The organism is Saccharopolyspora thermophila, from assembly GCF_014646075.1.
Lineage (GTDB): Bacteria > Actinomycetota > Actinomycetes > Mycobacteriales > Pseudonocardiaceae > Saccharopolyspora > Saccharopolyspora thermophila.
In genome coordinates this window covers 227,067-283,824 of sequence record NZ_BMMT01000003.1, presented here as the reverse complement: position 1 = coordinate 283,824, position 56,758 = coordinate 227,067, and the positions used below count along the sequence as shown (strand labels likewise).

Annotated in this window: 57 protein-coding genes (1 of these 57 running past the window's edge); 40 read left to right on the top strand and 17 right to left on the bottom strand. The window is 71.3% G+C overall.

The annotated features are described in order from the left end of the window. Positions 1–14: 14 nt before the first annotated feature. Both mycP and eccD read right to left on the bottom strand, forming a co-directional pair. A complete protein-coding gene (mycP, locus tag IEY17_RS07485; protein ID WP_188986551.1) occupies positions 15–1,406 on the bottom strand; it encodes a type VII secretion-associated serine protease mycosin in 1,392 nt (463 codons plus the stop codon). Positions 1,407–1,417: 11 nt separating this feature from the next. Beyond that, entirely contained in the window at positions 1,418–2,851 is a 1,434-nt protein-coding gene (gene eccD / locus IEY17_RS07480; protein WP_188986550.1) for a type VII secretion integral membrane protein EccD, read from the bottom strand. A 288-nt stretch (positions 2,852–3,139) separates the two neighbouring features. Here eccD and eccCa point away from each other — a divergent pair, with 288 nt between their 5' ends. From eccCa to IEY17_RS07410, 15 genes are all read left to right on the top strand, one after another. Next, the gene (gene eccCa, locus IEY17_RS07475; protein ID WP_188986549.1) at positions 3,140–7,219 is read left to right on the top strand and encodes a type VII secretion protein EccCa; all 4,080 of its coding nucleotides are present in this window, start codon (positions 3,140–3,142) and stop codon (positions 7,217–7,219) included. 307 nt (positions 7,220–7,526) lie between these two features. Continuing rightward, a complete protein-coding gene (locus IEY17_RS07470; protein WP_188986548.1) occupies positions 7,527–9,350 on the top strand; it encodes a type VII secretion-associated protein in 1,824 nt (607 codons plus the stop codon). Between the two features lie 69 nt (positions 9,351–9,419). Continuing rightward, positions 9,420–9,758, top strand: coding sequence for a hypothetical protein (locus tag IEY17_RS07465; RefSeq protein WP_188986547.1), 339 nt, complete (start codon positions 9,420–9,422; stop codon positions 9,756–9,758). Between the two features lie 147 nt (positions 9,759–9,905). Continuing rightward, the gene (locus tag IEY17_RS07460; protein WP_229679920.1) at positions 9,906–10,208 is read left to right on the top strand and encodes a WXG100 family type VII secretion target; all 303 of its coding nucleotides are present in this window, start codon (positions 9,906–9,908) and stop codon (positions 10,206–10,208) included. Positions 10,209–10,275: 67 nt separating this feature from the next. Then, positions 10,276–10,563, top strand: a complete 288-nt coding sequence (locus IEY17_RS07455) for a WXG100 family type VII secretion target (RefSeq protein ID WP_188986545.1) — start codon at positions 10,276–10,278, stop codon at positions 10,561–10,563. Positions 10,564–10,938: 375 nt separating this feature from the next. Beyond that, positions 10,939–11,385, top strand: coding sequence for a 50S ribosomal protein L13 (gene rplM, locus IEY17_RS07450; RefSeq protein ID WP_188986544.1), 447 nt, complete (start codon positions 10,939–10,941; stop codon positions 11,383–11,385). 26 nt (positions 11,386–11,411) lie between these two features. Beyond that, the gene (gene rpsI, locus IEY17_RS07445) at positions 11,412–11,852 is read left to right on the top strand and encodes a 30S ribosomal protein S9 (protein WP_373289854.1); all 441 of its coding nucleotides are present in this window, start codon (positions 11,412–11,414) and stop codon (positions 11,850–11,852) included. 149 nt (positions 11,853–12,001) lie between these two features. After that, entirely contained in the window at positions 12,002–13,336 is a 1,335-nt protein-coding gene (gene glmM / locus IEY17_RS07440; protein WP_188986543.1) for a phosphoglucosamine mutase, read from the top strand. Between the two features lie 52 nt (positions 13,337–13,388). After that, positions 13,389–13,544 carry a hypothetical protein gene (locus tag IEY17_RS07435; RefSeq protein WP_188986542.1) on the top strand — a complete coding sequence of 52 codons (156 nt, stop codon included), beginning with the start codon at positions 13,389–13,391 and terminating at the stop codon, positions 13,542–13,544. Between the two features lie 7 nt (positions 13,545–13,551). Then, the gene (locus IEY17_RS25760) at positions 13,552–13,680 is read left to right on the top strand and encodes a hypothetical protein (RefSeq protein WP_268240308.1); all 129 of its coding nucleotides are present in this window, start codon (positions 13,552–13,554) and stop codon (positions 13,678–13,680) included. 41 nt (positions 13,681–13,721) lie between these two features. Beyond that, positions 13,722–13,970 (top strand): hypothetical protein, encoded by a 249-nt coding sequence (locus IEY17_RS07430; RefSeq protein WP_188986541.1) that lies wholly within the window; start codon positions 13,722–13,724, stop codon positions 13,968–13,970. An 82-nt stretch (positions 13,971–14,052) separates the two neighbouring features. Next, positions 14,053–14,223: a Z-ring associated ZapG family protein gene (locus IEY17_RS07425; protein ID WP_188986540.1), complete on the top strand. Its 171-nt coding sequence runs from the start codon at positions 14,053–14,055 to the stop codon at positions 14,221–14,223. A 152-nt stretch (positions 14,224–14,375) separates the two neighbouring features. Then, positions 14,376–14,684, top strand: a complete 309-nt coding sequence (locus IEY17_RS07420) for a hypothetical protein (RefSeq protein WP_188986539.1) — start codon at positions 14,376–14,378, stop codon at positions 14,682–14,684. Then, on the top strand, positions 14,684–17,389 hold the full coding sequence (locus IEY17_RS07415) for a YML083C domain-containing protein (RefSeq protein ID WP_188986538.1): 2,706 nt from the start codon (positions 14,684–14,686) through the stop codon (positions 17,387–17,389). The genes IEY17_RS07420 and IEY17_RS07415 overlap by 1 nt, the downstream gene beginning before the upstream one ends. A gap of 28 nt (positions 17,390–17,417) precedes the next feature. After that, positions 17,418–17,990, top strand: a complete 573-nt coding sequence (locus IEY17_RS07410) for a hypothetical protein (protein ID WP_188986537.1) — start codon at positions 17,418–17,420, stop codon at positions 17,988–17,990. 41 nt (positions 17,991–18,031) lie between these two features. Here the strand turns inward: IEY17_RS07410 and IEY17_RS07405 are convergent, their stop codons facing one another. Together IEY17_RS07405 and IEY17_RS07400 are read right to left on the bottom strand one after the other, a co-directional pair. Next, the gene (locus IEY17_RS07405) at positions 18,032–18,640 is read right to left on the bottom strand and encodes a hypothetical protein (protein ID WP_188986629.1); all 609 of its coding nucleotides are present in this window, start codon (positions 18,638–18,640) and stop codon (positions 18,032–18,034) included. Between the two features lie 168 nt (positions 18,641–18,808). Then, positions 18,809–19,642, bottom strand: coding sequence for a dienelactone hydrolase family protein (locus tag IEY17_RS07400; RefSeq protein ID WP_188986536.1), 834 nt, complete (start codon positions 19,640–19,642; stop codon positions 18,809–18,811). 193 nt (positions 19,643–19,835) lie between these two features. Between IEY17_RS07400 and glmS the strand changes: the two genes are divergently transcribed. From glmS to IEY17_RS07370, 6 genes are all read left to right on the top strand, one after another. Further along, entirely contained in the window at positions 19,836–21,698 is a 1,863-nt protein-coding gene (glmS, locus tag IEY17_RS07395; protein ID WP_188986535.1) for a glutamine--fructose-6-phosphate transaminase (isomerizing), read from the top strand. Between the two features lie 136 nt (positions 21,699–21,834). Further along, positions 21,835–23,358 (top strand): NAD(P)H-hydrate dehydratase, encoded by a 1,524-nt coding sequence (locus IEY17_RS07390; protein WP_188986534.1) that lies wholly within the window; start codon positions 21,835–21,837, stop codon positions 23,356–23,358. A gap of 129 nt (positions 23,359–23,487) precedes the next feature. Further along, entirely contained in the window at positions 23,488–24,651 is a 1,164-nt protein-coding gene (gene alr / locus IEY17_RS07385; RefSeq protein ID WP_188986533.1) for an alanine racemase, read from the top strand. Then, positions 24,648–25,739 carry an alpha/beta fold hydrolase gene (locus IEY17_RS07380; RefSeq protein WP_188986532.1) on the top strand — a complete coding sequence of 364 codons (1,092 nt, stop codon included), beginning with the start codon at positions 24,648–24,650 and terminating at the stop codon, positions 25,737–25,739. Before alr ends, IEY17_RS07380 begins: the two co-directional genes overlap by 4 nt. Next, positions 25,736–26,215, top strand: coding sequence for a tRNA (adenosine(37)-N6)-threonylcarbamoyltransferase complex ATPase subunit type 1 TsaE (tsaE, locus tag IEY17_RS07375; RefSeq protein ID WP_229679918.1), 480 nt, complete (start codon positions 25,736–25,738; stop codon positions 26,213–26,215). The genes IEY17_RS07380 and tsaE overlap by 4 nt, the downstream gene beginning before the upstream one ends. Then, entirely contained in the window at positions 26,212–26,856 is a 645-nt protein-coding gene (locus tag IEY17_RS07370; protein ID WP_188986531.1) for a DedA family protein, read from the top strand. Before tsaE ends, IEY17_RS07370 begins: the two co-directional genes overlap by 4 nt. A gap of 23 nt (positions 26,857–26,879) precedes the next feature. On the opposite strand, the gene IEY17_RS07365 is transcribed toward IEY17_RS07370, so the two are convergent. After that, a complete protein-coding gene (locus IEY17_RS07365; RefSeq protein WP_188986530.1) occupies positions 26,880–27,659 on the bottom strand; it encodes an IclR family transcriptional regulator in 780 nt (259 codons plus the stop codon). Positions 27,660–27,897: 238 nt separating this feature from the next. Here IEY17_RS07365 and aceB point away from each other — a divergent pair, with 238 nt between their 5' ends. The 4 genes from aceB (at position 27,898) to IEY17_RS07345 (ending at position 32,493) form a co-directional block, all read left to right on the top strand. After that, entirely contained in the window at positions 27,898–29,490 is a 1,593-nt protein-coding gene (gene aceB, locus IEY17_RS07360; RefSeq protein ID WP_188986529.1) for a malate synthase A, read from the top strand. Between the two features lie 63 nt (positions 29,491–29,553). Beyond that, on the top strand, positions 29,554–30,807 hold the full coding sequence (locus IEY17_RS07355) for a DUF6986 family protein (protein WP_188986528.1): 1,254 nt from the start codon (positions 29,554–29,556) through the stop codon (positions 30,805–30,807). 147 nt (positions 30,808–30,954) lie between these two features. Further along, positions 30,955–32,058, top strand: a complete 1,104-nt coding sequence (locus IEY17_RS07350; protein ID WP_188986527.1) for an alcohol dehydrogenase catalytic domain-containing protein — start codon at positions 30,955–30,957, stop codon at positions 32,056–32,058. Between the two features lie 108 nt (positions 32,059–32,166). Beyond that, on the top strand, positions 32,167–32,493 hold the full coding sequence (locus tag IEY17_RS07345) for a hypothetical protein (protein ID WP_188986526.1): 327 nt from the start codon (positions 32,167–32,169) through the stop codon (positions 32,491–32,493). Between the two features lie 11 nt (positions 32,494–32,504). Here IEY17_RS07345 and IEY17_RS07340 read toward each other — a convergent pair whose 3' ends face one another. The 9 genes from IEY17_RS07340 to IEY17_RS07300 form a co-directional block, all read right to left on the bottom strand. Beyond that, entirely contained in the window at positions 32,505–33,416 is a 912-nt protein-coding gene (locus tag IEY17_RS07340) for a serine/threonine-protein kinase (RefSeq protein ID WP_188986525.1), read from the bottom strand. Between the two features lie 8 nt (positions 33,417–33,424). Beyond that, positions 33,425–33,625 carry a hypothetical protein gene (locus IEY17_RS07335; protein ID WP_188986524.1) on the bottom strand — a complete coding sequence of 67 codons (201 nt, stop codon included), beginning with the start codon at positions 33,623–33,625 and terminating at the stop codon, positions 33,425–33,427. Between the two features lie 138 nt (positions 33,626–33,763). After that, entirely contained in the window at positions 33,764–34,102 is a 339-nt protein-coding gene (locus IEY17_RS07330) for a DUF3592 domain-containing protein (protein WP_422662578.1), read from the bottom strand. A 187-nt stretch (positions 34,103–34,289) separates the two neighbouring features. Beyond that, on the bottom strand, positions 34,290–35,699 hold the full coding sequence (locus tag IEY17_RS07325; RefSeq protein ID WP_188986522.1) for a nucleobase:cation symporter-2 family protein: 1,410 nt from the start codon (positions 35,697–35,699) through the stop codon (positions 34,290–34,292). Positions 35,700–35,942: 243 nt separating this feature from the next. Beyond that, a complete protein-coding gene (gene pucL / locus IEY17_RS07320; protein ID WP_188986521.1) occupies positions 35,943–36,833 on the bottom strand; it encodes a factor-independent urate hydroxylase in 891 nt (296 codons plus the stop codon). A gap of 7 nt (positions 36,834–36,840) precedes the next feature. Then, the gene (gene uraH / locus IEY17_RS07315) at positions 36,841–37,176 is read right to left on the bottom strand and encodes a hydroxyisourate hydrolase (protein ID WP_188986520.1); all 336 of its coding nucleotides are present in this window, start codon (positions 37,174–37,176) and stop codon (positions 36,841–36,843) included. After that, positions 37,173–37,679: a 2-oxo-4-hydroxy-4-carboxy-5-ureidoimidazoline decarboxylase gene (gene uraD, locus IEY17_RS07310; protein ID WP_188986519.1), complete on the bottom strand. Its 507-nt coding sequence runs from the start codon at positions 37,677–37,679 to the stop codon at positions 37,173–37,175. The genes uraH and uraD overlap by 4 nt, the downstream gene beginning before the upstream one ends. Positions 37,680–37,892: 213 nt before the next feature. Further along, complete coding sequence (locus IEY17_RS07305) at positions 37,893–38,255, bottom strand: helix-turn-helix domain-containing protein (RefSeq protein WP_188986518.1); 363 nt, start codon at positions 38,253–38,255, stop codon at positions 37,893–37,895. A gap of 10 nt (positions 38,256–38,265) precedes the next feature. After that, entirely contained in the window at positions 38,266–38,520 is a 255-nt protein-coding gene (locus IEY17_RS07300; protein WP_188986517.1) for a hypothetical protein, read from the bottom strand. Between the two features lie 244 nt (positions 38,521–38,764). On the opposite strand from IEY17_RS07300, the gene IEY17_RS07295 reads away from it, so the two are divergent. The 9 genes from IEY17_RS07295 to tsaD all read left to right on the top strand — a co-directional run bounded on the left by IEY17_RS07295 (position 38,765) and on the right by tsaD (position 48,882). Beyond that, entirely contained in the window at positions 38,765–39,565 is an 801-nt protein-coding gene (locus tag IEY17_RS07295) for a hydroxypyruvate isomerase family protein (protein WP_188986516.1), read from the top strand. Continuing rightward, positions 39,562–40,500 carry a 2-hydroxy-3-oxopropionate reductase gene (locus tag IEY17_RS07290; RefSeq protein ID WP_268240310.1) on the top strand — a complete coding sequence of 313 codons (939 nt, stop codon included), beginning with the start codon at positions 39,562–39,564 and terminating at the stop codon, positions 40,498–40,500. Before IEY17_RS07295 ends, IEY17_RS07290 begins: the two co-directional genes overlap by 4 nt. Positions 40,501–40,718: 218 nt before the next feature. After that, positions 40,719–42,422, top strand: coding sequence for a glyoxylate carboligase (gene gcl, locus IEY17_RS07285; protein ID WP_188986514.1), 1,704 nt, complete (start codon positions 40,719–40,721; stop codon positions 42,420–42,422). A gap of 133 nt (positions 42,423–42,555) precedes the next feature. Next, entirely contained in the window at positions 42,556–43,677 is a 1,122-nt protein-coding gene (locus IEY17_RS07280) for a glycerate kinase (RefSeq protein ID WP_188986513.1), read from the top strand. A 371-nt stretch (positions 43,678–44,048) separates the two neighbouring features. Further along, the gene (gene allB, locus IEY17_RS07275) at positions 44,049–45,404 is read left to right on the top strand and encodes an allantoinase AllB (protein ID WP_188986512.1); all 1,356 of its coding nucleotides are present in this window, start codon (positions 44,049–44,051) and stop codon (positions 45,402–45,404) included. 14 nt (positions 45,405–45,418) lie between these two features. After that, entirely contained in the window at positions 45,419–46,573 is a 1,155-nt protein-coding gene (gene alc, locus IEY17_RS07270) for an allantoicase (RefSeq protein WP_188986511.1), read from the top strand. A 97-nt stretch (positions 46,574–46,670) separates the two neighbouring features. Continuing rightward, complete coding sequence (gene tsaB, locus IEY17_RS07265; protein WP_188986510.1) at positions 46,671–47,327, top strand: tRNA (adenosine(37)-N6)-threonylcarbamoyltransferase complex dimerization subunit type 1 TsaB; 657 nt, start codon at positions 46,671–46,673, stop codon at positions 47,325–47,327. Positions 47,328–47,347: 20 nt separating this feature from the next. After that, positions 47,348–47,830: a ribosomal protein S18-alanine N-acetyltransferase gene (rimI, locus tag IEY17_RS07260; protein ID WP_188986622.1), complete on the top strand. Its 483-nt coding sequence runs from the start codon at positions 47,348–47,350 to the stop codon at positions 47,828–47,830. After that, the gene (tsaD, locus tag IEY17_RS07255) at positions 47,827–48,882 is read left to right on the top strand and encodes a tRNA (adenosine(37)-N6)-threonylcarbamoyltransferase complex transferase subunit TsaD (protein WP_188986509.1); all 1,056 of its coding nucleotides are present in this window, start codon (positions 47,827–47,829) and stop codon (positions 48,880–48,882) included. Before rimI ends, tsaD begins: the two co-directional genes overlap by 4 nt. A gap of 46 nt (positions 48,883–48,928) precedes the next feature. On the opposite strand, the gene IEY17_RS07250 is transcribed toward tsaD, so the two are convergent. Beyond that, on the bottom strand, positions 48,929–49,516 hold the full coding sequence (locus IEY17_RS07250) for a SanA/YdcF family protein (protein WP_229679916.1): 588 nt from the start codon (positions 49,514–49,516) through the stop codon (positions 48,929–48,931). Positions 49,517–49,761: 245 nt separating this feature from the next. Continuing rightward, positions 49,762–50,241 carry a MarR family winged helix-turn-helix transcriptional regulator gene (locus IEY17_RS07245; protein ID WP_188986507.1) on the bottom strand — a complete coding sequence of 160 codons (480 nt, stop codon included), beginning with the start codon at positions 50,239–50,241 and terminating at the stop codon, positions 49,762–49,764. A gap of 91 nt (positions 50,242–50,332) precedes the next feature. Between IEY17_RS07245 and IEY17_RS07240 the strand changes: the two genes are divergently transcribed. The 3 genes from IEY17_RS07240 (at position 50,333) to groL (ending at position 53,362) form a co-directional block, all read left to right on the top strand. After that, complete coding sequence (locus IEY17_RS07240) at positions 50,333–50,731, top strand: DUF5313 family protein (protein WP_188986506.1); 399 nt, start codon at positions 50,333–50,335, stop codon at positions 50,729–50,731. Between the two features lie 604 nt (positions 50,732–51,335). Beyond that, the gene (gene groES / locus IEY17_RS07235; protein WP_188986505.1) at positions 51,336–51,626 is read left to right on the top strand and encodes a co-chaperone GroES; all 291 of its coding nucleotides are present in this window, start codon (positions 51,336–51,338) and stop codon (positions 51,624–51,626) included. Positions 51,627–51,739: 113 nt separating this feature from the next. Further along, positions 51,740–53,362: a chaperonin GroEL gene (gene groL, locus IEY17_RS07230; RefSeq protein ID WP_188986504.1), complete on the top strand. Its 1,623-nt coding sequence runs from the start codon at positions 51,740–51,742 to the stop codon at positions 53,360–53,362. Between the two features lie 164 nt (positions 53,363–53,526). Here groL and IEY17_RS07225 read toward each other — a convergent pair whose 3' ends face one another. Then, positions 53,527–53,832 carry a WhiB family transcriptional regulator gene (locus tag IEY17_RS07225; protein ID WP_188986503.1) on the bottom strand — a complete coding sequence of 102 codons (306 nt, stop codon included), beginning with the start codon at positions 53,830–53,832 and terminating at the stop codon, positions 53,527–53,529. 327 nt (positions 53,833–54,159) lie between these two features. Here IEY17_RS07225 and IEY17_RS07220 point away from each other — a divergent pair, with 327 nt between their 5' ends. From IEY17_RS07220 to IEY17_RS07210, 3 genes are all read left to right on the top strand, one after another. Then, positions 54,160–55,128, top strand: coding sequence for a MerR family transcriptional regulator (locus IEY17_RS07220; RefSeq protein WP_229679914.1), 969 nt, complete (start codon positions 54,160–54,162; stop codon positions 55,126–55,128). Positions 55,129–55,426: 298 nt separating this feature from the next. Continuing rightward, on the top strand, positions 55,427–56,023 hold the full coding sequence (locus tag IEY17_RS07215) for a response regulator transcription factor (protein ID WP_029536209.1): 597 nt from the start codon (positions 55,427–55,429) through the stop codon (positions 56,021–56,023). A 507-nt stretch (positions 56,024–56,530) separates the two neighbouring features. Further along, positions 56,531–56,758, top strand: partial view of a sigma-70 family RNA polymerase sigma factor gene (locus IEY17_RS07210; RefSeq protein WP_188986502.1) — the 5' portion only. Its footprint extends 345 nt past the window's final position; the window shows 228 of its 573 coding nt (coding positions 1–228); the start codon lies at positions 56,531–56,533; its stop codon lies beyond the right edge, outside the window.

Below are 56,758 nucleotides of genomic sequence, written 5' to 3'. Positions count from 1 at the left end.
CGTGTCGCGATTCGTCAGCGGTTGCCGCGCGTTCTGGCTCGGACGTTGCGGACCGCGTTCACCAGGAACGCCGTGAAGATGATCGCCGCGATGCCCGCTCCGGCGCCGCCCATGGCCACGATCAGGGCCGGGAAGTCCTTCTGCGGGATCACGTCCGCCTGCAGGCGGGTCTGCTTCGGCGGCGGTGCCTGCTTGCCGTACTCGGACGGGAGGATGTCGCCCAGCGCGGCCATCGGGTCGATCATGCCGTAGCCGACGATGTCGTTGCGCCCGTTGATGCCGCCCGGGTGCAGCGCCGTCTGGGTGATCCGGTCCATCACTTGTTTGGGACTGAGCTGCGGGAACTTCTGCTTGATCAGCGCCGCCAGGCCCGCCACGTACGGAGCCGCGAAGCTGGTGCCCTGAATCGGTCCCAATTGGCCGTTCTGGCCCTCGGTGATCTGGCTGGCCAGACCCCGGCCGCCGGCACCCGGGTCGAGGCCGATCAGGTTCTCGCCCGGTGCGGCCACGTCCACCCACGGGCCGGGCACGGTGAACTCCGAGGGCGCACCCTGCTGGTTCACCGATGCCACGGTGAGCACGTAGTCGTCGAACCAGGCCGGCAGCACCGCGGTCGTCGGGCTGCCAACCGGGTTCTTCTGGCACACCTGGTCGGCATTGCCCGCCGCCGCGACGACCACCACACCGGCGTTGTAGGCGTCCCGGACCGCGTTGTGCAGCTGCTGGTTTCCCCAGTCAGCGGGGTTGGCCGCCTGCGCGATCGGCTGGCAGGACGACTGGGAGATGTTAATGACGGTGGCGCCCGAGGCCACCGCGCTGTTGATGGCCTGCGCCAACGTGTGCGTGTTGCCGACCGTCGAGCTGTTCGCCCGGCTGCTCCACAGCCGGGAGGTCTGCCGGATCGACAGGATCGTGGCGTCCGGCGCGACCCCGACGTATCCGGTTTGGCCGGTCTCGTCCGGGGCTGCCCCGATGATGCCCGCCACGAGCGTGCCGTGCCCGTCGCAATCGGTGGTGGCCCCGCCGGGAAGGGCACTGTCGCCGCCCCGCAGGTGCTGCAGCCGCGGGTGCTGGTTCACCCCGGTGTCGATGACGGCGACCGTCTGTCCCGCACCGGTGATGCCCTGCTCGTGGGCGCGTTCGTAGCCGAGCACCAGCTGGCTCCACGGCTTCTCCTCGATCAGGGAGTTGCCGGTGTTCCGCTGCATACAGCCTTGCTTCTGCTCGTAGTCGCCGCTGATCGCGTCCACGCGGCTGCTGGCCTTCTGGGACTCGTCCAGCGGCGGTGGGCCGATGGTCTGGCCCACCGCCGGGGCCGTCGGACCGCCGAGCGTGAGGGTGCCCACCGCGGCGCACAGCGCGACACCGCGCAGCACGCCGCGGGAGCGGAGGTGCCTAGAGCGCATCACGCTGCCCCTCAGAAATTGATGTTGAGGTCGCGGATCTTCATGTAGAGGTCCATCGCGGCCAGCGCGAGCGGCAGCACCAGGGCGATCAGGACCGCCTCCAGGATGTCCACCGTCCGGCGCTGCACCGGGGAGAACCGGCGGTTCGGGAACACCACGCCGAAGATCAGCGACAGGATGCCGAGCACCAGCAGCGGCGGGAACACCCAGGCCACCGCGATCGGCGTGGTCGCCACCTGCACCAGCAGCCCGACGGTGATGCCCAGCGAGGACAGCAGACCGCTCAGCAACAGGGCGATCGCCTGGCTGCCGTTGGCGTAGTTGCGGCCGCGCAGCAGCAGCACCGCCGACACCACGATCGAGAACACCGCACCCCAGATGCCATTGAGCGCCGCGAGGATCGCGCCCAGCGCGGCCACCAGGCCGCAGCCGATGATCAGACCGGTCATGTACTGGTGCGCCAGGCCGGTTTGCCGCTCGATCATGCGGTAGTCCGGGAAACCGGTGTCCTCCTTGAGGTCCTCCGCGCTGCCCGGGACGTGCGGCAGCGGCAACTTCGCCAGCTGGATGGTGATCCGCGGCAGCAGCGAGATGCCCGCCAGGCCGACAGCCGCCGCACCCGCGGCGATCCCGGCGGTGGTCGCGCCCGGAACCAGCACCGCCACAACGAAGGAGAGGGTGGCGAACGCGCCGACGGTGGCGGCGGCGATGAACGTGACGATGCCCGCGCCGATCACCATGATCGACACCGAGGCGAAGATCAGTACCAGCGCGGACGCCAGCAGCAGCCGCGGTTCCAGTGCCCGGCCGGGCACGATGTTGAAGCCCGCGACGAACGCCATCGGCAGGCCGCCCGCGGCGGCGATGACGGTGCCGGTGGTCGGCGCCGCGTAGGCGCGGGCGACGATCGAGCCGACGCCGGTGGCGAAGATGGCCACGACCCCCGCGGTGACCGCCGCCACGACCTGGAACACGATCGCCGAGGTCTGGTCCATCTGGTGGAACAGCCACGCCGGGCCCGCCAGGCCCATGGCGAGGGCCGCGGCGATGAACGCCAGCGCACCCGCGATGTGCCCGACCTTCTGCGCGGTCTCCTTGGTCCACGGGCGGTAGCTGCCGGGTTCGGCTTCCGCGAGCGCGTCGACGACGTCGTCGTACAGCGGCGGCGGCGGGTTGTCCGACCTGCGCCGCAGCTGGAGCATGTCGCCGTCGACGATCCCCTGCGCGGCGAGGGTCTGGCTCGGGTCGAGGGGCTGGCTCTCACCGAGCTTGGCCAGGCACCACCCGCCGTGCCTCGAACCGCCGTCCGGGGAGACTTGCTTCGCCATCTCCAGCAGCATCGGCAGCAGGTCCGCCACCGCCACGTCCGCGGGAAGCGCCAGGTCGATGCGAGTTGTAGGCGCCACCACCGTCACGCGGCTGAACACCGTGGTCCCGGTCGCCACTTGGGCCCCCTACTCCCTGAAGTCCGATATGCCTTGCGTTCGTCTGTCGCTGGTCTCGATCCAACCAAGCCCGGATTTTCTGCTGAAACCCACCCGCCCGGTCGAAGAGCGCCCCTAGTATGGCCACACCGGCCGTCGGGGGGTGACAGGTTTGGGGGAACTCGTTCCAACCAGTTCGCATCGGGTTGGTCACGTCGGGACTCCCACCCCGCCGCCGGTGGCGGTGCAGCGGTACAGAATGCTGGCTGCGAGATTCGCACGTTCGACACGGAAAGGTTGTTGCGTCCGGTGAGCACGCTGCAGTTCAAGCGAACGCCACGCCTGGCCGCTCCCAGGCCACCGGGCGGGGAGGTGCACCTCGAACCACCGCCGGAGATTCCGCGGACGATCCCGGGCAACATCGTCCAGAAGGTCCTTCCGGGCGTCATGATCGTCGCCTCGCTGGGAATGATGGTCTTCATGCTCCAGCGGGCGCGGGACAACCCGATGATGATGATGATGCCGATGATGATGCTCATCTCGACCTTCGGCATGATGGCCGGCGGCGGCCGCGAGGGCAGCCAGAAGAAGGCCGAGATGAACGAGGACCGCAAGGACTACCTGCGGTATCTCGGTCAGATGCGGGATCGCGCGCGGGAGGCCGCCGACGAGCAGCGGCTGGCCCGGGAGTGGGTGCACCCGGATCCGCAGATCCTGTGGTCGATGGTCCACAGTCGGCGGATGTGGGAGCGGCGCCCCAACGACAACGACTTCTGCCAGGTCCGGGTCGGTCGCGGTGCGCAGCGTCTGGAGACCCGCCTGGTGCCGCCGCAGACCGGTCCGGTCGACGAGCTGGAGCCGATCACCACGCTGGCGCTGCGCCGCTTCGTGCGCGCGCACTCGCTGGTTCCGGACCTGCCCATCGCCACGTCACTGCGCGGTTTCGCCGCGGTCGGTCTGCAGGGTGACCGCGAGCTGACCCGCGCGCTGGCGCGCGCCATGATCTGCCAGCTGGCCACCTTCCACACCCCGGACGACGTGCTCATCGCGGTGGCCGCCAGCGGCCCGGCGCGCACGGCGTGGGAATGGGTGAAGTGGCTGCCGCACGCGCAGCACCCGACGGAGACCGACGGCATCGGCCAGATGCGGTTGATGGACGGGTCGCTGGCCGCGATCGAGCAGATGCTCGCCGAGCAGCTGGCCGGTCGGCCGCGTTTCCAGCGCAACACGCCGCCGCCGGAGGGCCAGCCGCACATCGTGATCGTGCTCGACGACGCCGAGATCTCCCGCGAGGAGGCGCTGATCGTCGAGAACGGGCTCGCCGGTGTCACCATGATCGACCTGTCCGACCTGCTGGGGCAGCTCACCGCCCGGCGCGGCATGCGGATGGTCGTGGAGGAGGACCGCATCGGTGCCCGCGGTGGTGCGGGCGTCGAGTGGTTCGGCAAGCCGGACGCGCTGAGCATGGAGGAGGCCACCGCGCTGGCCCGCCAGCTCGCGCCGTACCGGGTCGCCGGTGGCGCGAGCGCGGTCGACGACTCCGGTGGTTACGAGCCGCTGACCACGCCGCTGAACTACATCGAGCAGCTGGGGCTGGCCGGTGACGTGATCACCTTCGACCTCAACGAGGCGTGGCGGCCGCGTCCCCGCGACGACATGTACAAGGTGGCGATCGGCCCCGGCGAGCAGGGCGAGATCGTCCAGCTGGACATCAAGGAAGGTGCCGCGGGCGGCATGGGCCCACACGGCCTGTGCATCGGTTCGACCGGTTCCGGTAAGTCGGAGTTCCTGCGCACCATCGTGCTCGGCATGATGGCCACGCACTCCGCGGAGCTGCTGAACTTCGTGCTGGTCGACTTCAAGGGTGGCGCGACGTTCAACGGCTTCGAGAGCGCGCCGCACGTGGCCGCGAACATCTCCAACCTGGAGAACGCCGCCATCCTCATCGACCGTATGGAAGACGTCATCCGCGGTGAGATGGCCCGGAGGCAGGAGATTCTGGCGACGGCCAAGGCCAAGGACGTCTGGGACTACCGCAAGAAGCGCGACGCCGGCGACCCGTACGCCCAGGAGCCGATGCCGGCACTGTTCATCGTGCTGGACGAGTTCACCGAGCTGCTGGAGCAGAAGCCGGAGTTCGCCGAGCTGTTCGTGATGGTCGGTCGACTCGGTCGTTCGTTGCAGATGCACCTGCTGCTGGCCACCCAGAAGCTCGAAGAGGGCAAGCTGCGCGGCCTGGACACCCACCTGACCTACCGGATCGGTCTGCGCACCACGAGTGCGGCCGACTCCCGCGCGGTCATCGGCGTGCCGGACGCGGCGGACCTGCCCAGCTCGGGTGGTCACGGTTTCCTCAAGCACCCCAACGGCATGGAGCGGTTCCGCGCCGCGTTCGTGTCCGGTCGGCTGCACCAGACCAGCGGTGTCCGCCCCGCGAGCCAGAACGTGGCCGTGGTGACCGCGGACAAGATGCCGCAGTTGTTCGTGCCGGAGTACATCGAGAAGCCGCCGGAACCCGAGGTGCCGGAGGAGGAGCCGGAGGAGAAGAAGGAGAAGGACGAGGGGCCGACCGACTTCGAGATTGTCATCCAGAAGGTCACCGGTCAGGGCCCGCAGGCGCGGCAGATCTGGCTGCCACCGCTGGACGTGCCGCCCACTCTGGACGCTCTGCTGCCGCCGTTGCAGGCGACCGACGACCGCGGTTACACGGCGGCCGGGTATGCCAACTCGGGCAAGCTGACCGCGCCGATCGGTCTCATCGACATGCCGTACCACCAGCGGCAGGAGCCGTTGGTGCTGGAGCTGCTGAGCAGCCACGGCGCGGTGGTCGGTGGTCCGCAGTCGGGCAAGTCGAACGTGATGCGGACGATCATCGCGTCGATGGCGCTGACCAACACCCCGGAGGAGGCGCAGTTCTACTGCGTGGACCTCGGTGGTGGTGCGATGGCGCAGGTGCGCAACCTGCCGCACGTCGGCGCGTACGGCAGCCGCCAGAACCCGGACATGGTGCGGCGCACGATCGCGGAGATCAAGACGCTGATCGCGCAGCGGGAGGCGTTGTTCCAGCAGCAGGGCATCGACATCGCCGAGTTCCGGGCGCGCCGGCGCCGCGGCGAGATCGAGGACCCGTACGGCGACGTGTTCCTGATGATCGACGGCTGGCGGTCCTTCCGCGAGGACTTCGAGCAGCTGGAGCAGGACGTGCTGGGTATCGCCGCGCAGGGCCTGACCTACGGCGTGCACGTGATCGTCTCCGCGACGCGCTGGGCGGAGATCCGCCCGGCGTTGAAGGACATGCTGGGTGTTCGGGTGGAGCTGCGGCTCGGTGACCCGAGCGAGTCGGAGATCGGCCGCAAGGCGGCCCAACGGGTGCCGATCGGTTTCCCCGGCCGGGGCCTGTACTGGGAGGGCGACCTGCACTACCTGATCGCCCTGCCCCGGGTGGACAGCGACCGGATGGGTGACCGGGTCGGCGAGGAGCTGGTCCGGGCCGACGAGGAGCGGCGTCCTCCGACCCCGGCCTGGCAGCTGTACAGTGCGGACGTCTCCGAGGGCGCGGCGGACCTGGTCAACCGGGTGCGCAGTTCCTGGAAGGGGCGCCCGGCGCCGCAGGTGCGGCTGCTGCCGGAGGTGCTGCCGATCGAGCAGCTGCCGCGTCCCGACCAGCAGCCGAACCCGAAGCTGGTGCCGATCGGCATCAACGAGGACGGCCTGCAGCCGGTGTACCTCAACTTCAACGCCGAGCCGCACCTGTACGCCTTCGGCGAGCCGCAGTCCGGCAAGTCCGCGCTGCTGCACACCATCACGCGCGGGATCATGGAGCGGTACACGCCGAAGGAAGCGCTGATCCTGTTCGTGGACTACCGGCGCAGCATGCTGGCCTTCCGCAACACCCCGCACACGCTCGAGTACTCGATGAACGCCGACCAGGTCAAGAGCAACATCAACGACGTGTGCGCGGCGTTGAAGAAGCGGCTGCCCGGTCCCGACATCACGCAGGAGCAGCTGGAAAGCCGGTCCTGGTGGTCCGGTCCGGAGCTGTTCGTCATCGTCGACGACTACGACATCGTGGCGCCGCGCGGCGCCAACCCGATGCAGGCGTTGGCGGAGTTCGTGCCGCAGGCCAGCGACGTGGGTCTGCACGTCATCCTGGCGCGCAACTCCGGTGGTGCGAGCAGCGCGCTGTACGAGCCGATCATCGGCAAGCTCAAGGAGTCGGTGGCTCCGGGCCTGGCGTTGAGCGCGAACAAGGACGACGGCCAGCTGGTCGGCAACATCAAGTCGCGCAAGATGCCGCCGGGCCGCGGCATCCTGGTCGCCCGCAGTGTCAAGGACGGCCAGCAGACCATCCAGGTCGCCTTCCCCTGGAAGGAACAGCAGAAGCGCTGATCCAACGGTCCCGAAAAGACCTCCCCCACCACGCGGCGGGGGAGGTCTTCCCTTGTCCGGGGCACCGGTGCGGGGCCGCGACCGGTCGCAGCGCGCCGGCGTTCGGGGTTGGCGCCGCGGAACGGACCTGCGCGAAACGACTTCGATCAGGTGCTCGCGCGAATCGACCGATCAGGGGCAGACTGTTGGAGCGCTCGCACCTTTGGCTACTAGGGTGCTCGGGGGGAGCCGGCGGGCCCGACGCCTCGGCCGCCGGACGAACGACGTCGCCGGAAAAGGCGCTCCGGCGACGGTGAAGGAGCTTTGGGTGTCCCTGCACGTCTCGATTGACTTTGGCACGTCGAGCACATGCACGGTGGTGTCCGTCGGCGGTGCCGAACCGCAGGTGGTGGTCATCGACGGCCAGCCGCTGGTGCCGTCGGCGGTGTTCGCCGCGGCCGACGGCACCCTGTTCGTCGGACACGAGGCCGAGCGGCAGGCCGCGGTCGACCCCGCCCGTTTCGAACCCCACCCCAAGCGCCGCATCGACGAGGGCGAACTGCTGCTGGGTAGCAGCGTGCTCAAGGTCGGCGACGTGGTGCGCGCGGTGCTGCAGCGCGCCGTCGGCGAGGCCCGGCGCTTCGCCGGGGGCGCGGCCGTCGACCTGCTCGTGCTGACCCACCCCGCGGACTGGGGGTCGGTGCGCACCGGGGTGCTGCGCCAGGCCGCCGCCGGGCTCGGCAAGGAACTGGTCCTGGTGCCCGAACCGGTGGCCGCGGCGGTGTTCCACTCCGCCGGCCACGGACTGCCCGACGGCGGCGCACTGGCCGTGCTCGACCTCGGCGGCGGCACGGTGGACGCCAGCGTGGTCCGCAAGCAGGGCTCGTCGTTCCAGGTGCTGGCCACCCGCGGGGAACCGAACTTCGGCGGGGCGGACATCGACCAGGCGCTGCTGGACCACGTGGGACGCCTCGTCTCGGCCACCGATCCCGAGGCGTGGCGGCGGCTGGTGGAGGGCCGCGAACTTGCCGACCGCCGTCGGCGCCGGGTACTGCGCCAGGACGTCCGGGGCGCCAAGGAGACCCTGTCCCGGCACACCTACACTGACGTGCCGATGCCGCCACCGTTCTCCGACGCGCACGTCACCCGCGTCGACCTGGAGGCGCTGATCGCCGCGCCGCTGGCCAAGGCCGCCGACCTGGTGCTGACCACGCTGCGCGAGGGCAACGTGCCGCGGCAGCAGCTGGCCGGGGTGTTCCTGGTGGGCGGCTCCAGCCGGATCCCGTTGGTGGCGCGGCTGATCCACGAGCGCACCGGCGTCGTCCCGACCACTTTGGACCAGCCGGAGACCGTGGTGGCGCGCGGCGCGCTGCGCGCGGTGCGGCTGGACCCGGACCGTGGCGGCGGGCTGGCACCCGCCGGTGCCTGGGCGGGTGCCACGACGGTGCGTTCCTTCCCGGTCTCCGGCCCGCCGTCCGGTGGCCACCCGGCCGGCCCGGGCACGACGGCGGGCGACTCGCTTAGCCGCGCCCGCACCATCGTGATCGGCGGCAGCGACCAGACCATGCCCGTGCGGCACCAGCGCAGCAGCCGCCGCCGGGCCCGCAGGACGCCGTGGCTGGTCGGGGCCGGTGCGGTGGCCGTGGTGCTGGCCGCAGCGGTCGGCGCGCTCGTCGCCTTCAGCGGCAGCGGATCGCAGGCCGAACAGGACGATCCACCGCGCCGCGTCGTCCAGTACGACTACGAGTTCGACTACCCCGCGCACTGGAAGCAGATCGGCGGCGATCCGCGGAAACTGCAGACCCTGATCGGCCCGCAGGAGGGCAGCCAGGACTCGCTGGTGGCGGTCGAGGAGGGCAGGTTCGACTACGACACGGACACCGACCGCAACCGGGCGGTGCAGCAGCTGCGCGCCGAGTACCAGGCGGCAGTCGCCCGCGGCGAGCATTTCTCGCGGTTCAACGCTTCGGCCAGTTTCGCCGGTCGGGACGTGGTGTACTACCAGGAAACGCTGTCCGGTGCGACGGTCGACTGGTACCTGCTGTACCAGGGGCAATTCCGGATCAGCGTCGGGTGCAAGTACGGCTCCGCCGACAAGGAGGACGTGCTGCGCGCGTGCGAACAGGTCGTTGGATCGGTCCGAGTGCGCTGAACCGGTGGAGAATTTGCGCGCGTCGGATCGCCGAACGCCCATCCGCCCGCCCGGCAGGAAGGCTTTGATATGGCAGATTCCACAGAATCCCTGCGTCGATTCCGATCCGAGCTCGCCAACGCGGTCGGTCGCAGCCGCCGGGCCCGCCGCGAAGCCCTCCACCGCCGTGAGGATGCGCGAAAGCGCCCGACAAAACCCGGCGGCGAAGCCAGCTCCGGCGGCCAGGCCGCGGCCGAGCACCGCGCCGCCGCGCTCGCCTACCGGCAGCGGATGGGACTGGAGGTTCCGGAGTTCGCCGAGCCGGAGTCGAATGCGCCCGCGCAGAACTCCGCAGAACCCAAATCGCAGGAGCAAACGCCCTCCGACGGCAGCGATCTCGACTTTTCGCAAGCGCGAATCATGCGATGACCTGCGGGTTTGCGTTCTTGCGTTTACATCAGCAACGGGTTCCACGGAAATCCGGGACAACGTGGAACCGAACGTGGCAATGTCTGCGTCGCAGGTTCATCCGAACTTGGTGACGAGATCGAAGGGGGTCATCCGCAGATGGCTGGAATGGGTGCAGACGTCGAGGCGATCCAGCAGGCGTCGGTCGACATCGATGAGGCGCGCAGCGCGGTCGAGGCGGCGCTCCAGCAGCTGCACGGCAACCTGGAGGGGCCGCTGCAGAACTGGAAGGGCCAGGCCGCCGACGTCTTCCGCAAGCTGATGGAGCAGTACGAGGAGAGCGGCAAGAAGATCCTGCAGAAGCTGGACGAGCTGGGCCAGAACGTCAGGAGCTCCGGTCAGGACTACGCGCAGGCCCAGGAGGAGCAGGCGGCCGAGATCTCCAAGATCCAGTCGCTGCTCGAGGGCTGAGCCCGTCGCCTCCGGCGAGTGCAACTCCACTTTCTAGACCATTAGTTTTCTTCCGAGGGGACAGGTAATGAGCGAGATCAAGGTCAACTTCGCGGAGCTGCAGCAGGCGTCGGACGACCTGCAGGCCGCCGCCCAGAAGATCCAGGCCGAGCTGGACGAGCTGGAGGGCAAGATCCAGCGGCTCGTCGCCACCTGGGAGGGCGACGCCCAGGCCGCCTACCAGGAGGCCCAGCGCCAGTGGGACGAGGAGGCCAAGAGGATGCAGGAGACCGCTGCCAAGATGGGCACCGCGGTCGGCGTCGCCAACGAGGCGTTCCAGGCGGGCGAGGCCAAGAACGCCGCTCGCTTCCTCTGAGCTCGCTTCCTGAGATCGTCATCACGCGGCCCCGGTGATCCGCCGGGGCCGCACCGCTGCCCGGGGTGCGTGGGGTACCGCCCCCGGGCGTTCGCTATCCTGAGTATGGCGATCTGGCAGGTCAACAGCCTCGCCCCCGCTACCGAGGACCCGTTTTGACCGGGCCAGAAGCCACCCAGTACCCTCATTCTTTGTTGTGCGGTGCGCGGCTGCAGTGCGCGCCAGCGGAACGGATCGGCGCAAGCCGGATCGCGGTCGGCGGCGGCGTACTGATGGACGTGCCGGTTCCCTCCAGGGGGTTCCCCGGGGAACCGACCGGCGTGGTCAAGACGGGCTCCGCACTGACGACTCCGACGCGAACGACGAGGTAGACCCGTGCGCACGTACAGCCCGAAGGCCGGCGAGGTGACCCGCGCCTGGCATGTGATCGACGCCGAGGATGTGGTGCTCGGCCGGTTGGCGACTCAGGCCGCGACGCTGCTGCGCGGCAAGCACAAGCCGACCTACGCGCCGCACGTCGACACCGGCGACTTCGTCGTCATCGTCAACGCCGAGAAGGTGGCCCTCACCGGTAACAAGCGCGAGCAGGCGTTCCACTACCGGCACAGCGGTTACCCCGGTGGTCTGCGCAAGCAGTCCTTCGGGGAGGTGCTGCAGAAGCACCCCGAGCGGCTGCTCGAGAAGGCGATCAAGGGCATGTTGCCGAAGAACAAGCTTGGCCGGGCCATGGGCAAGAAGCTCAAGGTCTACGCCGGGCCGAACCACCCGCACCAGGCCCAGAACCCGCAGCCGTTCGAGATCAAGGGCAAGGTCAACAAGTGACTGACGAACTTCAGCAGGAAGAAGCAGTGAGCGCGCCGGAGGAGGCCACCGAGGCCGTCGCCCCGGTCCCGGTGCCGACCGGCCGTCCGGTGCAGACCGTGGGCCGCCGCAAGGAGGCCGTGGTGCGTGTCCGGCTGGTTCCGGGCAACGGCGGCTTCAAGCTCAACGGCAGGAGCCTGGAGCAGTACTTCCCGAACAAGGTGCACCAGCAGCTGATCAAGGAGCCGCTGGTCACCGTCGAGCGGCTGGAGAGCTTCGACGTGGTGGCCAACCTGCGCGGTGGCGGCCCGTCGGGCCAGGCCGGCGCGCTGCGGATGGCGATCGCCCGGGCCCTGGTGGCCTACGACCCCGACGACCGCCCGGCGCTGAAGAAGGCGGGCATGCTCACTCGCGACGCGCGGGAGAAGGAGCGCAAGAAGTACGGTCTGAAGAAGGCCCGCAAGGCGCCGCAGTACAGCAAGCGCTGACGCGAACTTCATCCGATCTGCGGGAGTAGCCGATAGTCCACTGCGGACAACGGCTGCTCCCGCAGTCGTATGCGTAACCTGGTCCCCACCGCTGCGCGCTGGTAGCCGGGCGCGTAGATTCCGCGTCGCATGAGGAGGACGTGCTGCTGATGTCTCGGTTGTTCGGCACCGACGGGGTGCGCGGGTTGGCCAACGCCGACCTGACGCCGGAACTGGCGATGTCGGTGGCCGCCGCGGCGGCCCGGGTGCTCTACGACCGGGACGATTCGCAGCGCCGGGTGGCGCTGGTGGGCCGGGACCCGCGGGCCAGCGGCGAGATGCTGGAGGCGGCCGTCACGGCGGGCCTGACCTCGGCCGGGGCAGACGTACTGCGGGTCGGCGTGCTGCCCACCCCGGCGGTGGCGCACCTGGTGGCCGAGCTGGGCGCGGACCTGGGCGTGATGATCTCTGCCTCGCACAACCCGATGCCGGACAACGGGATCAAGCTGTTCGCCGCCGGTGGGCACAAGCTGCCGGACGCGGTGGAGGACGAGATCGAGGCGCGGCTGCCGGAGGCGGTCGAGCGGCCCACGGGCGCCCAGGTCGGCCGGGTGCGGGACGTGCCCGACGCGGTGCACCGCTACGTCGATCACCTGCTCGAGGCGGCCCCGCAACCGCTGGGTGGGCTCAGGGTCGTGGTGGACTGCGCCAACGGCGCGGCTGCCGCGGCGGCGCCCGAGGCGTACCGCCGGGCCGGGGCCGAGGTGATCGCCATCAACGCCGAACCGGACGGCATCAACATCAACGACGGCGTCGGCTCCACCCACCTGGAGCCACTGCAAACCGCGGTCGTGGAGCACGGTGCGGACCTCGGGATCGCGCACGACGGCGACGCCGACCGGTGCCTCGCGGTGGACTCCAGCGGGGCCGTGGTGGACGGCGATCAGATCATGGCGATCCTCGCGCTGGCGCTGCGCGAGGCGGGCGAGCTCACCAAGAACACGCTGGTCGCGACGGTGATGAGCAACCTCGGTCTGCACCTGGCGATGCGTGAGCACGGCATCCAGCTGCGCACCACGGCGGTCGGCGACCGATACGTGCTGGAGGAACTGCGGGCCGGCGGCTTCGCGCTCGGCGGAGAGCAGTCCGGCCACGTCGTGTTGCCCGGGCACGCCACCACCGGTGACGGCCTGCTCACCGCGCTGCGGCTGATGGGGCGGGTGGCGGTCACCGGCACACCGCTGGCGTCGCTGGCCAAGGTCATGCGCCGGTTGCCGCAGGTGCTGGTCAACGTGCGGGTGGCGGACAAGGCCGCGGTGGTCGCGGCGCCCGCAGTGCGTGAGGCGGTGCGGGCGGCCGAGGCGGAGCTGGGTGACACGGGGCGCGTGCTGCTGCGCCCGTCCGGCACCGAGCAGCTCGTGCGGGTGATGGTGGAGGCGCCGAGCGAGGACGGTGCGCAGGCGGTGGCGGCGCGTTTGGCGGAGGTCGTTGCCGCAATCCGGTGATTTTTGTGATTTTGATCTCTCATGCGGCCACGATCTGTGAGAGCCTCCTCACATGGGTGCCATCGTTGTCGCCATCGTTGTGGGGCTCGTCGCCGTCGGGCTCGTCGTCGCTCTCGTGATCTTCTCCACGCTCGCGCTGGCCGGGCTCAAGGCCGTGAACGCCGCGCACGAGAGCCGCTCCTGGTTCGTCAACCGCAGGCGGCGGTAGGCGCACCATGCGCGGACGGTTCCTCGGCGACCTGATGATGGTCCTCGTCGTACCCCTGGTGCTGATGGTCCTCAGCGCCTTCGTGCTCGCTGTCGTCCTCGCCCAGGGCTGGGGTCTGCACACGATCTTCGAGTAACCCTGTCCCGGTCTGCCGGCCGAACTGGCATCATCGGTGCCGTGATCGGCGGCTGGGAACTCGTGATGATCCTGTTCGTGCTCCTCCTCGTGGGTGGCGGCACGCTTGTGGCGGTGCTCGTCATCCGGAGCAACCGCACGAAATCGGGGCACCCGCCCCAGCAGTACGGCTACCCGCCCCAGCAGTACGGCTACCCGCCGCAGCAGGGCTTCGGCCAGCCGCCGCAGGGGCCCTACCCGCCCCAGCAGGGCTACGGCCAGCCGCCGCAGGGCCCCTACCCGCCGCAGTGACCAGCTCGGACTGGCTCGGCCTGCGATGCGCACCGGGGCAGGCTCGGCAGATTCCCCCTCCGGTGCTGGAACGGAGCAGGACATGACGGCGATGCTCATCTTCGTGCTGATCTCACTGCTGATCGGGGCAGCGCTGGGCTTCCTCGTGGCCTTCCTGATCTTCCGGAACAACAAGCCCGCGCAGCCGCAGACCTTCGTCGCCCAGCAGCAGGGCTTCGGGCAGCCGCCGCAGGGTCCTCACCCGCCGCGGTGATCCTTTACGGATGCAAGCACCTACGCCGATCTCTCATCCTGCCTCGCCCGAACCTGCCAAGATGTGGAACCACATGGTCTTGGCAGGCGTCGGAGCCATTGCCGACGTCACCGTCCCGGTGGCGGGCGGCTCAGCGATGAGGAGGGGGAACGGTGTCCGGGTTCGGGGCAAATGCCGGTGAATTCGTCTCCACAGCGGGCAGCATCAGGGGTGCTGCGGACCCGGTTCGGGACGACCACAGCAAGAAGATCGCCGACATGGGGATGGGGCAGGCCGACTTCGGCAAGGCGCACGGGGAGAACTTCGGCCCGTACCAGCAGGCCATGACCAAGATCTCCAAGTGCGTGGCCAGCATGGCCGACGCCATGGACGACTTCGCCGGAAAGATCGAGAAGACCGGCTCCGGCTACACCTGGTCCGACGCCGACGCGGCCGACACCGTCAAGTCCGGGGGTAACTGATGTCCGACGACACGCCGAAGTGGGAAGACATCAAGAAGCTCCTGGACGACCCGAACGTCTCCGACGAGAAGAAGCGCCAGCTGGCGCTCGCCTACGCCGCCGAGGACGACTGGGCGATATTCGGCGTCCGCGACGAGGTCGAGCCGTACCTGGACAAGTACGACGACGGCTACTGGCGCACCCAGGGTGAGTCTCTCGCGTCGGCGTTCAACCGCGACGACAACCTCAAGGACGCCTACAAGTCCGCCAAGGAGGAGGCGGACAAGGCCGCCGACAAGGCCAAGAAGCACGACCAGGCCGTCCAGAACGGCAAGAACGCGCTGGAGGACAGCAAGCGCAAGGCCGAGAACGGCGACCACGGCGGCGCCGGGGCCAAGACCGCCGACGAGCTGCTCGACGCGGGCAAGCCGGGCCTGCTGTTCTTCGAGAACTGGGTCCCGCTCTACGAGAAGATCGAGCATGACGTCAACGACCGCAGCAAGGTCCTCAAGGTCGACAAGATCAGGGAGCGCTACGACGAGCAGCGCCAGCTGAACTTCGACAAGTTCGCCAAGAACATCGACGACCTCAAGGCCGCCGAGAAGGGCATGCGGGAATCCCTGCAGACCATGTCCGACAAGCTCGGCTCGTTGTGGAAGAGCTGGACCGGCAGCGCCTCCGATGCCTCCCAGAAGTTCTTCTCCGGGAAGTTCACTCCCACCGCGCAGGAGCGCGTGATCAGCACCGTCAGCGACGCCGCGTCGATGACCCAGGACACGGTCAAGGCCGTCGCCGAGATGGTGCGCAGCAAGGCCAGCGCGGTGCTCCAGCTCGACCAGTACGCCGACAGGATCGGTGGCAAGGCGCCGCAGGACTGGGACACCACCATCAAGGTCGCCAACGGCACCGACGATGACACCACGCTGCGCACGGCCTGCTCGATCTGGAACGTGCCGATCGACGAGGACTGCGGTGACCTCACCGAGGAGGTCAAGCGCAAGATCGAGGACGAGTGCCGCAAGGGCGTCCGTGAGTGCTTCGCCAAGTCCGTCGAGGACCAGTGCAAGGCGTTCACCGACCTCTGCGACAAGACCAAGAAGAACATCAACGACGCCTGGAAGAAGCTCAACGACGAGTTGGGCAAGGCCGAGGAGAACCCCTTCAAGAACCCCGGCGGCAAGGACGACGACGGCGGCGGTGACCGAAAGGGCGGCGGTCGAAAGCAGGGCGGCGGCTCCGGTGGCGGAGGCGGCGGTGGCGGCGGCGGTGGTGCCGGGACCGGCGGCGGCGGTGGTGGCGGCGGCGCCGGGACGCCGCAGACGCCCGAGATGCCGAAACCCGAGATGCCGGAGACGCCCAAGCCGCCGGAGATGCCGCAGATGCCCGAGGTCCCCGGCATGCCGGGTCAGGGTGGCGGCGCTGGTGGCACGGGCGACCAGCAGGAGGTCACGCTCGGCGAGGGCCAGGACGCGGTGACCATCCAGGAACCCGGTCCGGACGGCACGATGCAGGTCGAGCTGATGGGCCCGGACGGCAAGCCGAAGACCTACGAGGTCGACTTCGGCCAGCCCGGCGACCCCGGTCGGCCCTCGCCGGGCCAGCTGCCAGGTCAGCTGCCGGGGCACCCCGGTGGGGGGACCATGCCCGCGCCCGGTCAGATGCCGGGTGGCATGGCGCAGGGTGGTCAGGGCCCGATCCCGGTGCAGGCCGGCGAGGACGGCAAGGCGGTGATCCGGGAGGGCGACCGCACCATCACCCTGGAGCGCACCCCGACCGGCGAGATCCGGGTCAACGTGGACAACGGCGGTGGCCAGCCGCCGTTGCACCAGACCATCAACTTCGGCGACGAGCAGCCGAAGCCGCAGCACGTCAGCGAGCGCGATTACATGAGTGCCGGGGCGACCCGGCCGGGCGAGTACACCGAGGCGTTCCGCGCCGAGGGCGGCCGGCCCGGTGGCCCCGCCGTGGACGCGGGTGGTTTCACGACCATGCCTGCGGATGCGGGTGGTTTCACCGCGATGCCTGCGGATGCGGGTGGTTTCACCGCGATGCCTGCGGACGCGGGTGGTTTCACCGCGATGCCTGCGGACGCGGGCGGGTTCACGACCATGCCTGCGGATGCGGGTGGTTTCACCACCATGCCTGCGGACGCGGGCGGGTTCACCACCATGCCCGCGCCGGACACCGGCGGTGCGGCTCCCGAGGTGACCGCGCCCGCTGCGACGGGGGCACCGGCCGCCACGATGCCGCAGTCGGCCGGTTTCGGCTCGTTCAGCGGGTACGGCGAGGGGGTGCCGAATTCCTTCGGCAGTGCCTCCGGCCAGCTGTTCGGCCTCGATCAGGACCAGCCGGGCGGTGGCCATCCGGGAGGCGGGCAGCCGGCCGGCGGGTTCGGCCAGTCCGACCATCCCGGGTCGAGCGGTTCGACCGGGCTGTCGTCGCTGAGCGACGCGGCCCCCGGCAGCCCGCAGGGCGCGACCGGCCTGTCCTCGCTCGGCGGTGACCCGAACGGCGCCACGTCCGGCAGCTCCGGGCAGAGCACCCCCGCGATGGGCGGCATGATGGGCGGCATGGGCGCGATGGGCGGCCACGGCGGCCAGCAGGGTGGCGACCAGGAGCGCACCAACTCCAGCCCGTGGCGCACCCAGGGGCAGCTGTTCGACGACGGTGTCGACGCGTCCAACGTGCGGTTCCGGTCGGTGCTCGGTGAGGACCGGCAGCGATGAGCGGCAGGGCCGATGAAGAGGTGGGGCAGTGACGGCCGTCAGTGACAGTGCGCGGGCCTTCCGCAACTACATGGAGGCCCTGACGACGACGCACGTAGCGAGCGTCCGGGTCGTCGAGCAGACCTGGGCGGACACCGCCAAGGCGGCGGACAGGAGCGCCCAGGAGCTCACCGAGAAGGGTCAGAAGCTGGTCCAACGCATCCGGGAACGCGCCGAGAACCTGCGCAGGGCCGACGAGAAGCGCGGGGTGCAGGAGATCGCGGTCGGCGAGGAACCGGAGACCGAGGACCCGGATCCCGAGGTCGAGCGCTTCTCCCAGCACCTGTACGCGCAGCAGCGGAGCAAGGCCGACGAACCGGCCGCCACGGCGGCGCAGTCGGCGGCCCCGCCGCAGTCCGCGCCGCCCGGTCGGCACGCCTCCCCGGACCCGGAGCCCAGCAGCGGCTGGACCGTCCAGGCAGGCCGGTTCGGCCGCCGCAACCAGCAGCCGACACCGCCTCCGGCGGCACCGCCGAAGCCACCGGCGCCGAAACCGGCACCGCGTCGGCAGCCGGTCATCGACGATGACGACGACTTCGAGAACCAGAGCTGGCTGCGCTGACGGACTTCGGGCTGTGATCGCGCGAGCACAGCCCGAAGTGCTCACTGTCGGGGATACCCGCCCTGCGGGAACTGGGGGGTGGACGGCGGGACGCTGCCGCCCTTCGGCCGGAACGCGTTGCGCACGGGCGGCAGGAAGGCCAGCCCGGCCAGGACGGCCGCGGGCACGAACGTCACGATGCCGGCCCAGGAGTAGAGCGCGTCGGCGAGCGTCTCGCCGCGTTCCGGCTCCATGTTCAGGTACCCGAGGACCATCTCCTTGACCAGGTTGCCCAGCAGCAGCGCGGCCGCGACGACCATCAGGATCGGCGCGATCCGGAGGCGCAGGATCAGCAGCACACCACCCGCGATCAGCGCCAGGGCACCCGGAACACACAGGAGCAGGCTGATCAGCGAGCTGTCGAGGTAGTCGATCAGCACGACCAGCCCGACGACGATCGAGACGGCCCCGAGGATGATCGCGAAGACGGGGCTGGGCCGCGGCGCCTGCTGGGAAGGTCCGCCGGGCTGCTGGGGAACCTGCGGCGGATATCCCTGCTGCGGTGGGACGTTCCACTGTGGGTAGCCGGGTTGTTGCGGGTAACCCGGCTGGTGCGGGTGGCCGGGTGGCTGTTGTGGCGGATGCCCGTAGGGCGGTTGCGGCGACGTCATGGCGCCGATTGTGGCCCACCGGGGCGATGCTGTGGACCGCGAACTGCCGACCGCCCGAACGAACTTCGTCGGCAGCGACCGCAGCAGAGCTTTGATCACCTGCTCACGGGGAGTGTCGATCGATGACAGGGTGTCCCGTGGCCCTGGAGATCGCGCCCGAGGTGTGGGTCACGCGGCGAGGTCGCCACGGGTGTGGTCGTGGTTGATGCTGCTTCCGCCGACGTCCGCGCCCAGCAGCGCCTCGCCGCGCCGGTCACCGGCCAGGGTGCGCAGGAAGAACGCCGTCAGCAGGGCCCTGGTGACCCGCTGCGTGGCGTACTCCGACCTGCCGTGCAGGACCAGCTGCGTCCAGTGCCGCCCCTCGGCGAAGCCGAGGTGACTGGCCTTCTTCACGATCCGCAGCTGCACCGGGCCGCCCCAGGCGCGGGCGATCGGTTCGGCGTTGGCCACCGGCGGGGCGAGCAGGTCGTTGCCCGCCGCGACGTGTAGGCCGGGCACGCGCACCCGGTTCGCCGCCTCGAACGCCGACGGCCTGGTCTCGGCCGCGGCGAGGGTCGCCACCGCGCGCACCCGCTCGTCCTCGGCCGCCGCGAGCACCGCGCACCCGCCGCCCATGGCGTGCCCGGCCACCCCGAGCCGCTGCTCGTCGACGCTGATGCCGCCGTCGCCGAGCCGGACGCCCACGCAGACGTCGAGCGCGGTGCGCAGGTCGGTGGCGAACAGCCGGTGCGAGGCGAAAACCCCCCGCTGGGTGGCGGGCGCGGCGACGACGATGCCCCACGACGCCAGGTGGCGCATCAGACCGAGGTAGCGCCGCGGCGGTTGCAGCCAGCCGTGCCCGAACGCGACCGCGGGCAGGCCGAGGCCGCTGCGCGGCGTGCACACGATGCCGGGCAGCCCGACGAGGGCGAGGTCGCCGTGCAGCACGTCGTGCGGTCCCCGCCGGGACAGTTCTTCGAACGCCTTCTTCGCGGAAGGGGCCTTTTTGGCAGTGCGCGCCATGGTCAGCAACGGTAGCGGACCCGCGCGGCCACGCGCGGTCGCTGCCGCGTGGGTCCGGCTCCGCGGGCGGTGTCGGGGATCCCACAACCGGGCCACGTGCCTGGCCCGCGACCTGCACTGCCGCGTGAACCGGCCGGCGTCCCGTCCACGGCTGCGGAGGTTCAAACCATTCGGAGTAGCTACGCTGGTTCGGGTGTGCGGCATCGTTGGTTACGTAGGACATCGCCAGGCGCTCGACGTCGTCCTGGGCGGACTCCGGCGGCTCGAGTACCGCGGCTATGACTCGGCCGGGGTGGCCCTGCTCGACGGGACGGGCAGCATCGCGGTGGAGCGGGCCGCGGGCGCGCTGTCCAACCTGGAGAAGCGGCTCGCCGAAGCCGACGGCTCCCGGTTCGAGGGCAACAGCGGCATGGGGCACACCCGGTGGGCCACCCACGGGGCGCCCACCGACCGCAACGCCCACCCGCACCGCGACAGCAGTGGCCAGGTCGCGGTGGTGCACAACGGGATCATCGAGAACTTCGCGGTCCTGCGCGCCGAGCTCGAGGCGGCGGGCACCGAGATGGCCAGCGACACCGACACCGAGATCGCGGCGCACCTGATCGCCGCCGCCTACGCCGACGGCCCGACCGCCGGTGACCTGACCGCCAGCGTCTGCGCGGTCGTCCGGCGGCTGGAGGGCGCGTTCACGCTGGTCGTCACGCACGCCGCCGAGCCGGGCACGATCGTCGCCGCCCGCCGGTCGTCCCCGCTGGTCGTCGGGGTCGGCGAGGGCGAGCACTTCGTCGCCTCCGACGTGGCCGCGTTCATCGAGCACACCCGCGACGCGGTGGAGCTCGGCCAGGACCAGGTGGTCACCATCACCCGCGACGGCTACCGGGTGACCGACTTCTGGGGTCAGGACGTCGAGGCCAAGCCGTTCCGGGTCGACTGGGACCTGTCGGCCGCCGAGAAGGGCGGCCACGACTACTTCATGCTCAAGGAGATCGAGGAGCAGCCCGAGGCGCTGGAGAACACGCTGCGCGGGCACTTCGCCTCCGGCGGCATCGTGCTCGACGAGCTGCGGCTGACCGAGCAGGACCTGCGCGACGTGGACAAGGTCTTCGTGGTCGCCTGCGGCACCGCCTACCACTCCGGGCTGCTCGCCAAGTACGCCATCGAGCACTGGTGCCGGGTACCGGTGGAGGTCGAGCTGGCCAGCGAGTTCCGCTACCGCGACCCGGTGCTGGGCCGCGACACCCTGGTGGTGGCGATCTCGCAGTCCGGCGAGACCGCCGACACCCTCGAAGCGGTGCGGCACGCGCGCACCCAGCGGGCGCGGGTGCTGGCGATCTGCAACACCAACGGCGCGCAGATCCCGCGCGAGTCCGACGCGGTGCTCTACACCCACGCCGGCCCGGAGATCGGGGTCGCCGCGACCAAGACGTTCCTGGCCCAGATCGCGGCGAACTACCTGGTCGGGCTGGCCCTGGCGCAGGCGCGCGGCACGAAGTACTCCGACGAGGTGGCGCGCGAGTTCGCCGAGCTGGCCGCGATGCCGGACGCGGTGCGCCGCACTCTGTCCACTGTGGAGCAGGTGCGGCGACTGGGTCGCGAGATGGCCGACGCCAAGGCGGTGCTGTTCCTGGGTCGCCACGTCGGCTACCCGGTGGCGCTGGAGGGCGCGCTCAAGCTCAAGGAGCTTGCCTACATGCACGCCGAGGGCTTCGCCGCCGGCGAGCTCAAGCACGGCCCGATCGCGCTGATCGAGGAGGGGTTGCCGGTGGTCGTGGTGATGCCGTCGCCGACCGGCCGGGCCCTGCTGCACGCCAAGATGGTGTCCAACATCCGCGAGATCCAGGCGCGCGGCGCGCGCACCATCGTCCTGGCCGAGGAGGGTGACGAGGCGGTGCGGCCGTTCGCCGACGAACTGGTCACCATCCCGGCGGTGCCAACGTTGCTGCAGCCGCTGGTGTCGACGGTGCCGCTGCAGGTGCTGGCGGCCGAGATCGCCCGGGCCCGCGGATACGACGTGGACAAGCCCCGCAACCTGGCCAAGTCCGTCACCGTCGAGTGAGCTTCGCGCACGCACACCCCTGGAGTGATCGCCGGGCGTTCGTCGTCGTCGAAAGGTGTTCCGCGCCGGGCATGTCGGGATCTGCCGCGCGCCGCGGGCGGGCAGACTGGGCGCACCGGTGATGAGGGAGGACGCGATGCAGGGAGTGTGGACCCCGGACCAGATCCGCGCCGCCGAACAGCGGTTGTTCGCCCGGACGCCCGAGCCGACGGTGATGCGCCGCGCCGCGTTCGCCGTGTCCGTCCACACCGCCCGCGTGCTGGCCGAATCCACTGGCGGCGTGGCCGGTCGCCGGGTGGCGCTACTGGTCGGGGCGGGTAACAACGGCGGCGACGCCCTGTGGGCCGGGGCCTTCCTCCGCCGCCGCGGCGTTGGCGTGACCGCCGTGCTGCTCGCCCCGGAGAAGGCGCACCCGGCCGGGCTCGCCGCGCTGCGCCGCACCGGGGGGCGTGCGGTCCCGGCGGAGGGCGCGAGCCCGGACACCGCGGGCATCGGCGCGGATGCCGCGGACGCGGTGCAACGCGCCGACGTGGTGATCGACGGCATCGTGGGGCTGTCCGGGCGGGGCCCGCTGCGGGCGACGGCGGCGGAGCTGGTGCGTCGCGTGACCGTGCCGGTCGTCGCCGTGGACCTGCCCAGCGGTGTGGACCCGGTGACCGGGACGGTGGACGGCCCGGCGGTCGAGGCGGACGTGACGGTCACGTTCGGCGGCCGCAAGCCCTGCCACGTGCTGGGGGCCGGCTCGGTGCTGTCCGGGGACGTCGAGGTGGTCGACATCGGAGTGGCCGACGAGCTGCCGGACCCGGAGTTGTCCCTGCTGGAGGCCGCGGAGATCGGGGCGGCCTGGCCGGTACCGCGGGCCGACGATGACAAGTACAGCCAGGGCGTGGTCGGGGTGGCCGCCGGGTCGGCGACCTACCCCGGCGCGGCGGTGCTGGCCAGCGGTGCTGCCGTGCAGGCGACCTCCGGCATGGTTCGCTACGCAGGGCCGGCGGCCGACGTGGTCCGCGCGCACTGGCCGGAGGTGGTGGCGACCGGGTCCGTCGCCGACGCCGGGCGGGTGCAGGCGTGGGCGGTCGGGCCGGGCATCGGCACCGGCGCGAGCGGCCGGGACGTGCTTCGCCACGTGCTGGAGTCCGGGCGGCCGGTGTGCGCCGACGCGGACTCGATCACCCTGTTCGCCGCCGACGAGACCCTGTGGGACGCCCGCGACCCGGACGTGCCGGTGGTGCTGACGCCGCACGCCGGGGAGTTCGCTCGCCTGGCCGGGGAGGAACCGGGCGCGGACCGGGTCGCGGCGGCCCGGGAGGTCGCGGCCCGCTTCGACGCGGTGCTGCTGCTGAAGGGCAACACCACGATCATCGCCGCGCCGGACGGCCGGGTGCTGGTCAACGACTCGCGTCACGCCTGGCCGGCCACGGCCGGGTCCGGTGACGTGCTCACCGGCCTGATCGGGGCCCTCCTGGCCAGCGGCATCGAACCGTGGCTGGCCTGCGGCTACGCTGCCCACGTGCACGCCCTGGCGGCGGAGTTGGCGGCCCGCGGGGCGACCCGCGACCGCCCGGCCGGCGCGCAGGTGGGGGCGCCGATCGGAGCGTCGGCCCTGCTCGCGGCGGTCCCCGATGCGATCCGCCTGGTCCGCACCGCAGCCCTCACCTGAACAGGTGCCGTCGGACCGGTCACCCGGGTGAACGCTGCCGGTCCGGGTGGGGTTGCGCTGGTCCATGCCGGTGTGCTGGTCCGGGACCGGGGACCTGCGCTGCGGGTGGTGTGCGACGATGGCGATGCCATGAGTGACCAGCCCGCCCACCGCGCCGACCTGCGCATCGACCTCGACGCGATCCGCCACAACGTGAGCGTGCTGTCGGGGCGTGCCAGCAGGTCGGGCGCCCGCACGATGGCGATCGTGAAGTCCGACGGCTACGGGCACGGCGCCCTGGCGGTCGCGCGCGCGGCGCTGCGGTCGGGCGCGGACAGCCTCGGCGTCGCGTCCCTCGGCGAGGCCCTCCAGCTCCGCGCGGGGGGCATCACCGCCCCGGTGCTGTGCTGGCTGCACGCCGCGAATGACGACTTCGCCCCCGCCGTCGCGGCCGACATCGACCTCGCCGCCTCCACACCCACGGAGCTGGAGCGGATCATCGTCGCGGCCGAGCAGCGGGACCGCGCCGCCCGCGTGCACCTCAAGATCGACACCGGGTTGTGCCGCAACGGCTGCCCGCCCGAGCTGTGGCCCGCTCTGGTGGAGGCCGCCGCGAAGGCCGAGGCCGACGGACGCATCGAGGCCGTGGCCGTCTGGTCGCACCTGGCCTGCGCCGACGAACCCGGCCACCCCTCGATCGACCGGCAGGCGGAGCGCTTCCAGCGCGCCTACGAGCAGGCCCGCGCGGCGGGGCTCACTCCGATCCGCCACCTGGCCAACTCGGCGGCGGTGCTCACCCGACCGGACCTGCACTTCGAGCTGGTGCGGCCGGGGATCGCCGTCTACGGCCTGGATCCCGTCCCGCAGGACGGCGACCACGGTCTGCGCCCGGCGATGACGTTCCGCTCGTCGGTGGTGGCGACCAGGCGCGTCCCCGCCGGGGAGGGCGTCTCCTACGGCCAGACCTGGACCGCGCCGCGGCCGACCACCCTCGCCCTGGTGCCGGTGGGCTACGCCGACGGCGTGCCGCGCACCCTGTCCGGGCGTATGGAGGTGTGGCTGGCGGGGCGGCGGCGTCGGGTGGTCGGGCGGGTCTGCATGGACCAGCTGGTGGTCGACTGCGGCGACGACGAGGTCCGCGAGGGCGACGAGGTGCTGCTGTTCGGCCCGGGCGACCGGGGCGAGCCGACCGCCGCGGAGTGGGCGGAGGCGATCGGGACGATCCATTACGAGATCGTGACCGGCCTGTACCGGCCGCGCGTCACGCGCACCGTGGTCGCCGAGGAGGCGCGGGGCACCGCGGAGGGGCCGTGAAGCCGGTCTGGCAGGCGCTGGCCTGGACCAGCGGGGTGCTCGGCGCCGCGATCACCGGCGCCGTGGTGGGCGTGGCCGCGCACAGCTCGCGGGTGGCCGCGCTGCGCAAGGCCGACCCGCACGCCGCGGAGCCGCTGGGCCGGCTGCGCCCGGACCGCGAGTCCACTGTGGCCGCTGATGACGGCGTTCCGCTGGCGGTGCAGGAGATCCAGCCCGTCGACGGCGGTGACGCCGAGCTGTCCGTGGTGCTCGTGCACGGGTTCGCGCTCGACTCCCGCTGCTGGCACTTCCAGCGCCGCGACCTGCCGGAGCTGACCGCGCCGCGGGTGCGGCTGGTGCTGTTCGACCAGCGCAGCCACGGCCGCTCCGGGCGCTCGGCCAAGCACAACAGCACCATCGAACAGCTCGGCCGGGACCTGGACGCGGTGCTGCGGGCAACCGCCCGCGAGGGGCCGGTCGCGCTGGTCGGGCACTCGATGGGCGGCATGGCGATCATGGCGCTGGCCGAGCAGCGCCCCGAGCTGTTCCGCGACCGGGTGCGGGCGGTGGCGCTGATCGGCACGTCGGCCGGGGCGATCGGCGCGTCCGGGCTGCCGCGGCCGTGGCTGTCCCGCGCCAATCCCGTGCCGCGCGGGCTGGCGCTGCTCGCCGGGTTCCAGCCGGAGCTGGTCGAGCGCACCCGGCGGATGGGTGACCGGCTGGCCTGGAGCCTGATCCGCACCCTGTCGTTCGGGGACGGCGAGATCTCCCCGGCGGTGGTGGACCTGGTGGCCGAGATGATCGGCGCCACCACCGTCGAGGTGGTCACAAACTTCCTCGACACCATCAGCACGCACGATCGCCGGACCGCGCTCGCCGCGCTGAGCACCTGCGAGGTGCTGGTGCTCAGCGGGGACGTCGACCGGCTCACGCCGTATTCGCCGCATGCCGAGGTGATGGCCGCGGAGCTGCCCCACGCCAGGGTGGTGCGCGTGGAGGGGGCCGGGCACCCAGTGATGCTGGAGCGGCACGAGCTGGTCACCGAGGAGCTGATCGCGCTGCTGCGCCGGGCGGTCGAGGACAAGACCGGGGAGGTGACCGGGGGTTGAGCGCTGCGCTGCACACCATTGAACTGCCGCAGGAGTCCGACACGCTCGAGTTCGGCCGGCGGTTGGGGGCGCTGCTGCGCGCGGGTGATCTCGTGCTGCTGGACGGCCCGCTGGGGGCGGGCAAGACCGTGCTGGCGCGCGGCATCGCGGCCGGGATGGGGGTCACCGGTGCGGTGACCTCGCCGACGTTCGTGATCGCGCGGGTGCACCGGCCGGGATCCGGTGACGGCCCGGCGCTGGTGCACGTCGACGCCTACCGGTTGGGCGGCCTGGACGAGATCGACGACCTGGACCTGGACACCGACCTGACGGAGTCGGCGGTGGTCGTGGAGTGGGGCGAGGGCCTCGCCGAGCGGCTCGCGGACTCCTATCTGTTGCTGCGGCTGCGTCGCCGCGACGACGACGTCCGCGAGCTCACCGCGGAACCGCACGGCGAGTCGTGGGCGCCGCGGTTGGCGCAACTCGCCGCCCGGTGACCGACTTCCTCGCGGGCGTCCCGGCCCCGCTCGCGCTGGTGGCCGCCGTGGTGCTGCTGTTCGCCGAGTCCGGGCTGCTGGTCGGGGTGTTCCTACCGGGATCGGGCACGGTGCTCGCCCTGGGCTGGCTCGCCGGGCAGGGCGTGGTGGAGGTGTGGGTGGCCGCGGTGAGCGCCTTCGGCGCGACGGCCCTGGGCTGCCAGCACGGGTTTCTGCGGGGCAGGAGTCTCGGTCCGGTGCAGCGCCACCTGGTGCGCCGGGTCGGCGAGGAGCGGCTGGCGCGGCTGGAGTCCGCAATGGACGGTCGTGCCGCGGTGGCGGTGTCGACGTCGCAGTGCTTCGCGGTGGTGCGGACGCTGGTGCCGCGCCTGGCGGGTCACTCCGGCATGTCCCACCTGCGCTTCACCGCCTGCAACGCACCGGCGGCCGCGGCCTGGGCCACGACCCTGGTCCTGCTCGGCGCGTGGTCCGGAGCGGCCTACGAGCAGGTTCAGACGGTCGTCGGTGTCGCGGGGATGCCGCTGCTGGCGGTGGCGGCGCTGGTCGCCTTCGCGGTCTGGCGACTCCGCCGCCGATGCCCCGCGCGCCCTGGCGCGAACCGCACGGCGGACGTCCCGGAGTCCCACGCGGACCGGGTCTGAATGTCCGCGGTGTCCGCCCTGGGTCAGGCGGTGTTGCTGACCGTGATTTCCGCGGCGAGGTCGCGGGCGAGGCGCTGCATCAGGGGGATGACCTCGTCCGTCGAGATGCGCGCCATGCGGCCCTCCGGGCCGCTGATGGAGATCGCCGTGCCCGCTGGTGCGCCGGGGACGGCCACCGCGTAGCAGCGGACGCCGACCTCCTGCTCCCCGTCGTCGAGCGCGTAGCCCTGCTGGCGGATGCGGGCCAGTTCCTCGTGCATCGCCTCGATCGTGGTGATGGTGCGCTCGGTCTGCGCGTGCATCGTGGTGCGGGACAGCATCTGGGTCACCGCGTCGGGCGGCATCGTGGCCATCACGGCCTTGCCGACCGCCGTGGCGTGCGCGTCGACCCGGCGGCCCACCTCGGTGAACATCCGCATCGAGTGCTGCGAGGGGACCTGCGCGACGTAGACGATCTGGGTGCCGTCCAGGATCGCCATGTTGGAGGTCTCGCCGGTCGCTTCGGTGAGCTCGGCCAGGTACGGGCGGGCCCAGGCGCCCAGCGCCCGGCTGGCGGTCTCGCCGAGCCGGATCAGGCGGGGGCCGAGCGAGTACCGGCGGGACGGCTGTTGCCGGACGTATCCGCTGCCCACCAGGGTGCGCATGATCCGGTGGATCGTCGGCAGCGGCAACCCGGACTTCTCGGCGAGCTCGGAGAGGGCGACTTCGCCCCCCGCGTCGGCCATGAGCCCCAGCAGTTCGAAGGTGCGCTCGACCGACTGCACCCCTCCGCCCTGCTTCGCCCGTTGCGGGCCAGTGGTCATCGCAAGAACTCCCTCGTACCTAGCTCGCTCCAGGCGCAGTCTAGTCCGTGGCAGGTGCGCCAGCTCATGTTGCTTCGAACGCTATATGGAAACTAACATCCACGATGCAGAAAAACATAACGGACGTACCGCTAGCGGGGCGGCCGCCGCGCACCGCGGGTGCGCGAGTGCCCGCCACGCGGCAAGGTGAGCCATCAGCCACCGTCTGGAACCCGGCAGCAGAAAGAGGTGGACCCTCATGTCCGAATCCGCACCCGGCGTGCAGGTGCTCGGCGGACCGGTCGAGCGCGGGGACGAGATCCTCACCGCGGAGGCGCTGGCGTTCGTCGCCGGCCTGCAGCGGGCCTTCGGGGCCCGGCGCGACGAACTGCTCGAGCGCCGCAGGCAGCGCCGTGAGGAAGCCGCCCGCAAGGGCCGCCTGGACTTCCTCGAGGAGACCCGGCACATCCGTGAGGGCGACTGGAAGGTGGCCGAACCACCCGCCGACATCGCCGACCGCCGCGTGGAGATCACCGGCCCGACCGACCGGAAGATGGCGATCAACGCGCTGAACTCCGGGGCCCGGATCTGGCTGGCCGACCTGGAGGACGCCAACACCCCGCACTGGAACAACGTCGTCTCCGGCCAGGTCAACCTCTACGACCTGGTGCGCAAGCAGATCGAGTACACCAGCCCGGAGGGCAAGCACTACAAGCTGCGCGACGACGTCCGGCACGCCGTCCCGCTGGTGCGGCCCCGCGGCTGGCATTTCGACGAGAAGCACATCCTGGTCGACGGCAAGCCCGTGGTGGCCGCCCTCGTCGACTTCGGCCTGTACTTCTTCCACAACGCCCAGGAGCTCATCAGCCGCGGCAGCGGGCCGTACTTCTACCTGCCCAAGATGGAGAGCCACCTCGAGGCGCGGCTGTGGAACGACGTGTTCACCCACGCCCAGAAGGAGCTCGGCATCCCGCACGGCACCATCCGCGCCACGGTGCTCATCGAGACCTTCCCGGCCGCGTTCGAGATGGAGGAGATCCTCTACGAGCTGCGCGACCACTCCGCGGGCCTCAACGCCGGCCGCTGGGACTACCTGTTCAGCGTCATCAAGACCTTCCGTGACTCCGACAAGTACATCCTGCCGGACCGCAACTCGGTCACCATGACCGCGCCGTTCATGCGCGCCTACACCGAACTGTTGGTGCGCACCTGCCACAAGCGCGGCGCGTTCGCCATCGGCGGCATGGCCGCGTTCATCCCCACCAAGGATCCGGCCACCAACGACAAGGCGATGGCCAAGGTCCACGACGACAAGAAGCGCGAGGCCGGCGACGGCTTCGACGGCTCCTGGGTCGCCCACCCCGGTCTGGTGCCGGTCTGCTACGAGGAGTTCGACGCGGTGCTGGGCGACAAGCCCAACCAGATCGACCGCACCCGCGACGACGTGCAGGTGACCGCCGACCAGCTACTGGCGGTCGCCGACACCCCCGGGGAGAAGACCATCGAGGGCCTGCGCGCCGCGGTCGACGTCGGGGTCCGCTACATCGTCTCGTGGCTGGGCGGCAACGGCGCCGCGGCGATCCACAACCTCATGGAGGACGCCGCGACCGCCGAGATCTCCCGGTCGCAGATCTGGCAGTGGCTGCACAACGACGTCGTGCTGGCCGGCGGGGAGCGGGTCACCCATGACCTGGTCCGCGAGGTCCTCGCCGACACCGAGAAGCAGCTGCGCGCCGAGGAGGGTTTCCCGGTCGACAACCTGGGCCGGGCGATCGAGCTGTTCGAGCAGGTGGCGGTGGCCGACGAGTTCGTCGACTTCCTGACGCTGCCTGCCTACGAGCAGATCGACTGACCGATCCGCGGGGCCCTCCGGCACGTCCGGAGGGCCCCGCCGGAACCGTTGAAGGGAGCGCACGTGGCCAGAACCTCGCTGGAATCCGCCGACATCGCGCAACGGCTCGCCCGGCTGTCCGCCGTGGACGAGCAGATGGCCCGCACCTATCCGGGGGCGAGCGCGGCCCGGCAACCCGTGCACACCTGCTACGTCCCGGCGAACAAGGTGGACGTGGCGACGGTGGGGCAGTGGGGTCAGGAGGCGCTGGCCGCGCTCGACCGGGACGCGGCGCGTCCCGAGGACCTCGCCGGGATCGTCGGGATGGACCCGGAGATCGCCCGCGCGGTGCACCCGCGGGTGCGGGCGAAGCTGCAGGACGACCCGGTCGAGGACCTGCGCATCGACTTCGAGGACGGCTACGGCCGCCCCGATGACGACGTGGAGGACGCCGACGCCGAGCGCACCGCCGGGGTGGTCGCCGACTGGCTGCGCGACGGCGCGGAACCGGCGAACCTCGGCCTGCGGGTGAAGTCGTTCGACACGCCCGAGCTGCGGGCCCGCTCGGTGCGCACGCTGGACGTGTTCCTCACCGCCCTGCTGCAGCAGTGGGGCAGCCTGCCCGCCGGGTTCGTGCTGACCTTCCCGAAGGTGGTCGACGCGGCGCAGGTGGAGGTGTTCGTCGAGCTGCTGGAGCTGTTCGAGCACCAGCTGGGCATCCCGGAGAAGGCGCTGCGCTTCGAGATCCAGGTGGAGACCACGCAGTCCATCGTGGACTCCCAGGGGCGCTTCGCGCTGCCCCGGTTCCTGCAGGCGGGCGGCGGCCGGGTCAGCGGGCTGCACTTCGGCACCTACGACTACACCGCCAGCTGCGGGTTGACCGCGGCGCACCAGCACCTCGCGCACCGCGCCTGCGACTTCGCGCGGCACGCGATGCAGGTGTCGGCGGCCGGGACCGGGGTGTTCCTCTCGGACGGGTCGACGAACGTACTGCCGGTCGCAGACCAGGTCCACCACGGTTGGCGGACGCACTACGAGCTCGTCCGCCGCTCGCTTGAGCACGGCTTCTACCAGGGCTGGGACCTGCACCCGGCGCAGCTGGTGACGCGGTACGCGGCGGTGTTCGCGGCCTTCCGCGAGTCCGCCCCCGCGGAGGCGGCGCGGCTGTCGGCGTACGTGTCGGCCAGCGGCGGGGCGGTGCTGGACGAACCGGCGACCGCGCGGGCGCTGGCGGTGTCGTTCGTGCGGGCGCTGGACAGCGGCGCCACGGACGCCGAGGAGGTCCAGCAGCTGACCGGCCTGAGCGAGGCGGAGATCCGCAAGCTCGGGCGCCTGTAGACGCCATCGGGTGTCGAGTGCGGGGCACCTCCGACCGACTGGTGGGAGGTGCCCTGCCTCTCGTCGTAATCCGCGTTCGCGCCTCTTGAAAGTTGGCGTTCGACGTGCACAGATGTGCAGGGAACACCTGGCGAAGGAGCGTGGTGGATGAAGATCAGGGGCGCGGTGTTGCAGGAGTGCGGGCGGCCCGGGCCGTGGCAGCAGACCCAGCCGATCGCGGTCACCGAACTCGACCTCGACGAGCCCGGCTCCGGTGAGCTGCTGGTCCAGCTGGAGGCCGCCGGGGTCTGTCACTCTGATCTGTCCGTTGTGGACGGAAACCGGGTGCGCCCGGTGCCGATGCTGCTGGGCCACGAGGCGTGCGGTCGGGTGGTGCGGACCGGGCCCGGCGTCACCGACCTGGCCGAGGGCCAGCGGGTGGTGCTCTACTTCGTGCCCCGCTGCGAGGAGTGCGACGCGTGTCGGGCCGGCGGCCGGGTCCTGTGCACGCCGGGGTGGGAGGCCAACGGCGCGGGCACGCTGCTGTCCGGTGCCCGGCGGTTGAGCTGGAACGGCGAGCAGGTGCACCACCACTGCGGCGTCTCCGGTTTCGCCACCCACGCCGTGGTGGACCGGCACTCGGTGGTGCCGATCGCCGACGACGTGCCCCCGGACGTCGGCGCGCTGCTCGGATGCGCGGTGCTCACCGGCGGTGGCGCGGTGAAGAACGCGGCCCGGCTGGAACCGGGCGAGGACGTCACGGTCGTCGGCGTCGGCGGGGTCGGCATGGCGGCGGTGCTCGTGGCGATCGCCTTGGGGGCGGGCAGTGTGACGGTGGTCGACCCGCTGCCGGACAAGCGGGCCCGCGGCCTCGAACTCGGCGCGACCAGGGCGTTGAGCCCCGAGGAGGCGGTGGAGTCCGGGCACCGGACCGCGGTGGTCGTCGAGGCCAGCGGCAACGCGCGGGCCTTCGAGACCGCGGTGGAGGTGACCGCACCCGGCGGGCGGACGGTGTCGGTGGGCCTGGCGTCGCCGGAGGCGCGCAGCAGCATCTCGCCGCTGGCGCTGGTCAGCGAGACCCGCACGATCATCGGCTCGTTCCTCGGGTCCGGGCTGCCCGCCCAGGACATCCCGCAGTACGCGGACCTGTGGCGGGCCGGGAAGCTGCCGGTGGACCAGCTCGTCTCGGGCACGATCGACCTCGACGACATCAACCACGCCATGGACGAGCTGTCCGCCGGGCGCGCCATGCGTCAGGTCATCCGGTTCTGAGCACGCCGCGTGGTCCGACTTCGACAGGCAACAAGCCGATCGCGCGGCGCGGGTCCGCGGCAGCGGCTACCGTCGGTCGGAGTTCCGGGCGAGACGAGGGGAAGCTTCATGACGGAGAAGTCGGACCACGCGGACATCCTGGACAGGCTCGCCGAGCAGGTGCGGGAGCACCAGGTCTTCGGGGAGCCCGTGCGGCAGGGCGACACCACGCTGCTGCCGGTCGCCAGCATCCGCGTCGGCGGCGGTCGCCGCGGGCGGGACGACGGGCGCGGCGTCGGGGTGGTGTCCCGGCCGGTCGGGGCGTTCTCGGTGTCCGCCGACGGGAAGGTGGCCTGGCACCCGGCGGTCAGCGTCAACCGGATCGTCTGGGGCGGTCAGCTCGCGGTCGCCGTGATCGCGGTCGCCGTCGCGCTGGCCTTCCGCCGCCGGCGCTGACCGGCCGCTGCTCAGGTGCCGGCGGTGATCGGGTCGATACCGGACCAGCTGATCAGCCGCTCGGCCACCTCCTGGATCGTCGGCCGCGACGTCGGGTCCGGTTCCAGGCAGGCGTCGACCGTGCGCGACAGCGCGGCGGGCAGCCGCCGGTGCGTGCGCAGCGGAGCCGCGACGCTGGTGCGCTGCGGGTAGTAGCGGCCGCCGTTGCTGGTGCGCTCGCGGTGCGAGACGTGCGCCCACGGCGTGGTGCCGGAAAGGGCTTCGTACAAGGTGATCCCGAGCCCCCAGACGTCCGCCGCCGGGGTCATCACGCCACCCTCGGCCTGCTCCGGGGACAGGTAGTCGAAGGTGCCGGCCGAACTGCGTTCGCCGATCCGGCAGGCCAGGCTCAGGTCCAGCAACACCGCCCGGCCGCCGATCTCGACCACATTGGACGGTTTGACGTCCAGGTGCACCCAGCCGCGGCGGTGCAGGTAGCCGAGCACCGAGCACAGCTGGATGCCCAGCACGGCGGTGTCGATCGGGCGCAGCCGACCGAGCTGCTCGATCAGGTAGCTCAACGTGCGCCCGGGCAGCGTCTCGGTGATGACGGCAGGGCGCCGCGGCGGCTCGGTCTGCACGATCTCGTAGCCGCGCACCAGGTGCGGGTGCGTGAACTGGGTGAGCAGCACGCCCTCGTTGCGCAGCCACCCCACCGCGCGGGCGTCCTCGGCCCGCTCCGGGCGGACGGTCTTGGCGATGCAGCGGCAGGACCGCTCCTCGCTCCACACGTCGTAGACGTCGAGCCGACTACCGCGGCGCAGGTGCGCGACGACCCGGTACCCGGGGGCCAGCACCTCGCCGGATGCCAGGAGCGGACCCGGTTCGCCCCAGTCCTGGTCCGGCTCGCCGTAGTAGTACGAGCTCAACGAGTCGATCAGCACCGGTGCGGTCAGCTGTGGCTGCGGCGGCGGTAGTAACCACCGCTGCTGCTGCGTGAGCGGTACCGGCGGCGGTGGCCGCTGCTGCTGGAGTAGCGGCGCCGGTGCCCGCTGCTGGAGGAGTGCCAGCGGTGGTGGCGGTGGCTGCTGTCGTGCCCGTACGAGTGGTGCTTCGCCGGGGAGACCATCCTGAACAGCTTCGAAAGGTCCATCGGCCCATGCTCCCCTGTCGCTCGGTGCTGGTGTTCGCGGGAGCCGGTCGCCCCGCGTCACTGATCATTGTTCCTGGATCCGGACGCGCGGTCGAGGAAGTTTTGCGGCAGCGCGGCGGCGGGCGAGCGGATCTCCTCTCAACCAAGCCAGAAAACGATCACGCCGGCGACGACCAGTGCCAGCACCCCGCCGGCACCGGTCAGCAGCGGCCAGCGTAGCTGCGGGGCGGTGTGGTCGGACTCCAGCACGACGCGCTCCGGGTTCGCCGGGTCGTACCGGATCGGGACGTCCGTGCCGTGCAGGTGCGGGCGCGGACCGGAGCGCGCGGAGTCGACGACGATGGTGGTGACCTCGCGGCCGTCGGCGGTGCGGAACGTCAGCTCCGGAACGGAGGCATACCGGAGAGGGGAGTCATGTGAAAGGCTCGAGTGCGCGCCGGAGTGGTAGTCGCGGACATACCGGGCGTTCGTGCGCACGGCGACGCGGTCGAACCGGCGCTGCGCATGCCACCGCCAGACGCCAGAGCCGATGAGGACAATCCCCACGACGGCCGGGACGACGGCCGATGTCCACTGTTCGACGGGTATGGTGCTGATATACCTCAAGCCCTGGTCCGGCAGCCACGATCTTTGTGCTCGCCAAGCGCTTCACCTCCCTGCTCGGTCACGGATTCGTCGGAGCCACCGTGTCGCCGCCCACCGCCGGGGTCGGCTCGGAGCGCTGCCCGCGCATCGCGGTGAACAGCAGGTTCAGCAGCAGGGCGGCGATGCAGCCGGTGCTGATGCCCGAGTCAAGGACCGTGCGCAGCGCGGCCGGGAAGTGCTCGTAGAAGTGCGGTGCGACGACCGGGATCATGCCGATGCCCAGCGCCCCCGCCACGATCAGCGAGTGAAACGGGTCGCCCAGGTCGGCCCTGCCGAGCGTGCGGATGCCGCTGGTGGCCACCGAACCGAACAGCACCAGTGCGGCCCCGCCCAGCACCGGCTGCGGCACCAGCGACACGACCGCCCCGACCACCGGGAACAGCCCGAGCAGCACCAGCACGCCGCCGGCGGTGGCCACCACGTGGCGGCTGCGCACCCGGGTCAGCGCCACCAGGCCGATGTTCTGCGCGAACGCGCTGCAGGTGAACCCGCCGAACACGGCGCTGAGGGCGCTCCCGGCGCCGTCCGCGCGCAGCCCGGCCGCGATGGTCTTCTCGTCCGCCGGCCGGTCGACGATCTCGCCGAGCGCGATCATGTCGGCCGTGCTCTCCATCATCGCCACCAGCATCACGATGCAGAGGGAGAGCGTCGCGGTCAGGTCGAACACCGGCGCGCCCAGCTCGAACGGCGTGGGCAGGTTGAACACCGGCGCCGACTCGAAGGTCGTGGTGTCGATCAACCCCACCGGCCACGCGACCAGGGTCCCCACGACGAGGCCGATGAGCAGCGCGACGCGGTTCCAGAACCCCGTGAGGAACCGGTTGAACAGCAGCACCAGCACGAACGTCAGCGCGCCGATCGCGATCTTCTCCGGCGCGGCGTGGTCCGGCGCCTCCGGGTTCGGCCCGGCGACCCACCTGATGCCCACCGGCATCAGCGACAGGCCGATGAGCGTGATGACGGTGCCGTTGACGACGGGCGGAAAGAACCGCACCAGCCGGGAGAAGTACGGCGCCGCCACGAACGCCAGCACCCCGGCGATCAGCACCGAACCGTAGACGACAGACAGCGCGTTGTGCTGGCCCTGCTGCGCGACGATGGCCAGGATGGGGGCGACGGAACCGAACGTGACGCCGTTGACGAACGGCAGCCGCGCGCCGATCTTCCACACCCCGAGCGACTGGAGCACGGTGGCCAGGCCCGCGGTGAACAGGCTCGCCCCGATCAGGAGGGTCAGCTGCACCGGCGGCAGACCCATCGCCTCGCCGACGATCAGGGGCGGTGCCACCACACCGGCGTACATCGCGGCGACGTGCTGGACGCCGAAGGCGAGCATCCGGGTCGGTGGCAGCACTTCGTCCACCGGGTGCACGCTGTCGGGTCTTCCGCTGCGGGTGCCGCGGTTGCGGCGGGCCTTGAAGAGGGCCATGGGGGACTCCTGAGCCGCTGGGTTCGGTTAGTTCAGGTCGACATCAACGCCGGGTTCTTCTGGTGTTGCTGGCAAATCAACGTCAGATCCACAGTGGATCGAAAGCTCCTCGGGACGTACCCGAGTCGGACAGCAGCAGGGGGCCACCAGGATTCCCCCGGTGGCCCCCAGAAGGCGGATCAGCGGTGATCCTTCGGGTCTCGCCCAGCAGACCCACACGGCTCGCACCGCCACACGGAACGACTAGAACTCGGGCAGGCTGTACCAGGCACGCGGGGCCTCCTCGACGTCGTCGCGGGTGACGACGCCCTCGATCAGGCCGTACGGCCGGTCCGCGGCGTAGAACACCTCGTTGTCGTTGTCCAGGCCGCAGAAGCTGAGGTCCACCACGAAGTGGTGCTTGTTCGGCAGCGACAGCCGCACCTCGGCGACCTCCGGGTGCTTTTCCAGCGCCGCCTTGCCCATCTCGTACAGGCTCTGCTGCAGGGCCAGGCTGTGCGTGGTGGCGAACGCTTCCAGCATGGTGGCGCGGATCGACTCGAAGCTCTTGGCCCAGTCCACGTCGGTGTGCAGGTAGCGCCAGCGGGCGGTCACCGCGGTGGCCAGGATCCGATCGCGGGTCTCGGCCAGCGTGGTGTACTTGTCCTTCGGATAACCCCAGAACTCCGAACCGGTGGACTTGAGCACCACCAGGTCCCTGAGCCCGGACACCACGTACTCCTTGTCGCCGTCGATGGTGACCGCCGTGGTGCGCTTCTCGTCGGTGCCGCGGACGAAGGAGTGGTCGTGGCCGGTGCCGCCGACCGGGATCCGTTCCCAGCTGTACTCGTCGATGAGGATGCGGGCGCCGCTGATGCCCTCCGCCGTGCTGACGAAGTGGCGGCCCAGCCGCAGGGCGAAGGACTCGATCTCGCCGATCGGCGCCTCCTTGGCGAAGGCGTAGATCGTGTTCTTCTGGGTGTCGGTCGGCAGGCACTTGCTGTTGTCGCCGGCGAGGTGTACCGCGTCGAGGTCGCCGCGCAGCGAGGTGCTGACGGTGAGGTCCTTGATCGTGTGGCGCGGGGTGTCCCGGTTCACCGAGACGATGCGGACCTCGGCCTTGCCGTACTGGTTGGGGCCCATGACGATGCCCATGGGGTGATCAGCTCCCTCGGTAAGTGGAATAGGCGAACGGGCTGAGCAGCAGCGGGACGTGGTAGTGCTGCGCCGGATCGGTGATCCGGAAGGTGATCTGGACCTGCGGGTAGAACGTGGCGACGCCCTGGGCGTCGAAGTAGGCGCCGGTGTCGAAGGTCAGCCGGTAGTCGCCGACGTCCAGCTGGTCCGGCCCCAGGTCGCGGATCCGGCCGTCGTCGTCGGTGTGCCCCTCGGCCACCTTCTCCCAGGAGCCGGCCACGGCGGCTTCCAGCCGGATCGCGACGCCGCTGGCGGGCCTGCCCCGCGCGGCGTCGAGCACGTGTGTGGTGACGGCACTCATCCTTCGATCACCCTTGCCAATCTCAGACGTGCGATCGTGCGGAGTTCGTCGGCGACGATCCGCAGCTCGGTCTCCGGGTCGTTGTCCAGCCGGGAGTGCAGGATCTCCAGCAGTTCGGCGCCGCTGCGGCCGCTGGCGCACACCAGGTAGACGTGCCCGAACCGGCGTTCGTAGGCGTCGTTGCCCTCGCGCAGCCGCCGGGTGAGGTCCGCGTCGGTGGCATCGACGCCGGACTGCTCGCTGCGCGACCACTCGGCCGAGGTGTCCGTGCCCTGCGCGCGTTCCCCGATGCGGGGGTGCGCGGCGAGGGCCCGGTGGATCTCCTCAGCGGTCAGCTCCGGCGCGGCGGTGTCCGCGGCCGCGTAGATCGCCGCGACGTCGGGGAAGGGCCGCTGGTCGGCGATCTCCTCGGCCCAGCGCGGGACGTCGAGGCAGGCGAGCAGTTCGCGGACGAGGTCGGCGCGGGGGAGGCCGTTGAGCCGGTCCGGTTCGGTGTGTGACATCGCAGATCCCCACAGGATGCGCGCGGCCCCGAGGTGGTTTTTCCGGGATGAGGGGCGGGCGGTGGACGCCAGGTCCGAGCAGGCCCGGTGCGGCCGCGGCGGCTGGTCGGCGTTTGGTGCGGCACAAGTTACGACCGCGCTCCGCCAGGTGTCAACATTTTGTTGAAAAATCCTGGTGAGGAGGTGTGCGAGTAGCCCAATCGGGGGAGTTCGTCAGCCGCGGGACTGCTCGCGGTTGAGGTAGTTGTAGACCGTGAAGCGGCTGACGCCGAGGGCCTTGGCCACCGTCTCGACCGACTTGCGGAGGGTGAACGCGCCGCGCTCCTCGAGCAGCCGGACCGCGCGCTGCTTGTCCGCGCGCGGCAGGTCCGGCAGGCGTCCGCCCAGCTCGTCCTCGACGGTCCGGATCATCCGGTCGAGCGCGCTGGTCAGCTCCTCGCCGGGCAGGCGCACGGCGACCGCCGGGACGCCCTCCCAGTACAGGACGATGTCCCCCGGTTCGCGCTCGTCGGCGGGCACGGCGGTGCCGCCGACGCGCTCCAGCAGTGGGGCGATCGCGTGGCCGAGCGGATGCACGCTGACCAGCCTAGACCTCGTCCTCAGTGGGGCCGACCGTCACCTGCAGGGTGATCCGGTGCGCCCCGGTGTCCAGCACCGTGTCGAGCACCGCGGCGAGTGCGGGCAGGAGCACCTCGCGTTCGGCGGTGACCGAGGTGCCCAGCGGGCCGAAGTCGGGTTCGAGGCCCGCGGCGCGGAGGCGGTCCCGGGCGGCCGTGGCGTGCGCGGGTGGCTCGCCTTCGCCCTCGAAGGGTTCGGTGGTGAACTCTGCTCGCAAGATCATGGTGACCTCCTGCTCGCACGGTATCCGCTGCGCTGCCGTTGCGGTCCGGTGTGTGCAGGCCGGCGGCGTCCGCGCTGGTGGTGGCGTCGCGGTGACCGGCCGGTAACTCCGACGGTGGCGTTGACCGCCGGACGAAACGCGGTTAATCTACCGTTGTACGAAATAAGACTTCCATATTATGAAATAAGCGAGGGATGTGGCGCGGACGTCGTCGCGCCGCAGATCCCCGAACCGGGGGGTGCTGATGGATCCCAACCGCTACGACGTCAATCTCTCGATCCTGTTCACCGAGCTCGACGTGCTGGAGCGGCCCGCCGCCGCCAAGGCCGCCGGCTTCGACAAGGTCGAGTTCTGGTGGCCGTTCCCGGTCGCCGTGCCGTCCGACCGCGACGTGGACCGGTTCGTGCGGGCCATCACCGACGCCGGGGTTTCCCTGGTGGGGCTGAACTTCTTCGCCGGTGACATGCCCGCCGGGGACCGCGGCGTGCTGTCTGACCCCGACCGGGCCGGGGAGTTCGCCGACAACGTCGACGTCGTCGTCGGCATCGGCGAACGGCTCGGCTGCCGGGCCTTCAACGCCCTGTACGGCAACCGGACCGACGGCGTCGACCCGGCCGCGCAGGACCAGGTCGCCACCGAAAGCCTCATTCGGGCCGCCACGGCGGTGTCCCGCATCGACGGGGTGGTGCTGATCGAGCCGGTCAGCGGCATGCCCGCGTACCCGCTGAAGACGGCGGCCGACGCGCTCGCGGTGATTGACCGGGTGCACGCCGAGGGCGGCGTGGACAACCTGCGCCTGCTGTTCGACATCTATCACCTGGTGGTCAACGGCGATGACCCGGACGCGGTCCTGGACCGGCACGCCGGCGCCATCGGGCACGTGCAGATCGCTGACGCCCCGGGCCGCAACGAGCCAGGCACCGGCGAGATCGACTTCGAGCGCTACTTCGACAAGCTCGACGCGGCGGGCTACGCCGGCAACATCGGCCTGGAGTACAAGCCGAGCGGGGCCAGCGCCGACAGCTTCCACTGGATCAAGCGCTGACGCGGTCGTGCCGCCGTGCGGGAGAGCGCGCGACCACACGACATGGAGGAGTGCCAATGAGCAAGGTCGGATTCATCGGGCTGGGCATCATGGGCGGCCCGATGGCCGCCAACCTGGTCAAGGCCGGCCACGAGGTCACCGGTTACAACCGCAGCCGGGCCAAGGTCGACAAGCTGGTCGCCGACGGCGGCAAGGCCGCCTCGAGTGTGGCGGAGGCCGTCCGCGGCGCCGAGGTTGTGGTCACCATGCTGCCCGACTCGCCGGACGTCGAAGCCGTCGTGCTCGGCGAGGACGGCGTGCTGGCCAACGCCGAGCCGGGCACGCTGCTCATCGACTGCAGCACCATCCGCCCCGACGTGTCGCGCCGCGTCGCCGAAGCCGGCGCCGAGAAGGGCGTCAAGGCTCTCGACGCGCCGGTCAGCGGCGGTGAGCCCAAGGCCATCGACGGCACCCTGTCGATCATGGTCGGCGGCGAGGCGGACGCCTTCGCCGCGGCCCGCGGGGTGCTGGAGGCCGTCGGCTCCACGATCGTCCACGTTGGACCGTCCGGGGCCGGACAGACCGTGAAGGCCGCCAACCAGCTCATGGTCGCCGGCCACATCGGCCTGCTCGCCGAGGCGCTGGTGTTCCTGGAGGCGCACGGCGTGGACACCGAGGCGGGCCTGAAGGTCCTCGGCGGCGGGCTCGCGGGCAGTGCCGTGCTCGACGCCAAGGGCGACAAGATGCGCAACCGCGAGTTCGCCCCCGGCTTCCGGCTCGAACTGCACCACAAGGACATGGGCATCGTGCAGTCCGCGGCACGCGAGGCGGGCCTGACGATCCCACTCGGCGCGCTGGTGAGCCAGCTCGTCGCCGCCGCCGTCGCGCAGGGCGACGGCAAGCTCGACCACTCGGGCCTGCTCAGGCAGATCACCCAGCTCAACGGTCGCGACTGAGGGGTGTCCTCGAACTCGTCCCGGCCGGGTGGTGCTGCGTGCGGGTCCCTCGTCTCCTGCGGCGACCACGCAGCACCACCTGATCCCCAACGCGGAAACCCCGCGAAGCAGTACAACGGTCACGGGTCGGCGGTCCAGCGCCGCCAAGCAACTCGACCACCGACCCGCTCCCAACACGGTGCGCGCCGCGGCGCGCACCCGAGAGGAAGTCTTACACCATGCCCGAAGTCCCCGTCATGCAGGCGGTCGTCGACGTGCTGAAGTCCGAGGGCGTCGACATCACCTTCGGCTGCCCCGGTGCGGCGATCCTGCCGCTGTACGCGGCCATGGAGCACAGCGGCATCAAACACCTGATCGTGCGCCACGAAGAGGGCGCCACCCACATGGCCGACGGCTGGGCCCGCACCACCGGCAAGGTCGGCGTCGCCATCGGCACCTCCGGCCCCGCGGGCACCAACATGATCACCGGCCTCTACACCGCCCAGGCCGACTCGATCCCGATCCTGTGCATCACCGGCCAGGCGGTGTCCACCAAGCTGCACCAGGAGGCGTTCCAGGCCGTCGACATCGTCGACATCGCCAGGCCGGTCACCAAGTGGGCCGTGCAGGTCAGGGAGGCCGCGCAGGCGCCGTGGATCTTCCGCGAGGCGTTCCGCATCGCCCGCTCCGGCCGCCCCGGCCCCGTTCTGATCGACCTGCCGCTGGACGTGCAGATGCAGAAAATCGAGTGGGACCCCGGGCTGGACGCGCCGCTGCCGGTGCCGCGCGTCGAGCCGCACCAGCCGCGGGTCGAGCGGGCGCTGGACATGCTGCTGGAAGCCGAGCGCCCGCTGATCCTGGCCGGCGGCGGTGTCATCCTCGGCGACGCCCACGAACAGCTGCGCGAACTGGCCGAACTGCTCGGCATCCCGGTGCAGACCACGCTGATGGGCAAGGGCTCCTTCCCGGAGGACCACGAGCTGTTCGCCGGCATGACCGGCATCCAGACCAGCCAGCGCTACGGTAACCAGTCGTTCCTGGAAGCCGACCTGGTGCTGGCGCTCGGTGCCCGCTTCGGCGACCGGCACACCGGTGCGCTGGACGTCTACCGGGGGCAGCGCAGGTTCATCCACGTCGACATCGAACCCACCCAGATCGGCAAGGTGTTCGGGCCCGACCTCGGCATCGTCTCCGACACCCGGCTGTTCCTGGACGCGCTGCTGGCGGCCGCCCGCGAGCGGGGCGCGAGGCCGGACTTCTCCTCGTGGGTGGCCCGGGTCGGTGTCCTCAAGCAGACCCTGACCAGGCCGGACGACTACGACACCGTGCCGATCAAGGCGCCGCGGGTGTACCGGGAGATCAACCAGATCTTCCCGCCGGAGACCTACTTCGTCACCGCGATCGGCCTGTACCAGATCTGGGGTGGCCAGTTCCAGACCGCGCACCTGCCGCGGCACTACCAGGTGTGCGGCCAGGCCGGGCCGCTCGGCTGGGAGATCCCGGCCGCGATCGGCGTCAAGTCCGCCAGGCCGGACGCCGAGGTGGTCGCGGTGGTCGGCGACTACTCGTTCCAGTTCCTGGTGGAGGAGCTGGCGGTCGCCGCCCAGTACGACATCCCGTTCGTCATCATCATGCTGAACAACGAGTACCTGGGCCTGATCCGGCAGGCCGAGGGCGACGCGTTCGGCATGAAGACCGAGGTGGACATCCACTACGACGAGCACGGCACGGACAACGTCAGGATCATGGAGGCGTACGGCTGCTCCGGCCGCCGCGTCTTCGAGCCGGGCGAGCTCGCCGAGACCATCGAGTGGGCGCGCAAGGAGGCCGTCGCCACCAGTCGCCCGGTCCTGGTCGAGGTGATGATCGAGCGCGAGGCCACCACGGCCCGCGGCATCCGCATCGACGCCATGATCGAACCGGAGCCGGTGCCGAACGCATGACGTGTGGTGGGATCGCACTTCCCCTGGACGGGGTGGTCGGGTGGAATACCCGATGACCCATTGGTGTCCTCCGCCGGGTTCGTGCCGGGCGTCCCGGCGGAGGACACCACCCTGATGATCTCGGGAGTTCGCTGTGCCTGGTCCAGTCCTGATCGCGCCGGACAAGTTCAAGGGCTCGCTCACCGCGGCGGAGGTCGCCGAGGCGGTGGCCGCCGGACTGCGTCGTGTCCGGGCCGACGTGGAGGTTAGGCTGGCGCCGGTCGCCGACGGCGGCGACGGCACCGTGCGCGCCGCGGTGGCCAGCGGGTACGCGGCGGTGCCGGTGCGGGTCACCGGCCCGGTCGGCGAGCCGGTGGACACCGAGATCGCGCTGCACGGCGAGACGGCCGTGGTGGAGCTGGCCTCGGCTTCCGGGCTGGCGCTGCTCGACCCGGACGCGCTGGCCCCGCTGTCGGCCTCCAGCGTGGGCACCGGTGAGGCGATCCGGGCGGCGCTCGACGCGGGCGCGCGGACCGTGGTGCTCGGCGTCGGCGGCAGCGCGAGCACCGACGGCGGCGCCGGGATGCTCACCGCCCTGGGGGCACGGGTGCTGGACGCTGCGGGCAACCCGTTGCCCCCGGGCGGTGGACCACTCGCCGAGGTGGCCGAAGTGGACCTTTCGGGGCTGGATCCCCGGCTGGCGGAGACCGACGTGATCCTGGCATCCGATGTGGACAATCCGTTGCTCGGCCCGAACGGCGCCGCGCACGTGTATGGGCCGCAGAAGGGCGCAACCCCGGATCAGGTGCGGTTCCTGGACGAGGCGCTGGCGCGGTTCGCGCGGGCCGTGCTGGCGGCGGGCGGACGCGACGTGGCCGACCAGCCCGGCGCCGGTGCCGCGGGCGGCGTCGGCTACGGGGCGCTGGCGGTGCTGGGTGCGCGGATGCGGCCCGGTGTCGACGTGATCCTCGAGCTGATCGGCTTCGACCGGCTGCTCGCCGGAGCGGGTCTGGTGGTCATCGGCGAGGGCTCGATCGACGAGCAGACCCTGCACGGCAAGGGCCCCGCCGGGGTCGCCGCGCGAGCCGCGGCGGAGGGCGTCCCGGTGGTGGCCGTGGCGGGCCGCTGCCAGCTGGCGCCGGAACGCCTCCGCGAGGCGGGCATCGAGGGCGTCTACGCCTTGGCGGACGTCGAACCGGACGCGCAGCGCTGCATCCGCGAAGCGGCCACCCTGCTTGCGGACGTCGCCGAGCAACTCGCCAAGAACCACCTCTGACCTGCTCAACCGCGTCTCGTGTCCGCGGTGTCCAACACGTGCGGCAGGACGAACGGCGGCCGATGTGAAGCCGTGGCGAGTCCGGCACGCTGCGCTGAATCGATTGCGCCCCGGAGGCTCTTGACGGGGCGTCGGACATCGCCGAGTATTTCAGTCAACGATAAGTATACTTCACGATACGAAAGAATGGTCGGCGCGAGCCTGCTGGCGCGGCACCGACTGGCGCGAGACGGTCGCCGGCCGAGCATGGCCGGTCGAGCTGATCCGCGGCGCCCGCCCGGACCGGCTGGTCGAACGGGCCGCTCGCCTTGACCCGGCGAGCAGCGGAGTTCAACACTTTGTTGAAGTTTTCAGACGAGGAGGTAGCCGCGTTGCCCGAGCCCTTCGACGTCGTGTTCCGCGCACGACGGCTCATCGGCCCGAACGGGGAGACGTCCGGCAGCGTCGCGGTGCGCGACGGCCGCATCGCGGCCGTCGAGGCGCTGGACGCCCAGCTCGACGCCGCCCGCTCCATCGAGCTCGCCGCGGACGAGGTCCTGCTGCCCGGGCTGGTCGACACCCACGTGCACGTCAACGACCCGGGCCGCACCGAGTGGGAGGGTTTCGACACCGCCACCCGGGCCGCCGCGGCCGGCGGCATCACCACCATCCTGGACATGCCGCTGAACAGCCTGCCGCCGACGATCGACGTCACTGCGCTGGAGGTCAAGCGCCAGACAGCGCGGGAGAAGGTCCACGTGGACGTCGGTTTCTGGGGTGGCGCGGTGCACGGCAACCTCGCCGAGCTGCGCGGCCTGCACGAGGCCGGGGTGTTCGGCTTCAAGTGCTTCCTGCTGCACTCCGGCGTCGATGAGTTCCCGCCGCTGAACCCCACCGAGCTCGACGCGGCGCTGCGCGAGCTCGCCGGGTACGACGCGCTGATGATTGTGCACGCCGAGGACTCCGACGCCATCGCGCACGCCCCCACGGCACACGGCGAGACCTACGGTGACTTCCTGCGGTCCCGCCCGCGCGGCGCGGAGAACGTCGCCATCGCGCAGGTCATCGAACTGGCCCGGCGCATCGGCGCGCGGGTGCACATCCTGCATCTGTCCTCTTCGGACGCGCTGCCGCTGATCGCCTCCGCGCGGGCCGACGGGGTGCGGGTCACCGTCGAGACCTGCCCGCACTACCTGAGCTTCACCGCCGAGGAGATCCCCGACGGCGCCACCCAGTTCAAGTGCTGCCCGCCGATCCGCGAGGCCCGCAACCGGGAACTGCTGTGGCAGGGGCTCGCCGACGGCATCATCGACTGCGTGGTCAGTGACCACTCGCCGTGCACACCCGAGCTCAAGCGGTTCGACATCGGCGACTTCGGCGTGGCCTGGGGCGGCGTGGCCAGCCTCCAGCTCGGCCTGCCCGCGGTGTGGACGCAGGCGCGGCTGCGCGGCCACAGCCTCGCCGACGTGGTGCGGTGGATGGCACGCAAACCGGCGGAACTGGCCGGGCTGCGCCACAAGGGCTCCATCGCGGTCGGGCAGGACGCCGACCTCTGCGTGTTCGCGCCGGACGACGCCTTCGTGGTGGACGTGGCGAAGCTGCACCACCGCAATCCGGTCTCGCCGTACCACGGCCGGCCGCTGGCCGGGGTGGTGCGGCAGACCTGGCTGCGCGGTCAGCAGATCGCCGGCGACGGCGTGGACATCACCGACCCCCGAGGGCAACTGCTCATCCGCCAGGAAGCGTAGGTTACGGAGAATCCATGCAGCACAACGACGTTCGGCGCGCGACGTTGCCGGACCTGGCATCCCGCGCCGTCGGCGGCAGTGTCGTGTTCGCCAACGACGAACTGTTCGCCGAGCGGGAGAACCTCATCAAGCCCGAGGAACCCGTCTACCAGCCCTACACGTTCGGCCACAAAGGACAGATCTACGACGGCTGGGAAACCCGGCGCCGCCGCGAACCCGGCGTGGATCACGCCATCATCCGGCTCGGGCTGCCCGGCATCGTCCGGCAGCTGGTCGTCGACACCGCGTTCTTCAAGGGCAACTACCCGCCCGCGGTGTCGGTGCAGGGATGCGCGGTCGAGGGCTACCCGAGCCCGGAGGAGCTCGCCGCGGCCGACTGGGAGGAGCTCCTGCCGGAATCCCCGGCCGCGGGCGACACGCGCAACGTCTACGACGTGGACAGCGACCGCCGCTACACCCACGTGCGGCTGTGCATGCACCCCGACGGCGGCATCGCGCGCCTGCGCGTGCATGGCGAACCCGTGGCCGACCCGCGCTGGATCTCCGGGACCCTCGATCTGGCCGCGCTGGAGAACGGCAGCCAGGTCACCGGGTGCAGCAACATGTTCTACTCGTCGCCGTCGAACCTGTTCGCCCCGGGCCTGACCCGGGTGATGGGCGAGGGCTGGGAGACCGCGCGGCGCCGCGACGACGGCAACGACTGGGTCTCGGTCCGGCTCGCCGCGCCCGGCACCGTGCACTGGGCGGAGCTGGACACGAGCTACTTCATCGGCAACGCGCCGGGCTGGGCGTCGCTGTCGGGCTGCGACGCCCGCACCGCCGACCCCGACGACCCCGGCTCGTGGACCGAGCTGCTGCCGCGCACCCGCCTGCAGCCGGACACCCGGCACCGCCTGAAGCTGCCGGTGCGGGCGGAGGTGACGCACGTGCGCCTGGACATCTACCCGGACGGCGGCATGGCGCGGCTGCGGCTGCACGGCGAAGCCAGCGCGGCCGGGCGGGCGGAGCTGGCCCGGCGCTGGTTCAACGCCCTACCGGAGGCGCACGCGACGGCGGTGCTCACCGGTGAAGCCGGACTCACCGCGCAGCGGGCGACCCAGCTGGTCGCGCAGCGGCCCCTGGCGGCGGACGCCGCCCTCCCGGCGGAACTCGCGGCGCTGCTCACCTAGTCCCGCCAGGGTTCAGGGCGTGGCCCGGCCTCGGCGCCTTTGGCGCGGTCCGGGGTGCGTAACCCTGGTGACCAGGGCTGACGTACGCTGAACAGTCGTGCTCGTCATTGCGCTGGACACCTCGACCCCCGCGGTCACGGCCGGGCTGGTCGCCCTGGACGGCGGTCGACCGCGCGCTCTTGCCGAGCGCGCCACGATCAACCCGCGTGCGCACGGTGAACTGCTCATGCCGCACCTGCTGGACGCCATGGCCGAGGCGGGCCACGAGCTCGCCGACGCCGACGCGATCGTCGTCGGGGCGGGACCCGGGCCCTTCACCGGCCTGCGGGTGGGCATGGCCACCGCGGCCGCCCTCGGCCAGGCGTGCGGGCGGCCGGTGCACCCGGTGTGCAGCCTCGACGCGATCGCCGCCGAGGCCGCCGTCGACGGCCCACTGCTGGTCGCCACCGACGCCCGGCGCAAGGAGGTCTACTGGGCCGCCTACGACGCGGACCGCAGGCGCATCGACGGGCCGCACGTGCAGCGCCCGGCCGACGTGCCCACCAGCGGCTTCACCACCGCGGCCGGGACGATGGCCGAACTGCTGGGCCTGGCGGTCGCCGAGCCGCGCCACCCGACGCCGGTTGGCCTGGTCGCGGCGGCGCGCGAGGCGCTGTCCGGCGAGCCCGCGCCCCTGGTGCCGCTGTATCTGCGGCGTCCCGACGCCGCGGAGCCGGGCAAGCGGAAGTCCGTGCTGACCAGGGGTGGGAAGTGACCGACCGCGCGACCACCGCGCTGCGGGTGCTGAAGTTGCGCCGCAGCGACCTGAAGCGCTGTGCGGAACTGGAGCAGCTGCTGTTCCCCGGGGACGACCCGTGGTCGCGGGCGGCGTTCGCCGCGGAACTCGACCAGGGCCACTTCTACGTCGGCGCCTACGAGGGCGAGCAGCTGATCGGCTACGCGGGCCTGGCCGTGGCGGGCCGCCCGCCGCACGCGGAAGCCGAGGTGCACACCATCGGCGTCGACCCGGCCCACCAGGGCCGCGGGGTCGGCAAGGCGCTGCTGCGGGCGCTGCTGGCCAGGGCCGACGAGGTGCGCGCCACGACCTTTTTGGAGGTGCGCACCGACAACGAGGCCGCGATCGCGCTGTACCGGGCGCACGGCTTCGAGATCGTCGGGCTGCGCAGGCGCTACTACCAACCGTCCGGCGCGGACGCGCACACCATGCGCCGCCCGCCGCTGGGCGCAGCTGCGGAAACTGCGGAGGCCGGGGGATGACTGGCGACCGAGTGGTGCTCGGCATCGAGAGTTCCTGCGACGAGACCGGTGTCGGCCTGGTCCGGCTGACCGCGGACGGCACGGTCGAGCTGCTGGCCGACGCGGTGGCTTCCAGCGTCGACGAGCACGCCCGCTTCGGCGGGGTGGTGCCGGAGATCGCCAGCCGCGCGCACCTGGCGGCGATGGTTCCGACGATGCGCCGCGCGCTGGACCAGTCCGGCCTCAAACTGTCCGATGTGGACGCCATCGCGGTGACGGCCGGGCCGGGGCTGGCCGGAGCGCTGATGGTCGGCGTCGCCGCGGCCAAGGCGTACGCGTCCGCCTTGGGCGTGCCGCTGTTCGGGGTGAACCACCTTGGCGGGCACGTCGCGGTGGACACTCTGGAGCACGGGCCGCTGCCGGAGCGGTGCCTGGCCCTGCTGGTCTCCGGCGGGCACACGCAGCTGCTGCTGGTGGAGGGCATCGCGGAGAAGATCACCGAGGTCGGCTCCACGATCGACGACGCCGCCGGGGAGGCATACGACAAGGTCGCCCGCATCCTCGACCTGCCCTACCCGGGTGGGCCGCCGATCGACAGGCAGGCCAGGCTCGGCGACCCGGCGGCGATCGCGTTCCCCCGCGGGCTGACCGGTCCCCGCGACCCCAGGTACGACTTCTCGTTCTCCGGGCTGAAGACCGCGGTGGCGCGCTGGGTGGAGACCGAGCAGCGGGCGGGCCGGGAGATCCCGGTGCCAGACGTGTGCGCGTCGTTCCAGGAGGCGGTGGCCGACGTGCTGACCGCCAAGGCGGTGCGCGCGGCGCGGGATTTGAACGTGGACACCCTGGTGATCTCGGGTGGGGTGGCGGCGAACTCCCGGCTGTCCGCGCTGGCCGCGCAGCGCTGCGCGGAGGCGGGCATCCGGCTGCGCGTGCCGCGACCGCGCCTGTGCACCGACAACGGCGCGATGATCGCGGCTCTCGGCGCCCACGTCCTGGCCGCAGGCGCCAAGCCCTCCCCCCTGGACATGCCCGCCAACCCAGGACTCCCAGTCAACACCATCGTCATCCAGTAACCAGCGGCCGGGGCTTCGCGGCGGTCCGGGGCAGTGGCGGGCCGGGTTAGCGGTGGTACCAGAAGGCTTTGACGGTGGCCAGGAACTCGCGGCGGGCGCCGCGGGCGGAGACGCGGCGCAGGCCGTCGGCCGCCGCGTCGTGTCCGACGCCGTAGGCGTCCACACCGAGGCGGCGGCACAGCGCCACCGCGCGGCGCACGTGGAAGCGGGTGGTGACCACGGTGACCTGCCGCAGCCCGAACTCCTCGGCCGCCCGGCGGCAGGACCGCCAGGTGTCCACACCGGACTCATCCAGCACCACCGCCGACGGCGGCACCCCGTGCGACACGAGGTGGTGGCGCATCACGACCGGCTCGCTGTACCCGCGCGACTCGGGGCTGCCGCTGACGATGATCCGCCGCACCTTGCCCGCCTCGTACAGTGCCCGCGCCACGTTCAGCCGTCCCTGCAGGATGCGGCTGGGCACGCCGTCCCACCGCACCCCGGCACCGAGCACCAACGCGACCTCCGTGGCGGGCACGTCGGGCACCGACCGGACGCGGCGGGCACTGCGGACCCACGCCCATCCCGACGGAACGCCCGTGACCACACCGAACGCGACCAGCGCCGCGAGCACCACCCGAAGTCCGCGCACCAGTGCAGTGTGCCACCCCGGCCGATCCCGCTCGCCGCTCATCGCGGGACGGCCGCCCGCCCGGCGGTGATCTCGTAGCGCTGCAGCACCGATCAGCCGAGCGCGACGACGGCGTCGGACACAGCGCCCGGCGCGGGTCGCGCGGTCTCGTCGGAGCCGGGAACTCCGCGGCTACCAGACCCGCTGCTTCCAGGAGATTGCGGACGGCGGTAGCGGGTGCCGCCCGAGCCTGGCGGCGTCCAGGGTCATCCGGCCGGCTTCGCGGGCTGTCCGTCCAGGGCGCGGCGGGTCGCCGCGATCACCTTGCCCAGCGTGGCGTTGAGCTCCTCCAGTTCGCTGACCCGCATGCCGAGCAGCTCGACGACGCGGTACGGGATCTTCTCGGCCTCCGCCCGCAGTTCGCGGCCCTTCGCGGTGAGCTCGACGGTGAGCAGCCGCTCGTCCTCGGCGCTGCGGCGGCGGCTGACGTAGCCGATGCTCTCCAGGCGTTTCAGCAGCGGCGACAGCGTGGCCGGGTCGGCGTACAGCACGCCGCAGAGGTCCTTGACCGACCTCGGCTCGCGCTCCCACAGCGCGAGCATCACGAGGTACTGCGGATGCGTGAGGTCGAGCGGCGCGAGCAGCGGGCGGTAGAGCGAGATGACGTTGCGCGATGCCACGGACAGTGCGAAGCACACCTGGCGTTCGAGCGCGAGCGGGTCCTCGCCCAGGTCGATCTGTTCCACGGTTCTCCCTCCGCAACTAGCGCGCTCATTATTAGCGCACTAATGATTAGTGTATCGTCGACCGCGACCGTCTTTGCCGAGAGGAGGGGATGTGGCCGCTGCTCGACGCCCGAACCCGTTCCTGTGGGTCTGGTACGCCTTTGGCGGCCGGCTGCCGGAGCGCTACCGGGACTGGGTGCTGCACGACGTCACCTGCCGCACCTGGGTGCTCCGGCACGCGATCCGCACCCTCGTCCAGATCTCCCCCGGACTGCTGTTCCTGCTGCTGCCGGGGCCGTTGTGGATCCGCGCGATGGCGGTGCTGGGCGGCGTGATCCTGGCCCTGTGGTACTCGCTGTCCTACGTGGAGCACACCAGCGAGTACCGATTGACCAGGCACGGGTTCGCGATGGGGACCGGCCGGGCAACGCGGGAGGCGGCGCAGGCCGCCGTCCGCGCCGAGCGGGCGGACCGGTACGCGGCGATCTACCGCAACCGGGCCCAGGGGTGAGCGGCCGTCACTTCGGGCGCCAACTGGACCGGCTCGGCGGACCGGACGGGCCGGGCGGGCGCGCGGGTCGGGGGCGGCGCTCCCACGGGCGGTTCGCGGGCTTGGAGAGGGCGGGCATGCCTGGGAACCTAGGGCACCGAGCACCTCCGGCGTGAGGCACCTCGTGGCATTGGTGACATTTCCCGCATGCTGATCTACCTGCGATGATCACGGAGAGCTGATCGTCAGTGACAACTGCGCAGGTGGCGGCACCTGCGCCCGCCCGCGGAACCCCTCCCGCCACGGTGGGCGCCCGCGGCGATCCACTCCGTCGGCCGCTTGACACCGCCGTCCGGCGCCGTCCTGAGCTGCTGCCCGTCCGGTCGGCGCGGCTTCCCGGCTGTACCGATCGGGAGGCTGATGACCTGGGCCGGAACCGGCGTCACCCGGTGCGGCGATGCCGACCCGCCCGGCGCGCGGGTGGTTGTTGAGCGTTGGCACTCTCCTGGGTAGAGTGCTAGCAGAACGGCGCCGGAGCGCCCCGGCACCCGCGACGGCGGGGAGCCACGGAGCCGTCGACTATCCAGCCAACGCTTCGAAGGCCCCAGAAGGTGGAGGTCACACCGTGGCGAGCATCAAGCCGCTTGAGGACAGGATCGTGGTCCAGGCGAGCGAGGCCGAGACGACGACTGCGTCCGGCATCGTGATCCCGGACACCGCCAAGGAGAAGCCCCAGGAGGGCAAGGTTCTGGCCGTCGGCCCGGGTCGCGTCGATGACAAGGGCAACCGCATCCCGGTGGATGTCAAGGAAGGCGACGTCGTTATCTACTCCAAGTACGGCGGCACCGAGGTCAAGTACAACGGCGAGGAGTACCTGATCCTCTCGGCCCGCGACGTGCTGGCCGTCGTCAACTGACGCCGCACCGCGCGAGCTCTGCCGCCCCGGCGGTCCCGACCGGGACCTCCGGGGCGGTCGCATGTCGGGGCGCAACCCCCAAGATCGGGAATCCATGAAGGGCTGTTGGAACCATGGCTAAGCAGATCACCTTCGACGAGAAGGCGCGCCGCGCGCTGGAGCGCGGTGTCGACCAGCTCGCCGACGCGGTCAAGGTCACCCTGGGGCCGCGTGGCCGCCACGTCGTGCTGGACAAGAAGTTCGGCGCGCCGCAGATCACCAACGACGGCGTGACCATCGCCCGCGAGATCGAACTGAGCGACCCGTTCGAGAACCTGGGCGCCCAGCTCGCCAAGAACGTCGCCACCAAGACCAACGACGTCGCCGGTGACGGCACCACCACCGCCACCGTGCTGGCCCAGGCGCTGGTCAGGGAGGGCCTGCGCAACCTGGCCGCGGGCGCGAACCCGGCGGCGCTGAACAAGGGCGTGCAGGCCGCCACCGACGCCGTGGTCGAGGCTCTCAAGGCCAAGGCCACCCCGGTCAAGGGCCGCGACAACATCGCCCAGATCGCCACCGTGTCCTCCCGCGACGAGGCCATCGGCGCCCTGATCGGCGAGGCGATGGAGAAGGTCGGCGAGGATGGCGTGATCAGCATCGAGGAATCCTCGACGCTGGCCACCGAGCTGGAGATCACCGAGGGCGTCCAGTTCGACAAGGGCTTCATCTCACCGCACTTCGTCACCGACGCGGAGCGGCAGGAGGCCGTCCTGGAGGACGCGCAGATCCTGCTGCACCGGGAGAAGATCTCCAACCTGCAGGACCTGCTGCCGCTGTTGGAGAAGATCGCGCAGAGCGGCAAGCCGCTGCTGGTGGTGGCCGAGGACGTCGAGGGCGAGGCGCTGTCCACCCTGGCCGTCAACGCCATCCGCAAGACGCTCAAGGTCGCCGCGGTCAAGGCGCCGTTCTTCGGCGACCGCCGCAAGGCGTTCATGGACGACCTCGCGGTCGTCACCGGTGCCCAGGTCATCGCCCCCGAGGTCGGCCTCAAGCTGTCCGAGGTGGGGCCGGAGGTGCTCGGCTCGGCCCGCCGGGTCACCGTCACCAAGGACACCACGACGATCGTGGACGGCCGCGGCAAGGCGGAGGACGTCCAGGAGCGCGCCAACCAGATCCGCAAGGAGATCGAGGCCACCGACTCCGACTGGGACCGCGAGAAGCTGCAGGAGCGGCTGGCCAAGCTGGCCGGCGGCGTCGCGGTGATCAAGGTCGGTGCGGCGACCGAGACCGAGCTCAAGGAGCGCAAGTCGCGCATCGAGGACGCGGTGGCGGCGGCCAAGGCCGCGGCCGAGGAGGGCAGCGTCCCCGGTGGCGGGTCCAGCCTGGTCCACGCCGCCAAGGTGTTGGACGACAACCTGGGTCTGTCCGGTGACGAGGCCACCGGCGTGCAGCTGGTGCGCCATGCGCTCGACGCGCCGCTGTTCTGGATCGCCAGCAACGCGGGCCAGGAGGGCGCCGTCGTGGTGTCCAAGGTCCGCGAGCTCGACTGGGGTGCCGGCTACAACGCCGCCACCGGCGAGTACGGCGACCTGGTGCAGGCAGGCATCGTGGACCCGCTGAAGGTGACCCGTTCCGCGGTCGCCAACGCGGCTTCCATCGCCCGCATGGTGATCACCACCGAGAGCGCGGTCGTGGACAAGCCGGAGGAGGCTCCGGCGGCCGCTGGGCACGGGCACGGCCACGGGCACGGCCACTGAGCGAGCGCTCGCTCGAAGCCGGGCTCAGCCCGGCGCACACCTCCGGGGCGGCACCCATCGCGCAATGGGTGCCGCCCCGATCCATCTCCGCACCGGAGCCGAATGGCGCCCCTCGTAGCCATTCGACCCCGCCGGACCGGCCGGTCCCGGCCGGAGCAAGCGCGTCAGCTGGCCGCGGCCGCCAGCTGCTGGCGCTTGCGCGCCTTGATGATCACTTCGCGTTCCGACTCCGACAGGCCGCCCCAGATGCCGTACGGCTCCTGAACCGCCAGGGCATGGGCACGGCACTGCGCGATCACCGGGCAGTGCTGGCACACCTCTTTTGCCTTCGCCTCACGCCGAGCTCGTGCCGGGCCCCGCTCGCCGTCCGGATGAAAGAAGTACGCGCTGTCCATTCCTCGACAGGAGCCCCGTATCTGCCAATCCCAGATATCGGCGTTCGGTCCTGGAAGACGTCGAGTGTCTGCCATTGCGACAACCACCTCCCACCGGTGGATCCCCTCCCTGCTGCGGCGGGCGCCGCAGCCTCGCATGATCCAACCGTAGAACCGCGCCAAAACTTGTTCAACCCTTATCGAGCCAAAAGCTGTTCATCGTTGGAGTGATCTCGTGGTGGCGTGATCGTCGCCCGACCGGCTTGCCCTTGCGGGGCCAGAACCGGAACATGTCCCGCGTGACGACGCGGCCGGAACCTGACCAGGGGCAGGGCACCCCCCCATCCGATCGACGAGCCCGGGCCGGCCGAGACCTCCGACGGCGCCCCTGCGGACGCCGAACCGCGGCTGAGCGTGGCTGCGGTGGCCCGCCGGCTCGGCGTGGCCCCCGCCACCCTGCGGACCTGGGACCGCCGCTACGGACTGGGGCCCAGCGATCACACCAGCGGTCGGCACCGCCGCTACGGCCCGGCGGACATCGCGCGGCTGGAGCAGATGCAGCGCGCGCTCCTGCGCGGTGCCTCGCCCGCCGAGGCCGCCCGGTACGCCCGGACCGTCGCCGCGCCGCCGCCCCAGCGGTACCCGGAGGCAGCGGAGCAGGCGTCGGCCGACGGCTCCGGTGACGGCCCGGTGCTGCTGTCCGGTGTCCTGGACGGCGAGACCGAGCTGAAGCTGGTCGGCGGCACCAACACCGGAGGTCGCGGGCTGAGGCTTCCCGGTGCCGGTCCCCGCACGCGCGGCCTGGGGCGTGCGGCGCTCGCCCTGGATTCCTGGTCCGTGCAGCGGTTGCTGATCGAGTCGATGAACAGCGACGGCGTCGTCCGGACCTGGAACGAGATGCTGCAGCCGGTGCTGCGCGCGGTGCACGAACGCCGCCAGCGCTCGGGCTCCGGCGTCGAGGTGCTGCAGATGCTGGTGGACTGCGCGTCCACGGCGCTGCGGTCGGTGATCGCCAATGCCCCGGAGCCGCGCAATCCGCGCCCGGTGGTGCTCGCGCCGGTGCCCGGCGAGGCGCAGGAGCTCGAACTCGTCGCGCTCGCCGCTGCGCTCGCGGTCAACCGCGTCGACCACCGCCTGTTCGGTGCCGCCCTGCCGCGCGAGGGGCTGGCGGCCGCTGTCCGGCGCTCCGCGCCCGCCGCAGTGGTGCTGTGGGCGGACCAGTCGCACTACGCGTCTCCGCGCGTGCTGGAGGGCATCCCGATCACGCGGCAGCGAGCCCGGGCCTTCGTCGCGGGCGCCGGTTGGGCGCAGCAGACCCTGCCCGCGCACGTGGAGCAGCTCGACTCGCTGGAGGTCGCGGTCGCCCGCGTGTCGGAGACGGTTCTCGGCTGAACTGATCTCTATGTGGGATAAATCACAACCGGTTTCGGCGTGCGGGGTTACCGGGTTCATTCGGATGGGCGAAACTGCGAGAGCGACACAGTGCGAACGGGTGAACACCGCAGGTATGACGGCTTTCGACGGCTTCGCGGCGTAGTGGCCGCCGGCTTGCTCCGTTCCGGTGAACACTCCTACGGACCGGGTGGCCTCAAAATTTCTTGACGGATTAAGCACCGGATCGTGTCAAGGTTTTGGCCGCTGCGTCCGATAGGGGAGGTGGAACGTCACTCGCCTGCAGGAAGGAGTTCCCGTGACGACGGTCCTGATCTGCGATGACCGGCGTAGCGTCCGGGAAGGGCTCACTCGTGTGATGTCTGCTGTCCCGGGAGTGAGCCGGATCGATTGCGTTGCGCACGGTGACGAGCTGCTGGCCCGCTTCTCGCGGCAGGCCGTCGACGTCGTTCTGGTCGGTACCCAGCGCGCGGTGCCCAACGGCGTCGAGGCAACCCGGCGGCTCGTCTCGGCGCACCCGCAAGCGAACGTGATCGTGTTCGGTGCGCCCGATGACGCGGCCAGCATCGCAGCGGCGATCGCCGGCGGTGCCCGCGGCTACCTCCGCTGGGACGCGTCCCGGCCGGAGCTGGTGGCGGCGCTGGCGCACACCCTGGCCAGCACCTCGGTCCCGGCGCCCCGACAGCCGTCCGACCCCGGTGTGCAGCTGACCGAGCGCGAGCTCCAGGTCCTCCGTGGCATGAGCCAGGGCAAGAGCAACGGCCAGATCGGCCGCGAGCTCTACCTCTCGGAGGACACGGTCAAGACCCACGCGCGCCGGCTGTTCCGCAAGCTTGGCGTTCGCGACCGTGCGCAGGCGGTGGCGCACGGGTTCCGCCGCGGCCTCGTGGCGTGACGCTGACCGCGCGGCACCCGCCGCCCGTTCCGCCCGAGCGGAGGGCGCTGACCCGTGGTCGGTGCTCGACGAGGGCGCCGGCTTCCGGCGAGCTGACGTTGACGCCATGGCTCGCGTCACAGCGGATCCGCCCGCCGGGCGGACTCCCGAGGTGGCGCGGGTCACGGCTGATCCGTTCGGGTGGTCAGATCAGATTCGGACATTGCGGCGAATCGGTGCGCACCGGCTCCGAGATCGCCGTGGCCGACTCGTCGTCCCAGATGTGTGAAGATCGTCTCCGTCATCCGGGCGGGGCCGCATCGAGATCTCGATGGCCTGGTGAAACGCTCCCGGGCCCGGCGTCTGGTATTGGTGAATATGTGACGACGACGGCCCTCGACCCCCACTCCCTGTTCAACGATCACTCCTTGCCCGGTACGGTGAGCTCGGCGTGGCGTGCGGCGCACGCGATGTTCACCGGGCAAATCCGAGTCGCTTGAACGCGTAACACCAGGGCTGCTGTCTGCGATGACCAACGTGGGGGACGGGCTGGACGCTCTTGTAAGCGCCGCCGTCGACGGCGATCGTCAGTCGATCGAGCGCTTGCTGGCCGAAATCCGTCCTCTGGTGGTGCGGTACTGCCGCGCCAGAGTCGGACGAAACGAAAGGTCGTTCGCGTCAGCGGACGACGTGGCCCAGGAAGTGTGCCTGGCGGTGCTGACCGCGCTGCCCACCTACAAGGACCAGGGTCGTCCG

Bases quoted from the DNA above. Each gene is read 5' to 3' on its own strand.
- aceB (WP_188986529.1), top strand. From the start codon at position 27,898: ATGTCCGAATCCGCACCCGGCGTGCAGGTGCTCGGCGGACCGGTCGAG.
- IEY17_RS07400 (WP_188986536.1), bottom strand. From the start codon at position 19,642: ATGGCGCGCACTGCCAAAAAGGCCCCTTCCGCGAAGAAGGCGTTCGAA.
- IEY17_RS07465 (WP_188986547.1), top strand. From the start codon at position 9,420: ATGGCAGATTCCACAGAATCCCTGCGTCGATTCCGATCCGAGCTCGCC.
- IEY17_RS07350 (WP_188986527.1), top strand. From the start codon at position 30,955: ATGAAGATCAGGGGCGCGGTGTTGCAGGAGTGCGGGCGGCCCGGGCCG.
- IEY17_RS07455 (WP_188986545.1), top strand. From the start codon at position 10,276: ATGAGCGAGATCAAGGTCAACTTCGCGGAGCTGCAGCAGGCGTCGGAC.
- IEY17_RS07225 (WP_188986503.1), bottom strand. From the start codon at position 53,832: ATGGCAGACACTCGACGTCTTCCAGGACCGAACGCCGATATCTGGGAT.
- IEY17_RS07390 (WP_188986534.1), top strand. From the start codon at position 21,835: ATGCAGGGAGTGTGGACCCCGGACCAGATCCGCGCCGCCGAACAGCGG.
- IEY17_RS07345 (WP_188986526.1), top strand. From the start codon at position 32,167: ATGACGGAGAAGTCGGACCACGCGGACATCCTGGACAGGCTCGCCGAG.
- uraH (WP_188986520.1), bottom strand. From the start codon at position 37,176: ATGAGTGCCGTCACCACACACGTGCTCGACGCCGCGCGGGGCAGGCCC.
- IEY17_RS07425 (WP_188986540.1), top strand. From the start codon at position 14,053: ATGACGGCGATGCTCATCTTCGTGCTGATCTCACTGCTGATCGGGGCA.
- groL (WP_188986504.1), top strand. From the start codon at position 51,740: ATGGCTAAGCAGATCACCTTCGACGAGAAGGCGCGCCGCGCGCTGGAG.
- IEY17_RS07435 (WP_188986542.1), top strand. From the start codon at position 13,389: ATGGGTGCCATCGTTGTCGCCATCGTTGTGGGGCTCGTCGCCGTCGGG.
- mycP (WP_188986551.1), bottom strand. From the start codon at position 1,406: ATGCGCTCTAGGCACCTCCGCTCCCGCGGCGTGCTGCGCGGTGTCGCG.
- tsaD (WP_188986509.1), top strand. From the start codon at position 47,827: ATGACTGGCGACCGAGTGGTGCTCGGCATCGAGAGTTCCTGCGACGAG.
- glmM (WP_188986543.1), top strand. From the start codon at position 12,002: ATGTCTCGGTTGTTCGGCACCGACGGGGTGCGCGGGTTGGCCAACGCC.
- alr (WP_188986533.1), top strand. From the start codon at position 23,488: ATGAGTGACCAGCCCGCCCACCGCGCCGACCTGCGCATCGACCTCGAC.
- IEY17_RS07405 (WP_188986629.1), bottom strand. From the start codon at position 18,640: ATGACGTCGCCGCAACCGCCCTACGGGCATCCGCCACAACAGCCACCC.
- pucL (WP_188986521.1), bottom strand. From the start codon at position 36,833: ATGGGCATCGTCATGGGCCCCAACCAGTACGGCAAGGCCGAGGTCCGC.
- IEY17_RS07460 (WP_229679920.1), top strand. From the start codon at position 9,906: ATGGGTGCAGACGTCGAGGCGATCCAGCAGGCGTCGGTCGACATCGAT.
- IEY17_RS07415 (WP_188986538.1), top strand. From the start codon at position 14,684: ATGTCCGACGACACGCCGAAGTGGGAAGACATCAAGAAGCTCCTGGAC.
- gcl (WP_188986514.1), top strand. From the start codon at position 40,719: ATGCCCGAAGTCCCCGTCATGCAGGCGGTCGTCGACGTGCTGAAGTCC.
- IEY17_RS07335 (WP_188986524.1), bottom strand. From the start codon at position 33,625: ATGGACCTTTCGAAGCTGTTCAGGATGGTCTCCCCGGCGAAGCACCAC.
- IEY17_RS07300 (WP_188986517.1), bottom strand. From the start codon at position 38,520: ATGATCTTGCGAGCAGAGTTCACCACCGAACCCTTCGAGGGCGAAGGC.
- IEY17_RS07325 (WP_188986522.1), bottom strand. From the start codon at position 35,699: ATGGCCCTCTTCAAGGCCCGCCGCAACCGCGGCACCCGCAGCGGAAGA.
- alc (WP_188986511.1), top strand. From the start codon at position 45,419: ATGCAGCACAACGACGTTCGGCGCGCGACGTTGCCGGACCTGGCATCC.
- uraD (WP_188986519.1), bottom strand. From the start codon at position 37,679: ATGTCACACACCGAACCGGACCGGCTCAACGGCCTCCCCCGCGCCGAC.
- IEY17_RS25760 (WP_268240308.1), top strand. From the start codon at position 13,552: ATGCGCGGACGGTTCCTCGGCGACCTGATGATGGTCCTCGTCGTACCC.
- IEY17_RS07365 (WP_188986530.1), bottom strand. From the start codon at position 27,659: ATGACCACTGGCCCGCAACGGGCGAAGCAGGGCGGAGGGGTGCAGTCG.
- IEY17_RS07295 (WP_188986516.1), top strand. From the start codon at position 38,765: ATGGATCCCAACCGCTACGACGTCAATCTCTCGATCCTGTTCACCGAG.